The sequence below is a fragment of the Nitrosomonas sp. Nm34 genome, assembly GCF_900113925.1.
Taxonomy (GTDB): Bacteria; Pseudomonadota; Gammaproteobacteria; order Burkholderiales; family Nitrosomonadaceae; genus Nitrosomonas.
The window spans coordinates 1-57,671 of sequence record NZ_FORD01000002.1 but is presented as its reverse complement, the minus strand read 5'-3'; the positions used below and the strand labels follow the sequence as shown (position 1 = coordinate 57,671).

Here is a 57,671-nt window from a genome sequence, read left to right as displayed (position 1 = left end):
TGGAAATTTAGCCGATAAAAAGGTAGGTGCCAGCATGTTTGTTGGATCAGAAAGAAAAAAAGAAGTATTACTTATTTCATTATTGACTGCTGAACATGAAAAGCAGTCATTACGCTTTCTTAAAGATAAATATAAATACTTTTCTGATGAAATCAAGTCAAGCATCAGCGAAGCAAAAAAAGAGATTGTGAATACGAGAGAGCCAGTTGGTAAAATATCGAGTGACATTCTGAAGCGGGCTGATAGGGATATCAGCCTTCTTATTGAAAATAAAATGCCCTCTTTCAATCAAGCAATTGATCCTTCACTCAAGTCTTTCCAGCAAAGAATCAATTCTTTTGTTGAGAATGAACTTAAAACCTACGAGGAAACCTTGATTACTCTTACTCAAAAGGGCATGAGTGAAGCAGGAAGTGAACTAAAAATTACGCTAACGAAGCGAAACAAGAAATGGCCAATCACATGAAACATGCGAACAATGAATCATTACAGAAACTCGATGCTACTTAAAAAAGCATCGATCAACTGGGAAATATGGTTGAAAATATCAATCAGGACAACTTGGTTACCCACCTCAAACCACTGTTAATTTCCATTGATTTGCTTCAAAAACAAAATAAGGTACACCTCGAATTTAGCGAATGTCTCACAAGTTTAGCGTAGGTTGATTTGCTCGGTAAGGAAGAAGAATGCAAAAAGAAGCTGTATACGAACATGAATGAATTAATCAGTAAATTCCATTGATCTCATCAGGCTATATTCAAATCTTATCCTACTGAATGGATAAAACATCAATGAGTTTTTAAAAGCTCAACTATAACCCGGCTAATACTTAGCACGATTTAGCCAGAAAACTCAATCCACAAGTAGATGGAAAAATATTCTATAAATCATATATTGGAGAACATCAAATATGACTAAACGCCTTACTTCGATGCTTCTTACCAGCCTAATCACTTATCTAATCCTTGGCTCAAACATCACGTTAGCCAAAACAGGTTATGCTGTACATTACAATGATAAATATCAAGGCAAGAAAACAGCTAATGGTGAAATTTTCGATCAAAGTAATCTTACTGCAGCGCACAACGATTTTCCCTATGGCACACTCGTAAAAGTTACTAATCTGGAAAACAATCGCAGTATAGTCGTCAAAATAAATGATCGTTTAGCTCCTCACAACAGCAATGTTATCGATGTCACCACGCGTGCAGCTGCGGAGTTAGGTTTTATAAAAAAAGGACGAGCTCATGTTAACCTTGAAAAAGTCAAATAAAACAAGACAATTTGTGCATCTTGTTTATCGGTCAAAGCGCTGACAAGAGGCTCAACAATATCATTATCCTATCCTGTTCCATACAATTCTGTTTTTTTAATTATCATTGCGAGCCTCTCTATTTCCACTTGGATTGCTCAGTTGGATGACGGTTGTGGAGTTTTACGGTTGTGGAGTTTTACGGGTGTGGCGCAAGGCGCAAAGAGGCGAAATGATTGTTCCATTTCAAGGAGTAGCAACGGAGTCATGTGCTTGTAGAATCGTACAATCCAACCAGAGCGTAAACCCCTGAAAATTGCGAGTCAATTTTACGTAAACTCTAGAATATTCATATATAACAATTAACTGGAGAATCAAGGCTTAAAGCTGCTAAATTAAACATAACTTTAACGTGAGCTCGGCATAAGAAAAGCTGTAAAAGGAACCTGAATTCTTTATGATGAAGTGGTTTTGGAAAAGAGTTTCATCACGAGAGCAGTCAGATTCCCATGGATACTACAACGGTTTTTTGTGCGAGTGACGAATTTTGTAAAGAGTTTGAGCCGCGGTGGAGCAGCCCTTGTCGGAATCAGCGCTAAAACGGCGTCATCGACAAGGGAAGCTGTGTCTAGGTTCTGTTGACATTTCGTAATAATCAGTGAGAATCCTGATCCATTTTGTGTGGGAATGAGTAGCAGAACGGAACTGACTGATGAACAATGGGAAATTTTATACCAACTATTGCTGTTTCAAGGGTGAGTTTATGTGGGAAACATCGGAAGATGCCGTCGTTTTCTGAATGCAGTACTATGGATTTTACGTAGTCGCGCCCAATGGCGTTTATTACCGCAGTCATTAGACAAATGGAACTCTGTTTTTAAACGTTTTTCGCGTTGGTGCAAATATGAAGTCTGGAAGTTTCTGCACGCAGGTTGCAGTCAATAGCCGGACATGCAACAAATTCTGATTGATAGTACGATCACTCGCGCGCATGCTTGTGCTGCTGGCGCAGCAGGTAGTTCGGCAAAGACAGAAGCTCTGGGACGCTCGAAAGGCAGTTTTACCACTAAAATTCACGCTATTACAGATGCGCCAGGCAACCCGCTGGATTTTATCCTGACTGGTGGTCAAGCCAGCGATATCGGGCAGGCCGAGAATTTGTTGGCCCTGACAACGGAAGGTGTAGCTGCCCTGGTGGGTGATAAAGGTTATGATAGTGATGCTTTTATTCAAACGCTCACTGAAAAAGCCATTGAGCCTGTCATTGCGCCGCGCAGTAATCGAATTAACCCAAGAGATTGTGATTGGTTCACCTATAAAGAGCGTGACTTAATTGAGTGTTTCTTCAACAAAATTAAACATTACAGAAGAATATCCTCACGTTATGAAAAATTGGCCAGAAATTACATGGGCTTTATACGATTTGTCTCAGCATTGATTTGGCTCCGCTAAAATGTCAACAGGACCTAAGCGAAGTCATGACCATCATGGTGGGGTTTCCTCTATCCGGTTATCGGACGTTTAAGCACTATTACCTGAATGACGTGTTGAGGTATGTGGTAGCGTAATCCTTATGTCGAACTCATGTTAACTTTACCCGCTTCTCACTATCGTATTATTTAGGGTGCCTCTAAAAGTTCAGAGTTCTAAACAAGACAAGGCGAGAACAAAAATGTTGATATAACCTATCACTGATAGGCAAGCGAACATTGTTTGTGAACAACAAAGTATTGTGACGAGACGGGGGTAAGCAGGCAATTCGCGAAGCGGATGCTCGCAAATATGAATGTTTAGAGGTCCCTTATATTGTCTACGCCCCCACCTTCGCCTCATTTCAGGCCTGGAAATGGCATTACTGTTCTTTGACCTATTATTCGCTTATACAATAAAATTCCTTCTGGAATAGCCCTTATCTATATAAAATTATCCCAGCTTCATCATAAGGAAATATTAATGGAGAACAAAGAACGCACTACTTCTGAATTGCTCCAATTAATAGTAATACAAAATAGAAGCGAGAAGATGAGTGTCGGTGACATCAAAAATTCTCTTCGTGAGAGAGGGTTTGGTATCTTACTTGCTCTTGCTGTTTTACCCATTTGCCTTCCTGTTCCTGTTCCCCCTGGCTATACCACTTTCTTTTCTATACCACTTTTTATTTTCTCAGTACAAATGATGTGGGGAGTAAAATCTCCTTGGTTGCCTGGATGGATCAATAAAAAAGAAATTAGCAAAAGAAGTCTGGAAAGATTAATTGAAAAAGTCACCCCATGGTTACGTAAAATTGAAAGCTATCTGCACGCAAGAATTACTTATATCAGCGTACACGCCTGGGAACGAATTATTGGTATTTTTGCCTTTATATTTACTATTCCTATTGCCTTACCTATTCCTTTAATCAACGTTCTCCCTAGCTGGGGAATTCTCATCATGTCGCTAGGCTTACTTAATAAAGATGGATTAACTATCATTGTAGGTATGACAGTTGGCACGATCGGTATAGGAATAGCACTTATCATTCTTGCGCTTATATGGATGGGCGTGTCAGTACCCTCTTTTTATTAGTTATAGGCCAAAGCAAGCAAAGTATTGCAAAAGCCAGACTTAGGAGAGCCGTTTGTTAGTTCCTCCAATTCCTAATTCCGTATATGATCCAATTGCCAATACAATAATCGGCTAGCCACGGCTGGGAAAAAGATAGGAAGTTGTAGCAAGCGCATAAATATGGCAAGATGCCCGTTCGCATATAATAATGGCAAATAAAAATGACCTTATATCGCTATAAATTGCTGGTTTTAATATTTTTAGGGAATATATTAATTGGTTGTGCTTCGGTCGAGAATAATAAACGAGACCCGCTAGAGTCGATGAACCGGGCAGTATTTGCATTTAATGAAAAGTTTGATGATTATGTAATGGAGCCTGTAGCAAAGGGCTATCGGGCAATTACTCCAGATCCTCTTGAGATGGTCATCGGCAATGTTTTATCTAATTTCAGTGATGTGGTAATTACTGCCAATGCGTTATTGCAATTGAAATTCGATGTCGCAGCAGCTAGCGCAACTCGAGTTGTTATTAATACAACATTTGGTATGTTTGGCATCATCGATATCGCAAGCGACATCAGCGCAGTCAGTGATATTAATCTCAGCAAGCGTAATGAGGATTTTGGTCAGACGCTCGGTCGTTACGGTGTTGGGCCCGGGCCTTATCTTGTCATACCCTTCTTAGGTCCCAGCACAATACGCGATGCGGTAGGAATTGCAGTGGATAGTTCGGTTTTCCATCCTATTTGGTCGGTATATCCTGATTTTGATTTTCTCACTGTTCGCTTACCCGCTTCGGTGGGATGGTCTGTTGATACGCGTGCCCAGATGCTAGATACGGATAAAACGCTTGAAGAAGCTGCACTGGATAAATATGAATTTGTACGTGATGCCTATCTGCAACGACGGAGAAATCTGGTTTACGATGGTAACCCTCCTGAAGAAGAAGGACTTGAAATTAACAGAAATAATGAAAGCATAGATGATGAAATTGAAGATGAGGATGTGATTACGGATGGGGATAAGGAAAAGAAAAAATAACGTAGTGATCAAATAGCCCGCAACTGAGAAAGACGAAGTGGTGTTAATAACGGAAAGTTATTTATGTTAAAGTGCCGTTAATCCTAAGCCCCTCCCTTTTAGAGTAACTTTTCTTCTATATTACTATTAGAGTGAAAAACGGGAGGATCCAATAATGGTTATCCTCTCCGTTCACTTACAACCTCAGCTTGTCGCTTCACGTAATGCTGCAATCCGTTCGTCCAGTGGAGGATGTGACATAAATAAATGGCCAAATCGACTTCCTTGACCTGAGATACCAAGTGCTTCCATTCTGTCTGGTAAATGGGAAGGTTCATACTGTTGTTTCAGACGTTCCAGTGCAGCGATCATTTTATTGCGTCCCACTAACCTTGCGCTGCCTGCATCTGCCCGAAATTCACGCTGCCTGCTAAACCACATCACAATAATACTCGCAAGGATACCTAACAAAATTTCTGCAATGATGCTTGTGATCATATAAGCAGGTCCGTGTTCCTCTTCAGTTCTGAAGACAACGCGATCTACTGCATGACCGATAATTCGGGCGAAAAAAATTACAAACGTGTTGACTACCCCCTGTATTAGCGTAAGCGTCACCATATCGCCATTGGCTACGTGGCTTACCTCATGTGCAAGGACAGCTTCGACTTCGTCTTGTTGCATTTTTTGCAGTAGCCCTGTGCTGACTGCTACCAGGGCATTATTTCGATTCATGCCAGTAGCAAAAGCATTGACATCGGGTGAATCATAGATAGCGACTTCTGGCATGCCGATATCAGAGGCTTTTGCTTGTCGACGTACAGTTTCAACTAACCAATGCTCTGTAGCATTGGAAGGTATATCTATGACAACAGCACCTGTCATATTTTTTGCACTCCATTTAGACATGGCAAGCGAAATAAGCGAGCCTCCAAAGCCTATAACGGCAGCAAACGTAAGTAATGAACTATAATTTAATCCACCACCTTGAGCTTCTAATATGCGATCAACGCCCAATATCCTTAGCGTAATACTTAGCACTAATAAAATGGCTAGGTTGGTTGCAATGAATAAAAGAATACGTTTCATAAATAACGACCTGTCAGGGTTTGTTAATAAATATTTGAATAGCCTACAAGGCAATGGTTCAATGCCTGCCTGTGTAGATTAAATTGAAATTATATTTTATAAGCATGAAAAAGAAATGGAAAGAAAGCAGCAAAATCAAAAACAGGCTCCAGTTAAGGTTGAGGTACAATTAAAAGAATATCTGGTCATCCAATAAGAGGAACTTGAAAAATAATGAGGAAATTTCAGTGCAAAGTGTGTGGTTTTATTTATGACGAGTCGATAGGCGATCCAGATCATGGTATTCCAGCGGGAACCTGCTGGGAAGATATTCCTGAAAGCTGGGCTTGCCCCGAATGTGGCGTGGTTAAGGCTGATTTTGAAATGGTAGAAATGATATGAGTCCTCAACCAGTTGTGATCGTTGGCAGTGGTCTGGCAGGTTATGCTGTAGCTAGAGAGCTACGCAAACTGAATACGGAAATTCCGATAATTATGTTATCCGCTGATCATGGGGGATTTTATTCCAAACCGATGTTATCCAATGCATTGGCGACAGGCAAAACACCAGCATCGATCTTGACTTCGGATGCGGCACTCATGTCCAGTCAGTTAAAAATAACGATACGGCCGTTTACTCGCGTCAAAACCATTGATCAATCCGGTAGTAGCGTGCTCCTTGAGAATGGAGAAAGTTTATCTTATAGTCACCTGGTGCTGGCTGTAGGAGCGGATCCAATCCGCTTACCTTTGTCAGGGGATGCAGTGGAAGAAGTGCTATCCGTAAATGATCTCGATGATTATCGTCGTTTCCGTGAAGCGCTGAAAGATAAAAAAGAAATCGCTATTTTGGGTGCTGGGTTGATTGGCTGTGAATTTGCTAATGATCTAGCGATCGCAGGTTATCAGGTGCATGTTATTGATATTAGCGCACATCCTTTGGGTAGACTACTTCCCGAGGAAGCAGGTAAATATCTACAGGATAAACTGGCAGCAGCAGGGATTAGATTTCATTTAAAATCCAAGGTACAGTATATTGAACGAATGGGAAGCCGCTATCGTTTGATCTTCGAGGAAGGGCAGATAATCGAAGCAGATCTTGTTTTATCAGCAGTAGGTCTGCGCCCACGGACTCAACTCGCTCAAACAGCAGGCATTTATGTCAATCATGGTGTAGTAACCAATCGATATTTACAAACAGAGAATACCAATATTTTTGCATTGGGTGATTGTGCTGAGGTAGAAGGTAAGGTATTACCATTCGTAATGCCTATCAGCCATGCAGCTCGTGCCCTGGCAGCAACAGTGACCGGTACGCCCACCCCTGCTCACTATCCGCCAATGCCCGTATTCGTTAAAACGCCGGCCTGTCCTATCGTGGTTTCTCCACCCGATCCAATTGTAATAGGTGAATGGCAGATTGATGCCAATGAGGACGGTGTTAAAGCCCTATTTCAGGACATGGCGGGCAGTCTTCATGGCTTTGCTTTATTAGGTGCGGCTTCAAAGGAAAAAAACGCAATTACTCCTCAGCTACCGCCTATACTAGCGTGAGTCCAAAAATTATCATCGCTTTGTAAGGGAGATAGCTGCTTCCAGCGCTGAGGCGATTGTTCTATGTTCAGCAAATTCCTTGCTATCGTCAAAGGCTACAGTGTGACCTTTGTGCTGGTGGGGAGTAGCAGATAGTTGATCCTTTCTGTTACCCCTTCAATCAGGCCGCCATACCGTTATGCCGTAACAATGCCTCTATGCTGGGCTCCCGACCCCGAAAAGCAATAAAGGATTCCAGCGCTGGACGACTCCCCCCTACTGCCAAAACTTCATTCCTGAAACGCTCGCCAGTCTTGGCGTTAACTACCTGGCCCGTACCATTCTCTTCAAACAAACTGTAAGCATCGGCCGACAAAACTTCTGCCCACTTATAACTATAGTAGCCCGCTGCATAGCCGCCCGCAAAAATATGTGAAAAACTGTTCGGGAAACGATTAAACGCAGGAGGAATCACCACGGCAACCAGATTACGGATGTCATCAAGTAATTGCAACACGGTTTTATCCCCTTGGGAGTCAAAATCGTAATGCAGATGCATATCAAACAAGGCAAATTCAATTTGCCGCAGTGTCTGCATACCACTCTGGAAGTTCTTGGCCGCCAGCATCTTGTCGAATAGCGCTCTTGGCAGAGGCTCGCCACTGTCGATATGAGCTGTCATATGGGTTAGCACCTCCCATTCCCAGCAGAAATTTTCCATAAATTGACTCGGTAGCTCAACCGCGTCCCATTCCACGCCATTAATTCCAGAGACACTGAGATCCTCAACCTGGGTCAATAAATGATGCAGACCATGGCCAAACTCATGGAATAACACGATGACCTCATCATGCGTAAATAAAGCAGGACGGACTTGCCCATTGACTGTCACTGGAGGGGAGAAATTGCAGGTCAGATAAGCCACAGGGATCTGGATGGCTGATCTTCCGGCTCCTGGCAATTTCATACGCCGCCGAGTAATGGCATCATCCATCCACGCACCGCCTCGCTTACTCGCGCGCGCATAAAGATCAATATAAAATTGGCCAATCAGCTCTCCCTTGGCATCATGGATATTGAAAAATTTAACATCGGGATGCCACAATTGAACATGGGAGGAAGGCGGTACCTGAGTAATGCTGATACCGTAAAGCGCCTCCACTAATTTAAACATACCGGGTAATACCTTATTTTCAGGAAAATATTGTTTGACTTCCTGATCAGAAAAGGCATAGCGCTCCATACGTAATTTTTCACTGGCATAAGCCAGATCCCATGATTCGAGTTTTTCCAGCCCCAGTTTATCTGCAGCAAATTGCTTCAACTCAGCCAGATCACGTTCAGCATAGGGTCGAGCTTTAGCTGCCAGTTCAATTAGGAAATCCAGTACTTGCCTGGGCGATTCAGCCATTTTAGAGACCAGAGAAACTTCTGCGTAGCACTCAAACCCCAGCATTTTGGCTTTTTCCTGCCGAAGTTGAAGAATCTTATTGATCAGCGGCATATTGTCCCAATTGGATGCTCCATGCGCAAGACTGTCAATCTCACTCGCTCGGGTCGCATAGGCACGGTACATCTTTTCACGCAGCACCCGGTTATCCGCATATTGCATAACAGCTAAATAGGAAGGAGCGTGCAAAGTGAATTTCCAGCCAGGTTTGGCAATACTCGAATCTTTCTCCGCAGCCTCTCTGGCAGCATGCAGCACATCATCAGGAAGACCAGAGAGCTCACTTTCATTTTCTATGAATAGAAAAAAGTCATTGGTCGCATCGAGCAAGTTATCACTAAATTTTGCAGAAAGTGCTGATAATTCTTCCTGAATTTGCATAAAGCGTACTTTCTTCTCCCGAGGCAACTCAGCCCCACCGAGTCGAAAATCACGTAATTCATTCTCAACGATCTTTTTACGGGCGTGGCTGAGACTATCAAACTCCTCACTGCTCCGTAACTGCTTAAATTTCTCAAACAATGCCTGATCTTGCGATAACTCAGCATAATATTGAGTAATACGCGGCAAATTAGCATTATATACTTCACGTAATTCTGTACTATTCATCACAGCGTTCAAGTGCGAAACTTGCCCCCATGCACGTGACAACCGTTCATTTGCATCAACCACGGGTTGCACAAAATCTTGCCAAGTAGGTAAAGTAGTCGTAGCACGCGCTTTGGCGACGACTTCTCGGCAATCATGCAGCAATTCTTCCACTGCAGGGGTAATATGCGCCACTTTAATGTCTGCAAAACGAGGTAATCCAGAAAAATCAAGTAAAGAATTCATGATAATAGTTGTCTAAAATTATTATTTTTGGATGTACATAAAAATATGTTTCATGACATCTTCTGTTTGGTTAAAAAACACTAAGAGATAAGGTAGAAAGCATTGTAGTTACTCCCGATTATCCTACCTCCTAAGAAGACCCGAATAAGCGAGCGAGGCGAATAGATACAAGACACTATCAAGCACAGAAACGAGTAAACGAGCCTGTGTATTTCGCTAAACCGAACATAGTATAAGTTTTAGCAAAACATCGTTTCTGCACAACCCCAATTTAAATAGATAGGCAAAAAAGCGGGGACTGTGCAACGAAACATGTGCCACAATAATCGCCTATTAAGGCTCTCCATAAGAGACTGCCAGATGCTGCACTTGGTGTTTCATTTGCTGATTTTCACCCTATTCTCTGAAAATTAACTTTCATACACAATATTGCCATCGGTTAGCGTAAACTTTACCCGTCCAGGCAATTCTCTACCCAAGAATGGAGTGTTCTTACCCTGACTTTTAATCGTGGCAGCTGATACATGCCAATATTCTTCCGGATCGAAAATACATATATCTGCTGGTGCATCAAGCGTCAAATGTCCCGCATCAATACCCAATATTCTGGCAGGTGCCAATGTAACCGTATTTAATGCTTCAATCAGCGGGATATTCATACTTGTTGCCCACTTGAATGTCAGCGACAGTAACAATTCCAGACCCATTGCGCCAACTTCAGCTTGCCCAAATGGTAATAACTTGGCATCTTCATCCACCGGTGCATGATCCGAGCAAATAGCATCAATAGTACCATCAATTAGCCCTCTAGAGAGCGCGTGTCGATCATGCAAGCTTCGCAAGGGGGGAACAAGATGGCAATTAGTGTTAAAGAAGTCAATATCCATTTCCGAAAGATGAACATGATTGATTGAGACATCACAAGTAACAGGCAATCCTTGCTGCTTGGCAGTCCGCACCAGGGACACCCCTTCTGCACTGGAAATTCGGCAGAGATGGACTTTCACAGCAGCTTCACGTGCCAGATAAATGATATTCGACAAAGCAATCGTTTCTGCACAAACCGGAATGGGAGGCAAACCGAGGCGTGTAGCGATTTCACCATCATGTGCCACACCATTGTTTGCCAGACTGGCTTCCTGCGGACGCAGCCAGACACTAAAACCGAAAGTCGATGCATATTGCATGGCCTGCATCAACACATGCAGATTGACCAGAGGAGCATCGGCATGACTGAAGGCAATACAACCTGCATCTCGCAATTCAGCCATCTCCGTTAAACGCTCACCTTTAAGTTTTTGAGTAAGCGCTCCCACTGGATAAACATGAACCTGATCCAGACTTTTAGTTCGATGTTTCAGCATTTCAACCAGCCCCGGTTCATCTAGTGGTGGATCAGTATCGGGTGGACATGCCAGGCTGGTAACTCCTCCAGCTGCAGCCGCTTCCAATTCTGATTCCAAAGTAGCTTTGTACTCAAGCCCAGGCTTACGTAGACGCGCCGACAAGTCGACTAAACCCGGACACACAATCAATCCAGTCGCATCAATCACTCGACAAGCTTGAAAACCTGCAGGAATGCTGTTTATTGAAGCAATTTTGCCTGCAGCAATGCAAAGATCGCCGATCGTATCAACACCATTCTTCGGATCAACCAAGCGTCCATTCTTGATATGGATTTTCATGTTAATAACAAAAGGTTATACGCAAACAGCCCAAACTCGAGATTTAATCTCAAGAACTCATCAATTTCCAGCAAGAATCGACATCACTGCCATTCGTACCGCAATGCCGAATGTCACTTGAGGCAGAATCACCGACTGTTTCCCATCAGCTACTGCCGAATCAATCTCGACTCCACGATTCATTGGTCCAGGATGCATGACTATTGCATCCTGTTTAGCCAGTGATAATTTCTCCTGAGTAAGCCCATAATATTTAAAATATTCTTCAGTGCTGGGCAAGCTTGCTCCTAACATACGCTCATTTTGCAGGCGTAACATAATGATTACATCGATCTCTTTCAAGCCCTGAGTTATATCATGGTAAATATGCACACCCAGGCGCTCAACCTTGCTAGGTAACAAAGTCTTGGGTGCAATGACGCGCACCTCAGGGACACCTAATGTAGTTAGCGCATGAATTTGTGAGCGTGCCACCCTCGAGTGCAAGATATCTCCAACAATCGCTACCCGAAGGTTATGAAAATCTTTTTTGTAACGGCGAATAGTAAACATATCCAGCAATGCTTGCGTAGGGTGGGCATGACGTCCATCACCGGCATTGATGACATGTATCTCCGATTGGACATGACTTGCTATCATATGCGCCGCACCACTTTGTGAATGGCGCACGACAAACATGTCCGCATGCATGGCAGAAAGATTATTAACGGTATCCAGTAACGTCTCCCCTTTAGATTGCGCAGAAACCGCGATATTAAGATTGATTACATCTGCTGACAGACGTTTGGCAGCAATCTCAAAAGTCGTCCGAGTACGCGTACTGGATTCAAAAAAAAGATTGAATACGGATTTCCCACGCAACAGGGGAATTTTCTTGACTTCCCGCTCAGTGACACCCGCAAAAGATTCTGCTGTGTCCAAAATATGCAGCAAAATAGACACAGGCAATCCTTCGGTAGAAAGCAGATGCTGTAATTCACCGTGCTTGTTTAACTGAGGATTTCTGTTCATTTCTCTGGGAAACGGATATCGCGTAAGCTGAGGCTCAGTTTCCCATCAGTATCCTGCTTTAATTCAAGCATTTTGTCTGCTGGCAAGGATAATACCGCTCCAGCATATTGAGCGGCAATAGGAAGTTCTCTGCCTCCTCGGTCAATAAGTGTCGCCAAGTGTATGCTTGCGGGTCGCCCATAATCAAAAATTTCATTCACAGCAGCCCGGATTGTCCTTCCCGTATAAAGCACATCATCGACCAAAATAATGTGACTGCCTTCAATTTCGAAAGGTAAATCCGATGGTTTAACTTGGGGATGCAAACCGATCTTGCTGTAATCATCACGATAGAAAGGTATGTCGAGAACACCGAGTGGTAAACTGAACCCTAATGCCTGATGCAACCGTTTTGCTACCCATGCCCCCCCTGTATGAATACCGATCATGGCAATACGCTCATCGACAACAGGACGTAGCTGCTCCGTCAAATCAGCCAGTAATTGCTCTGCATCAGGTAGTTGCATAGTTACCATCAAAAAATGATTGTAGAATATGCTGCGCTGCAATCTGATCCAGCATGGGTCTTTGTTTTTTTCCTTTAATACCCAACTCACCTAATGCAGATTTGGCAGTAATCGTTGTATAGCGCTCATCGACCAAGACCGATTTAATTCTGTAACGTCCTTCCAAACGACGTGCAAACCGTCGACTTAGTTGAGTAAGTTCATGCTCTGTTCCATCAGCATGTACTGGCAATCCAACTACCAGTAACACGGGTTGCCATGTTTCAATCAACTTGGCAATAGCCTCAAAACGTTGCCTGGTCATTTCTCCATGAATGGTCATAAGTGGATGTGCTAACCGCATCTCCTTTTCTCCGACAGCGACTCCAATGCGTTTCTTTCCAAAATCAAAAGCCAGTACGGTACCCTTTGATAATCTTCCCATCTCTGATACATTTTCAACCCCACCATGTACTGAGCTATTAATCGTTAAAGTCGCTTGAATGCAGTTATCCGAGTTAGGCATGCCCTACTTCATTTGATAAATTAGAAAAATTAATCCCCAGCGACTGCGCTGCTGCCGGCAATCTTTCTTCAAAAGACATCTCAAAAATTATATTAGAAGAAGCGGGAACAGTCAGCCAGGCATTTTGCGCCAACTCTTGTTCAATCTGCCCAGGCGCCCATCCGGAATAACCTAACGAAACCAGCATTTGTTCAGGACCTTCGCAATTTGCTATCGCTTCTAAAATATCAACAGAAGAGGTCAATCCAACGGTCTGGTTGACAGCTAACGTAGATTTCCACTTTCCTATAGGCTGGTGTAACACAAATCCGCTGTCGATCTGGACGGGCCCACCAAACAATACAAATCGCTCTGTTGGGAACGAGTCTGTAAAAGGAATGCCAAGTTGCTCAAATAGTTTCTCCACAGTAAGCTCTGTCGGACGATTAATTACGAGCCCAAGTGCGCCGTTTTCATTGTGTTCACAAATATAAGTAAGGGTTTTTGCAAAAAATGGATCGTTCAAATTAGGCATAGCAATCAGAAAATGATCTGTCAGGTTGATATTCTTCATAATAAAGACCTCTTTACTACCTATGCAAATTCGCAATTCACACGAGATGATCAATCTGAAACATAAAATGGCTGTTAACTCCTGCTCCTTCCCAATTCTGCTCTTCAAACCCAGTATGCTGTTTGTGTCATTACCTTCGAGCTCATTTTCATGAGTAGTTTTACTGGCAATGGCAATTCCTTGCCACCGTGAGATAATGCCATCGTTGCATGATTGGCTTCATCAATTTTCATTTGTGCAACAATAGCGCGACTTTTCAAATCCTGTCGAGGTAATCGCTGCAAATGCTCTGCAAGATGGGTTTCCACCTGATGCTCTGTTTCAGCTAGAAAACCGAGATTCCATTTATCACCAAGCAGTCCCGCAGCTAAACCAATAGTAAAAGAGCCGCCATACCATATTGGATTGAGCAAACTTTTACGACCGCCTAATTCAGCAATACGACGTTCTGTCCATGCCAAATGTTCAGTTTCCTCGCGTGCAGCCTGCGTCAATGCGTTTTGTACTTTTTGATTTCTTGCAGTCAACGCTTGCCCTTGATAAAGGGCCTGAGCACATATTTCCCCTACATGGTTAACGCGCATCAAGGCACATGATTCATTTTTCTCGTCGTCAGTTAATTCGTTTTCTGACAGATTTTTTCCCGGCACAGTACGTAATGTTTGAGCTGGCACTGTGAGTGTACGCAATGCATTATCAAAACCAATAATGAATTTGTCTATATTCAGCATGGCATCAACTCCAATTATCTTATAAGCAGAACAAATGATTTATTTTATTATTGTATACCTATTTGCCGGGCTAGCAACGTAACCGGGTGCAATACTTCTACTTTTTCCTCTTGATTGCCTAATCCACTCGCAAGATGTAACAAACAACCGATATTTGAGGTCACCAGATAGCTGGTTTCTACTGATTGAGCTAATGCCCTCATTTTATCGTTCAATAATACTTCTGCGATTTCTGGCTGATCAATAAAATAGGTACCCGCCGCGCCACAACAGAAGTTATTGCCATCAAGCTCCAGGATTTCAATATCAGGAATACGCGCTAGCAGCTGATAAGGGTAAATAGAGGCACGTAACCCATTCCGCATACTGCATGGATCATGCACTACGACTTTTTTTGGCAAAGCTCTGAGTTTTACTTCGCTCCAATCCTGCTCAGCTAGAAATTGATTGATATCCATTATCGGAGCTGAAAAATTTTTCTCCTGATGCTGAGAGCATGATTCTACCAGATGCGAACCACACCCAGATGCTGTACTGATAATTGCGTGTATGTTTAACCCAGCAAATGCTTTTCTGTTCTGCTCAATTAAATACGCTGCCTTGGTGAGGCGACCGCTGTGCTGGTACAACGCTCCACAGCAAGTTTGCGCACGCGGAACATATACTGTGTAGCCTAGGTGGTTAAGCACAAAAATTGCTGAAATATTCGTTTCGACATCAACTAATCGTGCTACACAACCTAGAAACAAAGCCACTTCACCACGCTTCCTTCCCATTGCTGGATAAACTTCCTGCCACTTATGGAACGGAAAGCGAACCAAGGGCAATTTTGCTAATAGCAGACCGAGTTTTGTCCCTTTTACCTTGCTTGATTGCTGCAACCTCTCCTGCAAGCCCATTGTCTGAAAAAAATGGATCAGTGGACGTAATAGATCAAAACGCTTTGTCTTATCAATAAATATTTTTTCTAGCCAGCTTTTGAACCCGTTCTTTTTTCTTATTACCCTTTCTTCTGGCAAATCCGATAGGGAAGCTGTCAGCATGTCGCGCGCCTCATCGATCAACTGTCCATAAGCGACCTGACTGGGACAAGCCGCCTCACAAGCACGACAAGTCAAACATCGGTCTATGTGCTCAGCAAAACGCGCATTCATCGGAATACGCTGACTCGCCACTCCACTTATCATCGCAATACGTCCTCGCGGAGAATCCGCTTCCGACAACGTTAAGCGGTAGGTTGGGCAATGTGGCAAACAAAGTCCACAAGAAACACACCGATTTGCTTCCGCCAGTAAGCTGGAGCGAGGAGATTTAATTAGAGAATCATTCTTAGTATGCACGCTTAATTCCTCTAAATAATTGTGTTATGACTTTTTCCTGCAAAGAAAAAATGAAAATAAACAACAATACATCTGTTAAAAAATCATGTTAATCCAATAAGTTCTTCATTTTTTATTTTTATAGCTTGCTAAGTTACAGAAAATTACCATAAAATTGCTTGTTTTTAAGTACGATTTGTTAATATACGATCAATATATGGTTATTATTCGACTGGCGCGCGGCGGCGCCAAAAAAAGGCCTTTTTTCAATATGATAGTTACGGATTCTCGTTGCAGACGCGATGGCAGATTCATTGAACGTGTTGGTTTTTATAATCCCCGAGCAACCGGAAGCGAGGAAATGTTACGGATCCAAATGGATCGACTCACGCATTGGCAATCTCAAGGAGCTCAATTATCCAGCACAGTTACCAGACTGGTAAAACAATTTGGCGCCCAACAAAAAGTCACACAAGAAAGCTAATCTCCATCAATGTTCAACTGAATCCATGGTAACCATGGGCCATATCACAGGCCCTTTTGGTATTCTAGGCTGGGTTAAGATCGTTCACTATACTGAAAATATCGAGAATTTGCTTGCCTATCCGGTATGGTGGTTAAGCAAAGGTGACGATACTTGGTCAGCCATGAATGTGGCATCATACAATATCCATGATGACAAATTAATCGTTGCATTTGAAGGATGCCTTGATCGAACACAAGCAGCACAATTAAAAGGCATGCAGATAGCAGTACCTCGTGACCAATTACCCCATCTCGCTGAAGATGGGAAAGAAGGTTACTACTGGTCAGATCTGGTTGGAACACGTGTGTTTAATTTACAGAATGAAGCATTTGGGAACGTAATTGGCTTATTAAGAACGGGAGCCAACGATGTACTACAGGTTCAATCTGCGAGCGGAGATCAAAAAGAAAGATTGATCCCTTTCATTGATCAGGTTATTGTCGATGTAAATTTAAAAGATCGCAGAATAACCATTGATTGGGGATTGGATTACTGACAGAGGGCAAAATCTTGTCGTTTGAAATTGACGTCATTACGCTATTTCCTGACATGCTGGATGCTATTACAAAATATGGCATCACAAGTAGAGCAAGCAAGAATGAAATTTTTCGATTGCATACCTGGAATCCACGTCACTTTGCAAAAGATAATTATCGCACAGTAGATGATAGCCCGTACGGTGGAGGGCCAGGCATGGTGATGCTGGCACAACCTCTGGATGAGGCTATAACTCATGCCAGAACAAGGCAGCTAGCAGAAGGAATAAACGAAACAAAAGTAATTTATCTTTCTCCTCAAGGTGAACTTCTTAATCATGAGAAAATTTTACAATTATCTAAATTACGGGGAATGATATTACTTTGTGGCCGATATGAAGGGATTGATGAGCGAATAATCATGCGCCAGGTAGACGAAGAAATTTCTATTGGAAATTATGTTATTTCTGGGGGTGAACTGGCGGCAATGGTTTTGATTGATAGCATAGTGCGACAACTTCCTGGCGCATTGGGTAGCGCTGATTCAGCCAGCGAAGACTCATTTGCCAACAATTTACTGGAATATCCGCAATATACACGACCGGAAATATATCGAGGAGATGCGGTCCCCCCTATTTTGCTTTCAGGAGATCATGCCAAAATAAATCGCTGGCGATTGCAGCAGTCCCTTGGTAAAACATGGTTAAAGCGACCCGATTTATTGAATCTCAAATACAAACAGGGCATTTCCAAGGAAGAAGAAAAATTATTGGAAGAATTTAAACGAACTAAAAATTTTAGAATAAACTAATCCCAAAAAATACTAGGAGATAAGAATGAATTTGATTGAACAATTAGAGCGAGAAGAAATAGCACGTCTTGGCAAGATTATCCCGGATTTTTCTCCTGGTGATACAGTTATAGTCAATGTCAATGTGGTGGAAGGTGACCGCAAACGTGTTCAGGCATATGAGGGCGTTGTCATCGCCAAACGTAATCGTGGTCTTAATTCATCTTTCATTGTACGTAAAATCTCCAGTGGTGAGGGTGTCGAGCGCACTTTTCAGACCTATTCTCCTATTATTTCCAATATTGAAGTTAAACGTCGCGGGGATGTGCGTCGGGCAAAGCTTTATTATTTAAGAAGCCGTTCTGGCAAATCTGCAAGAATTCGCGAAAAACTTCCTACTCGTATTACAGCCAACAACGTGACAGAAGAATAAATCATACTTCGAAATGATTGGTGATTAATAAGGCGGTAAGGCAAAGCTTTGACCGCCTTTTCTCTTTAGCAGAAAATAAATTTTTTTTATTACTCTAGTAATTTCTTCACATTTTCTGGTGGTCTGCCTAATATTGCCCTATCACCTCGCACTACAATAGGGCGCTGGATCAGATCCGGATTTTTCACCATCAGCTGCAACAATTCCTCATCAGTTGCAGATTCCGTACCACGAGCCATAGGTTCGTCTGTACGCAGAATATCTCGTGCTGACATGTTCAGTTTATGCAGAAGCTCGCGCAATAATTCTATTGTCATAGGCTTTTCGTAATAATTGATACTATCAAATTCTTCACCATTCTCTTTCAGCAATGTCATAGTGGCTCTGCACTTACTACAAGTAGGCTTCTGATAAATAGTTATTTTGTCAGTCATATTACCTTCTATCTTTATAAGTTGTAGGCTACTAATGCAATATGATGATGCTAGATTAGATTTATTAGCCACAGAGCTAGCTATTTAACACCACATTCTTTGGAAATAGCACTATAAGCAGCAGATGAACCTTTTAATCCAAACGTATCCGTGGTAGTTTTATCACGTGCAGATATACCTTTAATAACTAATGAGTTACCATTACGAACTGCATTGGTTAGCCTATTATCCGTTTCCTCATCAGGCGCCCAGGCTGTTTCATTCTGGGTGAATAGCTTAATATTCTGGTTACCCACACTTACTGTTACTTCGCTATCCTTTTTGAATGGATAGCCGGCAACAAAACTGAAGACATTTTTACTTTTTTCTGCAGGCCGGTGTGTAATAAGCGCAAAAACATCACCTCGTTTATTATAATTTCCTTCTTGTTTTTTAGGTTTACTCACCATATAACAAACCTTGTTATTACCTTCCAGATAAACATAAGCCGCCCAATCATTGAATTCACCAATTAGTTTGGGATCAGCTGCATAGACCAATCCGCTCATCATGAGCGTAACAAGCACGGTAAATTGTTTTATAAAAGTCAGTCTCATTATATAAAAATCCTAAAAGTTATCAGCTGCTGCCTTTCGTCCAGCCATTGTGCTATTTACAGCCTTCCATTTTATATATGAAATAACCGTCTTTATTGATGGCTTCAACCACATCATCAGGTGCGCTCTGACTATGACAAAATCTGCACTCCTTGTTAGTCACCACTGCATCTTCTTCTCCAATCGAAGCTAACCATTGTTTAGCATATTCAACCGCCTTTTCCTCATCCTTGACAGAGGTAAATACATCAAAATGCATGATATGCCCATCTTTAGCTCTGACATAAGTATCGTAAACATGAATTTCCATAACTACTCCTTTCTGAATAACTTAAATAAATTGATTAAAATTAATTAACATAAAAAGCACTCAAATTTCTTCACTTTGATCTTTTATGCACATTTTTTATTATGCCATCTTTCTGCGTGCCACAATAACCCCATCACGCGTTGGATTGATAAAAGCATCAAACTCGGGATCATTGAAAATCAGCTCATTATGCGTGAGGATGGCTTCTGTCCACCCGGAAACAATGTCAGTAAAATTTTCTATTGCAACTCGTCCATGCCAAAGTACATTATCGGCAATGTATAAGCCACCTGGGCGAATTCGGTTTTTTGCCATTTGCCACACGTTAGGATACTCACCTTTATCCACATCGTTGTAGCAGATATCGAACACACCTTCTGTTTGCGAGAATATTTCCTGAGCATAGCCAACATGGAAATCTATCCTATCCCATAAACCGGCTGAGGATAGATATTGCTCAGCTTTTACCTTATTAGCAGCATTCCCATCAGCACATACCACCCTTCCTTCAGCACCGACTGCTCTTGCAAACCAATAAGCAGAATAACCATAACCACTGCCAAACTCAAACACACGCTTAGCATTAATCATTTTTGCCAGCACTTCCAAGGAAGTCCCTACTAATCGATCAACAATCGGAAAATTTTTCTGCTTTGCCAAGGCTTCCATTTCAACCAATACCGGATGATCCGTTTTTTTTACCAGGCTACGCATATATTGCTCAATCGCAGGATTTACGGGGAGCAAAACATTCGGGTTTTCTATTGTTGGAGACTGCATTTTTGCCATCATCTATCCTCCCTAAGCGTAAGCATTTAAATCCAAACTAAAATCAGATCGCTATAAATTTTTATATTTTTAGCAGATTGTATGCTCCGATGATTGGTCTCTGCCAGCAAACCATTATTGCCGTGACGACTAGCAAGATGATCGGTATCCTGTTGTAAAGTAAAAATGTATCTGTCAATCCTGCCAGGAATACATAATAAATCAATACCATTCCAAGCAAACTCAATTGGTGATTCTTCAATGTCTGAAACCAGCTCCAGAGGAGAAAAACAAGCGCAAAAATACCAAGCCCTCCCAAATGCATACCGATCTCTATCCAGTCATTATGGTAATGCGAAGTTTTCTGGAATTCTGGTAAATCTTTATATATCCCATTTTTGTAAGTTTGTATGGTCTCTTCAAAATATATTTCCGGCATACCCGTCCCATACCCTAACAAAGGCCGCTTCGCAATGCCATGCACTCCGACATCCCATATTGCGAGACGATAACCTAAGCTAGTCGTATAGTCGCCTTGCAAAACCAAGTTAAGATCATTTTTTACAAGTTCTAATCTTTCCTGGAAGTCATTACTGCTCACCGCAAATAAGAGAATCACAGTCATAAACAAAGCTAAAATACCGAGAAACTTCTTGCCCTGAGATCTATAGCGTAGAAAAATCAAAAGTAATAGCGTCAATATTGTAGCTAACAATAATCCTCTTGCGCTCTGGTGAAATTGTAAAAAAAGCAGAAAAATTGCAATAGCCCAACATAAGAAGGTTATTTTCCTAGCCTGGCAGATACTCCCTAAGAATGCCATCAAAATAATTCCAATTCCTAACATGGCTGAAAAAGCAAGGTATGAGATCTCGAAAAAAGGCGCCCCTTTTTCTCCTGAAACCATCCACTGATAGCAGCCCGTCAATAACACACCTAAATAGCCGATTAAAAAAGCAGCCATCACCCAGGGTAATCGCTCTTTATTCAACAAAGAAAGAAAAGGAATAAATGTCAAAAGAATGAAATATTTCTTCCACTTATTCTGACCCATATCGGAATAATCACTCCAAAGCAATCCCAAGACTAATACACCACAAAATACCAGAATACCCAAGACTAAAGGTTCCTCAATCAGCCTGCCGAACTTCTGGAGTCCGCCATCAATGATCCATGCAGATGTGAGAAAGAAAAAAGCATAAAAAAGTGACCATTTCTGCCATAAAGCGATACAAAAGAAAGCTAGCGCGCATCTTGCAAAAATGTCACGCCAATTGCTCGCATGTATGTCCTCTCCCGGGCTAAATGAACTGATGAGATGTTCACGCATTTGAAATGTCAGAGGTTAATAAATAACTTTGTTAAAGAGGAAATACCCTCATACTTTGAAAATCTGTTTTCTTATAAAAATTCAAGGCTCGAATCGAGATTGATTTTACCAATACCACCTGAATGAGCTATTTTCCTTCAGCCTGTGATTCCAGCAATGTTACATAGTGAGGCAAAACATCAGTACCTGGCACATCTAGCATCTCCTTTATAAATTGTTGCCGATGCGATTCAATATAATGAGACTGATAGCCATTTGTAAGAAATTCATCAATTTTTTTATACACATCATCACGGCAACGCAATTCAGTCTCCGGCATATAGACCGCTGCAGCAGAACGCCCTGCATGTAAATAATCAGCAGCCAAGACAGGCTTACCTGTTCTAATTGCTTCATAGGCAACTGAAGTTGCCAGATCGATGATGACATCAGCCCACTGTAACAAATGGACGGAATGAATGTCATCTCCTATCATGGTTACATTTGTCAGACGCCGCAGCGCAACATCCTTAGTCAAAGATTGTTTCCAGCCACCACGCGTATGAGGCTTAATCGCCAATTCCACGTCAGGAAATGCTGCGATCAATTGCACGACCTCACCCACTTCTTCCCAGAAAGTTGTAAAATTGGCTTTTCTAAGAAAAATGACAACTTTGAGTCGGCTATCAGAGCGCTTTAACGGGGATGAAGGTATAAGCGTTGCCAGCTTGGCTAACCACTCTTCACAGTAGCGCGGTGAACCTAACACAATGAGCTTCTGATTATCAAGAAAAGGACGAAAACGCTTGGCACATAACTCATTCGGCACCACAACTTTATCAAACATACCTGCTGCTGAAAATGATGTATCTGGCTTGAGTTGCCATTCACCATGTCGTATCAATTGACTTGCATGAGGACTATCGCCATGCGGGAGCGAAACCGTTCCAAGCCCTTGGTTGCGAGCGATACCCACCAGAGTCTCTACCCATTCGACACAAATTTCTGAATTTCTCTCGATCCAGTCAAATACCACCACCCCTTTTCCACCATCCGGAAAGCTTCTTCCCAGTAGATATCGAGTCGTATGCAACCAGGTCGCCTTGCGCCGCTTAGCATGATAAAACCTGGCCAATCCCTTAACCAGCGGGCCAAAAAAAGATCGATACGAACTTCTAACGAGTAATAACGTTTGCAGACGCCATTTTGTGAATTCTACGAATGACAATAAATCACGCAGATGAGCAATCCGTACTCCCTCTAATTTTTTTAGAAATTCGATACGATAATCCCCATCAAATCGCTTCTTACCAATCATCACAATATCGCAGACATGACCTCGTTCCACCCATTTCACAATAACCGGCGTGATGTGATCGATATCGTTATAATGGCGAAGGAAAAAAAGAGCTTTCATGAACGGAAATCAAGTTAACAAAATTTTCAAGAAGAGATTTAAGAAATTTTATTTTTCTCAAATATAAAATAGGTCTCACCCCAATTTTTATTCGATTTTTGTTTCAACTCGAGCCCAGCCTGCTTCATGATGGTAATGGCCTCTTGTTGTTCTGCAGGCGTACCAAGTTCAACGATCACTGACTTAAGATTGGGGTGACTTAATACTTTTTCTGCTGCCTTAAGAATAGGAATTTCTATCCCATCGACGTCAATCTTAATATAGTTTGGGTAAGGAAAACCCCACTTGCCACATAAATCATCCAAAGTTACTCCAAACATACCTTGAATATGTGAAGTAGGTATTTTCATCGTATCCAGCGATTCTTCTCCAAATTGGGAACGATTCCCACCCGGAATAAATTTAGGTATATACAATTTAGAGAATTCACTTTTGCCTGATACTGCCACGCAATAAGCACTGATGCGATCTTTAAGATTGTTATAAAAAATATTTTTGTTGAGTGCGTAGTAATTATTGCTCTGCGGTTCGAACGCATAGATCTCAACTTCACGACCGTATTTTTTGGCCGGGTAAAGCGAATACTGACCTATATTGGCACCAATGTCGAAATAGCATGACCCTGGATCAAAATGATCAATCCAATCCAAGGTATCCGGCTCTTTAACCGTATAAGTCTTTGCCCGTTTGAGAATGCGCCAGTGATCTATTGTGATCAGAATAGATAACCCTCTGACATTGATAGTGGTATAGCCGCCTTTAACCCAATACGCCCCTACTGCCAAGTCTTTTAGAAAATTAGTCGAAAAGACATATTTTATTGCAGTCCATAAGGATCGCATAAACTCGTTGACCTCATCAAAATAAAATCTTGCTAATAATCTCAGTGACGCCCCGCGGCTGTCTCAAGTAATGAGACATAGCGAGACAATACCTCTGGTCCTGATACATCGAGCATTTCTCGCAGAAAATATCGACGATGTTCTTCAATGTAAAAATCATGACAACCCTGAGAAAGAAAATTATTTACTTTTTCATATACATCATCCCGGCAACGTAACTCAGTCTCGGGCATGTAAACGGCAATGGCTGAACGACCGGCATGAAGATAATCGGCAGCCAATACTGGCTTCTTGACTCTGACAGCCTCAAAGACCACGGAAGTAGCCAAATCAATACAAATATCCGCCCAGTTCATCAAATGAATGGAATGCACCTCATCGCCTGCGATGGTGACATTCGGTAATTGCTTCAGAGCTTTGTCCTTGGTCAAGGACTGTTTCCATCCACTGCGTGTGTGAGGTTTGATCGCAAGCTCCACCCCGGGAAAGGCAGCAATCATGTGTACGACCTCATTCACCTCTTCCCAGAATGTCGTAAAGTTCGCCTTTCTCAGAAACATGACTATTTTGAGACGACTATCGGAGCGAGTTAAAGGCGAAAGGGGCATCAGTTTTGCCAATTTGGCTAACCACTCTTCACTGTAGCGCGGTGATCCTAATATGGCGATCGAGCGCTCTGCCAGAAAAGGTCGGAAACGTTTTGCGCAAAGTTCATTTGGAACCACGAGTTTATCGAAGATCTGCGCTGTTGAGAATAAAGAATCAGGGCCAACATGCCACTCTCCTCGTCGGATAAGTTGATTGGCATGCGGACTATCACCGTGTGGCAATGAAACCGTACCTAGTCCTCTTTCTCGCGCCATGGCAACAACAGTCTCAACCCACTCCACAGCAATCACGGAGTTTCGTTCAATCCAGTCAAAAGCAATCACACCCTTGTCGGAATGCTCAAAGCTGCGCGTTAGTAAATGCTCTGCAGTAGCTCGCCATAATGGCGCACGCCGCTTATCATCGTAACTATCTGCTAACCAACGGATAAAAGGCCCGATAAATAAGCGACGTAAATTATCCGTCAACAATAACATCTGCAAGCGCCATTTGAGAAATTGAACAGTTGAAAATACTTCGCGGATATGCGCAACCCTAACGCCTGACAGTTGACTTAAAAAGGAAATACGAAAATCATAGCGAAATCGCTTAGCCCCAATCAAAATGACATCACAGGTATGGCCCGCATCGATCCACTTGGAGATAACGGGGGTAATATGATCGATATCGTTATAATGACGAAGAAAAAAGAGAGCTTTCATACCTGTGTTATGATTACAAGCGTTTAAGATGAATAATCTATCTGCAATTTTTTATGAGTCAGATCAGAAATAATCAATATTCTGAGTATCAGGCAGTAGAAGGTATGCGAAAATCCAGGTGAACAATTTTACACGTCCAGCTCCTTATTTACCAAAAAAGCAGCCAGGTTACTTTATTTTTGCAAGAGATTCGATTTCCTCCTAATCAATCTTCAGGACAAATGAGATCGTCTTTTCATGGCTTAAACTTGACTTCCTCGCCTCTTAATCCCGATAAATAAATCATTACCAAGCATTAACTTATCATGAAAACAATCGCTATCATTCCAGCACGTATGGGCTCATCTCGCTTCCCAGGCAAGCCACTTGCTAAATTGCTCGGACGCACCATGTTAGAGCATGTTTATAAACGCGTTGCTTTAAGTGATGCACTCGATGCAACTTATATTGCGACCTGTGATGAAGAAATTCAACAAACTGCAGAAGCTTTTGGTGCATCTGTCCTCATGACTTCAGACAAGCATGAGCGTGCAAGTGATCGCGTTGCAGAAGCGATTACTGGCCTGGATGCAGAACTCATTGTAATGGTCCAGGGCGATGAACCCATGACACACCCGCGCATGATTGATACTGCGGTCGCCCCGTTTCGTACTGATCCACAATTAGGTTGCGTCAATCTTGTTCGGCGCATCGAAAACGAAGCTGATTTCTATGATGTCAATACTATTAAAGTCATCATGAATCAACGAGGGGATGCCCTGTATATGTCGCGCCAGCCCATTCCTACATTGGCAAAATCAGGCTTTGTCTCAACTTCTGCCTATAAGCAGGTTTGCATTATTCCTTTTACACGCGCCATGCTACTTCATTATACCCAATTACCAGCCACGCCATTGGAGCAACTTGAATCAATTGATATGTTGCGTTTACTGGAACACAACATTCGAGTCAAAATGGTAGAAACCGAGTTCAACAGTCAAGCGGTCGACACTGAAGCCGATTTGACACGTGTTTCCAAGCTGATGGAATCAGATCCATTGCTGAGCAGCTATTAACGATTTTCTTTAAGGACTTTTCATGCAATTAAAAGCAAAACTTGCACGCTCCGAGTTAACGATTGGTTCATGGATTACGCTTGGGCATCCCGCCATTGCCGAAATCATGGCTTCAGCCGGCTTTGACTGGTTAGTACTGGATATGGAGCATAGCGTGCTGGAATTAAGCGAAGTACAGACAATTATCCAGGTACTCGATGGTAAACACTGTCCGGCAATTGTCAGACTTACTTCCAATCATCCGGATCAGATTAAGCGCGTGATGGATGCCGGCGCAACGGGCATTATGGTGCCCATGATCAAATCTGCCGCAGATGCTCAAGCAGCAGTAGAAGCCGTATATTATCCTCCGGAAGGAAAACGAGGAGTTGGATTGGCACGTGCGCAAGGTTATGGTGCTCGTTTTCATGAATATCGGCAGTGGTTGAAAAATAATGCAGTAATCATTGCCATGATTGAACATGTAGACGCTGTCTATCACATTGATTCGATTCTTTCGGTGCCAGGGATAGATGCTTATATCATCGGCCCTTATGATTTATCTGGCTCAATGGGGCGGCCAGGTGAACTTGATCATCCACAAGTACACGATGCCATCAAGCAGATATTGGATGCCGGACATCGCCTGAGCAAACCAGGAGGCATTCATGTCATTGAGCCTGAGCCAAATGCATTACAGCAACGTATTAACGCCGGTTTTAACTTTCTTGGCTACAGCCTCGATATCCGTATTCTTGATACACTCTGCCGCAATCACATGCAAACCATAAGATCCCAGCTATGAGTAAAGTCGTCATTTCCACTTCTTCATTTGACATTGACAACAACCCGTCCATCCAGCATTTGCTCAAAGCGGGATGGACGGTTATTACTAATCCTCATCGGCGCAAGTTAACTGAAGAAGAAATTATCGCATTATTGGATAAAGACACGGTGGGCTTGTTAGCAGGAATTGAACCCCTCACTGAACGTGTCTTTGCTGCTGCTAACCGCCTCAAGGTGATTTCGCGCTGCGGAACCGGTCTGGATAGCGTTGATTTAGCTGCCGCCAAACAGCGCAATATCGCTGTTTCTAATACTCCCCAAGCGCCAGCCCAGGCAGTTGCCGAACTGACACTCGGGTTGATGCTCGCCACACTCCGACAAATCAGCCAGACTGACCGGATGTTGCGCACTGGTGCATGGCCACGCACGCAAGGGCATTTACTGGCTGCGCAAACAGTGGGTATTGTCGGCCTGGGGTATATTGGCCGACGTGTTGCGCGGCTATGTCAAGCTTTTGAAGCAGCCGTAATCGCGCACGACCCTTATCTTTTACCGCAAACGCCTGCCGGTGTCACGCTCATGCCGTTGGAGCAACTTTTGGCAGAAGCAGATATCATTAGCCTCCATCTCCCCTATAGCAGGGCTACCCATCATCTCATAGATGATGCTGCATTCAAACGGATGAAACAAGGCGCTATCGTGATCAATGCAGCACGGGGCGGACTAGTTGATGAAATGGCGCTTCATGATGCATTGGTCTCAGGATATTTAGGGGGCGCTGCACTCGATGTATTCGAACAGGAACCATATCAAGGTCCTCTACTCCAATGCGACAATATTACGTTAACGTCGCATATTGGATCGCTTGCCAAAGAATCACGCTATCGCATGGAAATGGAAGCAGCGGACAATTTATTGCATGGCTTAGTCAACATAGGGTTAATTGATGGAAAATAAGTTAGCATCTGATGAAATTGCTGTCGTATTTGGTGCCAGTGGCTTTTTAGGTAGCCATGTCGCAGATGCGCTGTCGGAAGCAGGCTATCAGGTTCGCCTGTTTGATCGTTCCCCCTCCCCTTACCAAAGACCTGATCAGGAAATGATCGTTGGGGACCTCATGGATATTGAACAAGTAATCGAAGCAGCAAAAGGCGCAGCTGCTGTTTACAACTTTGCCGCTATCGCTGATATCGACGAAGCACATGATAAACCCCTCGCCACCGCCACTATCAATGTGCTGGGGAACATGCATGTGCTGGAAGCAGCACGATTAGTGGGCGCGCGCCGTTTTATCTTTGCCAGCAGCGTGTATGTGTATTCTGAATCGGGCTCATTTTATCGCGCCAGTAAACAAGCAGCTGAACGCTTCACTGAAACTTATCATGAACGTTATGGATTGGAATATACCATTTTGCGCTATGGCTCATTATATGGTCGGCGCGCCGATCTGCGTAATGGCATTTATCGCATGCTGCATGAAGCGGTGCAAAAACATACGATCACCTATCACGGCAGTGGCAATGCCATGCGCGAATACATCCATGTCGAAGATGCTGCGCGCATGAGTGTGCAAGTGCTCGCTCCAGAGTTTGCCAATCGCCACTTGATCCTGACAGGTCAGGAAAAACTGCGTATCCGCGACGTAATGACTATGATCTCCGAAATCATGCCATGGTCAGTTCAATTGCATTTTGAGGAAGCTAACGTTGTCCATCATTACGAGATCACGCCTTATGCCTTTCAGCCGCGCATCGGACGTAAACTGGTACTCAATGAACACGTCGATTTAGGCCAAGGGTTGCTGGACTGCCTCAGGGAAATTCACCAGCACATCCATCATGCGAATGAAGATGATGACGCTACTCCCTCCACCTCTGACAATAAAGCCTGAATATGAATATAAAAGACTGGCAAGCCATTATCTTTGATTTTGATGGGGTTATCGTTGAATCTGGTGATATCAAAACTCAGGCTTTTGCTGAGCTGTATCATTCTTACGGTGAGCAAGTTGTCACTGAGGTAGTACGCTACCATCGGCAAAACGGCGGCATGTCCCGTTACCACAAATTCCGTTATTTTCAGCAGCATTTGCTAGGTCAGCCCTCCTTGACAATGGATGAAGAACAATCGCTTGATCAACGTTTTTCAGAACTTGTGATTGAAGCTGTTATCGCTAGCCAAGCTGTGCCAGGTGCTGAGGCATTGATTCAGAAGGCAGCTACAACGATTCCTTTGTTTGTCGCTTCTGGTACACCGGAGAATGAACTTAAAACGATTGTTGAGCGACGTGGTCTATCACCTCACTTTACCGAAGTACGGGGCTCTCCACTCTCTAAACAGACCTTAATTGCAGAAATATTGACTAGCTATGCACTCATTCCCGAACAGGTCCTGATGATTGGTGATGCCATGGCCGACTATCACGGTGCTACTATGAACGGAACAGCATTCTTGGGCCGTGTCCGCCCAGGTGACGAGAATCCTTTTCCCAGGCAGGTCAAGATTGTTCCTGATTTGTGTGCACTCACACTATGATTGAACGTCGTTTCTATAACAGCATGCATGAGCTAAGTGCTGCTTTCGCTGATTTTGCTGCCTCGATTCTGCGCGATGCACTCATGCAAAACAATAACGTAAGCTTGGTAGTACCCGGTGGGCAAACACCACGTGATTACCTGCCTGCACTCGCCCGTCAGGCCTTGCCATGGGAACGTATCTATATTACGTTAAGCGATGAGCGTTGGGTGGAAACCCAAGCAGACGCCTCCAATGAACGGCTGGTACGCAGCTATTTGCTAAAGGATAAGGCGGAGAAAGCTCATTTCATCGGATTGAAAACACCGCATGCTCACCCATCCGAAGCACTGGCTACGGTGCATGAACGACTCTGCCAGCTCCCGCGACCGTTTAATCTGATAGTCTTGGGATTGGGAGAAGATGGGCATATTGCCTCCCTGTTTCCTGGCATGCCTCCCGATCAGGATACGCCCTATTTGTGCCAGGCAGCTGAACCACCGTTCGCACCGAGTTCGCGCATCAGTCTGGCCCTGCCGGTACTGGCCAGCAGCTGTCATATTGCGCTTGTCGTGACCAGTCTTGCCAAACGGCAATTACTCGATCGATTAATCAATCATCCTGATCCCTTTATTCCGTTTGTACAACTGGTACAGCAGTGTCAATCGCCGATCACTATTTTTGAAACCAATTAGCCGCTGCTCTTTTATGAAAAGTAGTCATGTCGATTTTCAGCGCCGAAAACTGCTCCGATATGGTTGCATCGGATTAGCTAGCCTGATGGCTCACCATTTACTGGCTGTCAGCACCAGCAAAGCAGCCACATCAAGTCTAGCATCAATTGGGCCTCTGCAAGCCCCTGACCAAAATGGGGTTCGCCTACCCAAAGGCTATTCCTCTCGCATTGTTGCCTATTCCGGGCAAAATCTGTTTGGTTATCGATGGCACGCTGCACCTGATGGGGGCAACACCTTTGCTACCGATGAGGGTGGCTGGATTTATGTTTCCAATAGTGAAATGAAAAATAGGGCTGGCGGAGCAGGCGCACTTCACTTTGATCAAAATGGAAAGTTGATCAATGCCTATCCCATCCTGAAACATACCCACTTTAATTGCGCTGGTGGAGCCACACCGTGGCAGACATGGCTCTCTTGTGAAGAAATTAAGCACGGTTTAGTTTGGGAATGTGATCCCTATGGAAAAAAACCAGCACAAGCCAGAAAAGCGCTCGGACGCTTCAGACATGAAGCCATAGCTGTCGATACACGAAATAAACAGCTTTATCTTACCGAAGACGAGCCTGATGGTTGTTTCTATCGTTATACCTCCTATTCACTCAATGCTGCTGGCTACCCTGATCTGGAAGATGGTTTTCTGGAAGTAGCTGAAATACTGGGTGATCGTCAGAAAACAGTATGTTGGCATCGTCTACCTGATCCTGAGGCGATTAGAATTGCCACACGCAAACAAATCAAACAATGCAGCCGTTTTAATGGCGGTGAAGGAATCTGGTATCACCACGGCATGGTTTATTTCACGACCAAAGGTGATAATCGAGTATGGGCTTATGACACCCATACTCACCATCTTGATATCATTTATGATGCCGCCCGCTATGCTGCACCCGCTTTGAGCGGTGTGGACAATATTATCACCAATGCTGCCGGTGAACTATTGGTCGCAGAGGATGGCGGAAATATGCAAATCGTGATTTTATCCGATAAAATAATCAAACCCTTGCTACAACTGGTCGGCCATGACCACTCAGAAATAACAGGACCTGCTTTTAGTCCCGATGGATCACGCTTGTATTTCAGCTCGCAAAGAGGAAAAACCGGCCGTCATGAAAATGGAGTGACCTTTGAAATAACGGCCCCATGCTAGGTTTCCTGAAAAAACACTGGAATTATATTTAAAACGCCGACGTTGTCCCAGTAATAACTCTGATAGGCGCCGCTCCCAACGCGGCCCCAATCTTTTACAAAAATCGTCAATCGCACAAAAAATCGCTATAGTATCCATCGGAACCTACCTCCTCCCGTGAGGAAACCCTTTTCCCAAATTGTTTCTTCATAGGGAATTCAGGTTCTTTTTACAGCTTTCCTTATGGTGAACTCACGCTACAAGAATGATACTTCAATCTTGAATCTATCTTTAAATAAGGAGAAGTTTATGAAACAGAATCACATTGTATTACGTTCTCCATCAACAATCTCACGCAATACGCTCCTCGGACCTTCTAATCTCCCTACCGCCGAAGCATCCATGGGTGCGCCGTTGTTAGTAGAAATTGAACATATCGAACGCCAACGGATTCATACATTGACCGAGAAACGGGACGTGCTGGCCGTTGCTCCCTCCATTCCCATGAAGCTAATTGCCCCACTTGAAGCTACTGCGACTCCTGCTGTCGGAGATGTCACCTGGGGAGTAAAAGCTGTGGGAGCGGACACTTCTCCATTCAGTGGCAAAGGCATTATCGTGGCTGTCCTCGACACAGGCATTGATGCAAATCATCCTGCGTTTGCCGGAGTGGAAATTATCGAAAAAGATTTCACTGGCGAGGGTAACGGTGATCAGCATGGCCATGGCACCCATTGTGCTGGCACTATCTTTGGACGAACTACTGGAAGCCAGCGGATCGGTGTGGCAACGGGTGTTAGTAAAGCCTTGATTGGTAAAGTATTAGGGCAGAATGGAGGTTCTAGCGAATCCATCGTCAAGGCTATCCAATGGGCGGTAGATAATGGTGCCAATGTGATTTCCATGTCACTGGGCATTGATTTCCCCGGACTGGTTAATGATTTGGTAACGCAAGGGTATCCGTCTGAATTAGCCACTTCTCGAGCATTGGAAGGCTACCGAGCCAATGTGCAGCTATTTGATAGAGTGGCATCCCTGCTCAGAGCCCAAAACGCTTTTGGACAGGCATCTGTAATCATAGCCGCAGCCGGCAACGAGAGTCGAAGGGATGTTAATCCTGATTTTGAGATCACTGTCTCTCCTCCCGCAATCTCCGAAGGTATCATTTCTGTTGCTGCCTTAGGGCAGGGAGAGCAAGGTTTAACAGTAGCCTATTTCTCAAATACCGGTGCTAATATTTCCGGGCCAGGTATGAATATCACTTCTGCTAAGCCAGGCGGAGGCTTCCAGGCCATGAGTGGAACGAGTATGGCTACACCTCACGTCGCCGGCGTTGCAGCCCTTTGGGCTGAGCAAATTAAGAGCGTCGGTATTCTTACTCCCCTGTCATTAACCAGTCGGCTTGTCGGTAGCGCGACCCTTCAAGGTTTACAAACCGGCCTGGATCCTTTTGATATCGGAATAGGTCTGGTTCGTGCTCCTCAAGCATAACCGCCCGATGAATTTATGATAGTTTAATACTAACAAGCGTTTAACTCGAGGGGAAAGTTGTAGGCAGGTGATCTTTCTCCTCCTAATTTACAAACAAGCAGGAAGCGTAGTTTATTGTTCTTAACGAAGAATTCAGGATGACCAAGAAAAAATTTGTATTCTTTTCTGTTCCGACACTACAACCTATGACCTACCCTTGTCTCTGGCCTTCCCTTCTCGCGATAAGTTTGCGAGCATCTATTTCTAAAGAAATTATTGACTCATCATCAGTTTCTTTATTGCTACTTATATACAAAATCCTTCACCGCTCCACAGTGTTACTTGTGCCACTGAGAAGCATCACGTTGATCCGACTCGTGAGCTCCATGGTGATTTTGATGGCTTCGGATTTAGCTTTTATGGTGTTGCTTGGCCCTTAGCCTTCCTGTTCGCCTGCGTATAGTGATAACCGGGCTGCCCTTGTTTCAGACGCATTTCGGTATAATTATTCTCCTCAAGAATAAGTTGTACGTAAGCCATAAGGTATCCCGTCAACTGTGTATGAGAATGCTTTTACTTACCTCACCATTGTTTGCTTCGGCTGGCGGGGAGTTCGGTGTGATCAACGAGTTATGTATTTATGATACGAATTCACCCCTTAATCTTCCCGTCGCAATTGGGGAAACAAAATAACATCCCGAATACTGGGGCTATCGGTTAGCAACATGATCAACCGATCGATACCAATCCCCTCTCCTGCCGTTGGCGGCAGCCCATATTCCAGTGCCCGAATGTAATCCGCATCATAATGCATAGCTTCTGCATCGCCTGCTTCTTTAGCTTTGGCCTGCTCTAAGAAACGTGCGGCTTGATCCTCCGGATCATTCAATTCTGAAAAACCATTGGCAATTTCACGCCCTGCGATATAAAGCTCGAAACGATCGGTAATTTCTGGGTTATGATCATTGCGTCGCGCCAGAGGAGAGACCTCTGCGGGATAATCGATAATAAAAGTAGGTTCGAATAATAGATGTTCTGTGGTTTCATCAAAGAGGGAAAGCTGCAATCCGCCTAGCCCATCCTTAGGATTATACGCAATGTTCAATTCCTCCATTCGACCAATCAGAAAATTGCGATCATTCAGCTGAGCAGTGGTATATTCCGGGTAATGCTTTAGTATCGCCTCAGTGATGGTCATCCTGGCAAAGGGTCGTGAGAAATCGATTTCACGCTCCTGGTAGGTGAACCGGACTGTTCCGAGTACTTTCATCGCGACTTCCCTTAACATGGACTCAGTTAAATCCATCAAATAAACATAGTCCTGGTAGGCTTCATAAAATTCCAGCATGGTGAATTCAGGATTGTGCCGGGTAGAAATGCCTTCATTCCTGAAATTTCTATTAATCTCAAAAACTTTCTCCATCCCGCCGACTACCAGGCGCTTCAGGTAGAGCTCAGGCGCAATGCGCAGATAGAGCGCCATATCGAGTGCATTATGATGAGTGATGAAAGGTCGCGCAGACGCGCCACCTGGAATAGCATGCATCATGGGTGTTTCTACTTCAAGATAGTGCCTCGCTACCAGAAACTCCCGAGTAGCCTGGATCACTTTAGAGCGTATTGTGAAAACCTGACGTGTCTCTTCATTGGTCATTAAATCAAGATAACGTTGGCGGTATTTCTGCTCCTGATCAGCCAGACCATGAAATTTCTCCGGCAGTGGACGCAAGGATTTAGTCAGCAACTGCAAATGAGTGACGCGTACAGATAATTCGCCCGTTTTGGTTTTGAACAAAACCCCCTCAGCCCCCAAAATATCACCTAAATCGTAATGCTTGAACGCTTCATGCTCAGTCTGGCCGGTATGATCATTGGAAACATAAAGCTGGATGCGTCCACTCATGTCTTGAATGATGGCAAAACTTGCTTTACCCATGACGCGCTTGAACATCATACGCCCCGCAACCTTCACTACAATTTGCTCTGTCTCCAATGCCTCCTTGCTATGCGCGTGGTAGTGATGATGTAATTCTGAGGCTAGGCTATCGCGTTGAAAATCATTGGGAAAAGCATTACGGCTTTTGCGCAGCTCGGCCAGTTTAGCACGTCGTTCTGCAATAATATGGTTTTCGTCCTGGGAAATGGCAGATTGAGTTTCTTGAGTCATAACAATTTAAAATACTTGATAAAATTCGGTTCTGATTTGTTTAAGCAGCTTGCGCTGCGTTCATTTAACACATTTATTCTGGTTTTTGCAGGTCAAACACACTCTATAATAAGATGGCCTGTATTATAGTTCTTTTAATGATCGCATTCGCAACCCAATTAGAAAGATAAATTTGTGAACACCTTAACTATTTCTTCAAATTTCATTCGTAATATTATTGATGAGGATAACCGTAGCGGTAAATGGAATGGACGAGTCGAAACACGTTTTCCACCAGAACCCAATGGTTATCTCCATATTGGCCACGCCAAGAGCATCTGTCTCAATTTTGGCCTTGCTCGCGATTATGGTGGTGTCTGTCATCTGCGCTTTGATGATACTAATCCAGAAAAAGAAGCCCAAGAATACGTAGATGCCATCTGTGATTCTGTCAGATGGTTGGGTTTTGATTGGGGAGAGCATATCTATTATGCATCTGATTACTTTGAGAAACTATATGAATTCGCTGAATATCTGATAACAAAAGGTCAGGCGTATGTCGATAGCCAATCCGCAGAGGAAATCCGGCAATTGCGCGGCAGCTTGATTCAGCCAGGGCAAAATAGCCCTTATCGCGATCGCCCCGCAGCAGAAAGCCTGGATTTGTTCCGACGCATGCGTGCAGGTGAATTCCCAGATGGCGCACATGTGTTACGCGCTAAAATTGACATGACTTCTCCCAACATTAATATGCGCGATCCGGTCATTTATCGTATTCGCCATATTCATCATCAGCGGACTGGTGATAAATGGTGCATTTATCCCATGTATGATTTTACCCATTGCATCTCAGATGCACTTGAACATATCACCCATTCTCTTTGCACGTTGGAATTTGAAGACCATCGCCCACTGTATGATTGGGTGTTAGACCAGCTAGTTGAGCAAGTCCCCTGCCATCCTCAGCAAATCGAGTTTGCCCGGCTCAATCTCACTTATTGTGTGATGAGTAAACGCAAGCTGATTGAGCTGGTAGAAGGTCATTTCGTGGAGGGATGGGATGATCCCCGTATGAATACCTTGGCGGGTCTGCGTCGCCGTGGCTATACCCCGGCATCAATTCGCCTGTTTACTGAACGTATCGGCATCAGTAAAGCGGATTCCTGGATAGATATGACCGTTCTAGAAGATTGCCTGAGAGAAGATCTCAATGAGCATGCTTTACGTCGAATTGGCATATTAAAACCATTGAAACTCATCATTGATAATTTCCCGGATGATCAGGAAGAAGCATGTTATGCACCGAATCATCCGCAAAAGCCAGAATGGGGTAAACGCATGTTGCCCCTGACCAAAACCGTTTATATTGAGCAGGATGATTTCATGGAAATTCCGAGCAAAGGCTATTTCCGCCTCTCACCTGGGGCAGAAGTTCGGTTACGCTATGCCTACCTGATAAAATGTGTCTCTGTGGTCAAAAATGACCAAGGCATGATAGAAGAAATACATTGCGTTTATGATCCAGCTACCAAAAGCGGCACGGCCGGCGCCGATATCCGCAAGGTCAAGGGAAATATTCACTGGTTATCTGCCAGGCATGCACAACCAGTAGAAACAAGAGTGTACGATCGGCTATTCAATCATCCCTACCCTGATACTGGCGACAAAGACTTTAAATCCTACTTGAATCCTCATTCAAAACAAACCATAACCGCCTTGGTTGAATCTTCGCTACTTGACGCACAAACTGAACAATGTTTCCAGTTTGAACGTCATGGCTATTTTGTGGCGGATCGCATAGAGACCCAACCTGGAAAACCGGTATTTAATCGCGCGGTTACTTTACGTGACACATGGGGAAAAATGGCCCAGGAGCAAGCGCCTATCACAGCTAAAGGGCGTTCTAAATAAATCTGAAGCAGGCTATTGATTAACTGGCATCGCTCGCGGCTCCTCATCCACTATTATCAATGGGTCAATCACTGAAGCCACCCTTAAGATATTAACCATTCTCATTTAAGAAATGCAATAAATTGTGCTATTGTCATGTTGTATGTGATTACTTTAACAGGGTAGCTGCATTAAGCGGATGCAGTTACTGTATTATTTTGATTTAGGAGAACTCAATGAAACAATCTATCGCATCGCTGCTGTTATTGTTCACACTGGCATTCTTTTTTCCAACCACAACAATGGCAGCTGATTACCCTATTCAAATTGGAGAAAAACTGGCTACTGGTGTCGCCAATGCAGTCACTGGTGTAGTAGAAATTCCTAAAACCATGATGATTAAGGGTCGTAGTCAAGGCGCTGCCTATGGCATGACGGCTGGTTTCTTTACTGGGCTTGTTCATGCAGTCGGACGTTCTTTGTGTGGAGCACTCGATATTGCCACTTTTCTGATCCCAACCACACCCATACCGAATCCTGCCTATATATGGGATGATTTCAACAGAGAAACGACCTATTCCGCTTGGCGCATGCGCTAGGATATAACGTAATTTTTATATCATTTCTCCAGAATCCACTCTACAGCTGATTCTGGAGAAAATGCTATCCTTGCCAAATGTTATACCCACATCAGACAGCAGCAGTAAATCAACTATTTCTCATGCTGCCGCAGTGCCCATCGGACATGCTCACGTACTAATGGCGAAGGATCATGACTGCGCGCTTGCAGCGCCTCAATGACCGCCGGAGATGAGGGTGCATTGCCCAACCCAACTGCAATATTGCGCAACCATTGCTCATAGCCGATGCGACGGATAGGGCTACCCGCAAGTTTTGATTCGAACTCTTCCTTGCTCCATTGAAACAATTCCACCAGTGAGACATCATCCAAACCATTACGCACGGCGAAATCGGCTTCTTGTGTAATTTTGGCAAATTTATTCCAAGGACAAACCAATTGACAGTCATCGCAACCATAAATCCGATTGCCGATTAGCATACGCAAAGCTTCAGGAATACTACCCTTAAGCTCAATAGTCAGATAAGAAATACATCGTCTTGCATCTAACTGGTAAGGCCCAATAATGGCCTGGGTAGGACAAATATCGATGCAGCGGGTACAGCTACCGCAATAGCTCTCAACAGGATCGTCTACAGGTAGCGGCAAATCAGTATACATTTCTCCGAGAAAAAAGTACGATCCCCCTTCTCTGGATAACAGCAAAGTATGCTTGCCACGCCAGCCAAGGCCTGATTTCTTTGCCCACTCTACTTCCATTACTGGCGCACTATCGGTGAAAACTCGATAATTAAATGCACCTATTTTGCCCGAAATGTTATCAGCCAGTTTCTGCAGCCGTGTACGCAGCACTTTATGATAATCACGCCCAACAGCATAGCGTGAAATAAATGCTTTGTTGCCATCCTCGAGAATACTCCCACCCTCCTTCACTGCTGGCGGAGTATAATTCATTCGTACAGAAATCACGCGCAGCGTGCCAGGTACCAGCTCTGCTGGGCGAGTTCGCTTAGTGCCATGTTTTGCCATATAATCCATATCACCATGGAAACCTTTATCCAACCATGCAGATAGTTCTGCTTCAACTGAAGACATGTTAGCATTAGCATCAGCAACACGCACATCTTGAAAACCAAGCTGTCTACCCCATTTTTTGATAGATTCTTTTAACAAAATAACATCTAGTGATGAATTTGTGGAGGTCTCTTCTTGCATAATCCTTTTCTTTCTGATTTCAGTGCAGAGCAATCTTTTATTTTACAGCTTGCCGATGAAACAGCAACGTTAGCGCTGGGTGAGAAGTTTACTAATATATTGCATCCCGGCTTAATCGTTTTCCTTTGTGGCGACCTCGGAGCCGGGAAAACCACGCTAACACGCGGTATCTTGCACGCGATGGGTTATCAGGGGAAAGTAAAAAGTCCAACCTATAATCTGGTTGAGATCTATAAATTCTCTAGGCTATACTTGTATCACTTTGATTTTTATCGTTTCAACGATCCCATTGAGTGGGAAGAAGCAGGTTTCCGTGATTACTTTAATGAGAACACAATTTGTCTACTAGAGTGGCCAGAGAAAGCTGATAAATTATTACCAGATGCAGATATAAAGGTTTTTTTCCGATTTCATCAATCGGGTCGGGAAATTAAGATTCAGGCTGGAACTGAAAAAGGAAAACTATGCTTAAAACATTGGTAACCTCTGCAACTACTTTTCATATCATTGCAGCTAGACTGCCTCAGGTTTTATTGCTAGCTTGTCTCTCATTAATATGCACGTTCATTGCTTTATTTAGCCATAGCGCCTTCGCCAGCACAAAGATTATTTCTACACGTCTTTGGGCAGGTCCAGAGTATACTCGACTGACGCTTGAATCCGATTTGCCGATCAACTACACCCTCGATACATTGAATAATTCCAGAAAAATTATTATGACTTTGGAAGGGGTGACGCTTACCCCAGCACTGGAAGACCTGTCAGGAAAAGTTGATGCAAAAGATCCTTTTATTCGTGCTGCGCGCATAGAACGCTCAAGATCTCAGATGCTCCGCCTGATTATCGGACTAAAAATGAGCGCTGCGCCTAAGACATTTACCCTTGATCCTATGGACGGATTTGGTCACCGTCTTGTCTTGGATATTTATCCACCCGAACAGGCTGCCATATCAAATAAAAAAGAAGACCCCTTAATGGCACTGGTACAAGAATTTGAATCCAGGATGCCGACGAAAAATAATAGTCACAAGCCGCCAGAAGGATTATCAACAAATCTTGATCGTAATGCCCGCAAGCCATCAAAAAATTATATCGTGGCGATTGATGCGGGACATGGCGGTAAGGATCCCGGTGCAATTGGACCGAGTGGTACCCGAGAAAAAGATGTCACTCTCGCTATTGCAAAAAAGCTTAAGGCCAGAATTGATAAGGAAGCCAACTTGCATGCTGTATTAATTCGCGATAATGATTATTTTCTCCCCCTGGAAGAACGACGCACCAAAGCACGCCGTGCAAATGCTGATTTGTTTATCTCTATTCATGCGGATGCTGTCCCGAGGCTTCAAGTACGCGGCTCTTCTGTCTATGCATTATCTGAAAATGGAGCCACTTCCACGACAGCAAACTGGTTAGCAAAAAAAGAAAATGAATCCGATTTAATCGGCGGGGTTAAGCTTGATAATAAGGATCACTATCTTAAAAAAACATTAATAGATTTGTCTCTCAATGCGACTATCAATGATAGTATCAAGCTTGCCGGAAATGTGCTATCCGCAATTGGTAATATCAATCCTCTCAACAAGAGAAATGTAGAACAAGCAGGCTTTGCCGTACTCAAATCACCGGATATTCCTTCCATCCTGGTAGAAACCGCATTTATCAGCAATCCAAGAGAGGAAGAAAAGCTAAGAAGTGAAGCATACCAAGACAAAATGGCGAATGCGATCACTGCCGGAATTAAGCGCTATTTTTCAGGCAGCTCAGGATTCGCACGTACTGAAGTCGCTCAGTCTGAGTAACGATTGTCACATGCTGTATTTATTTCCACATTCTGTCAATCACTGCTATAAATAGAAAGTAGCAATCCCAGAATGGGACAAATACTTGTGCCAATCAAAAAACCAAGGCTGATATCTTTACAGATGAACCAAGTTCTCAACAAAAAGTCGATTTGTTCCAGGAAGCTCTAGGAGCGCTACCAGAAGATCACTTATGCCGGTGCTTCCCTCTGGCAATACTCAGAGAGGATTGATTGAACAAGCCTGACTTATAGCCGTTATGACGCTTTTGCCAGAGCAAAAAAACCTTTAACTTAACAATGCAGCAAAAAATAAGAATAGCGATTGGATTACTTAATATTTTTTTTTATTTTAATTTTGTTTCTTTGTATTTGACATGTTTTCTTACCACTGGATCATATTTGGTAAGCTCTAGTTTTTCAGGTTTAGTGCGCTTGTTTTTGGTTGTAGTATAAAAATGACCTGTTCCAGCTGAAGATTCCAGTTTGATTTTTTCACGCATAATTACATTCCCATCTTAATTAAAGTAAAGGCTGTTACCTTATACACTAAACACACTAAACGTTCCCGCCACGCGCACGCATTTTGGCAAGTACAGCATCAATCCCATTTTTATCAATAGTACGCAGTGCTGCATTGGTCAAGCGTAAGGTAATCCAACGTTTCTCACTTTCCACCCAGAATCGGCGGTGTTGCAAATTTGGCAGAAAACGACGTTTTGTTTTGTTATTCGCATGGGAAACATGATGACCAGTCATAGGCCTTTTACCAGTCACTTCGCATACTCGCGCCATGGTTACGTACTCCTCATTATAAAAACAAATAATTATATCCTGATTCAGATGAATTCTTCAATTCATATCAGACCCTGTTCAGCAAACGAAAGCGTGTCTCGACCACCGATAATGAAATGATCCAATACCTTGATGTCGACCAGTGCAAGCGCCTGTTTCAGCGATTGAGTCAGTATTTCATCAGCCTTACTGGGCTCTGCAACGCCAGACGGATGATTATGCGCAAAAATTATCGCTGCCGCATTATGATATAAGCCACGTTTAACGACTTCACGCGGATAGACACTGGCTTGAGTCAGTGTACCCGTAAATAATTCCTCAGTAGCAATAGTGCGATTTCTGGCATCCAGGAAAATACCCACAAACACCTCGTGCTCCCTGCCACCCAGGCTAAGGCGCAAGTAATCACGCACTGATTGAGGCGAATCCATGATATCGCCACTTTTTAGTTCTTCTCTGAGCGCACGTTGGGCCATTTCCAGAACAGCCTGTAACTGTGCATACTTGGCCACCCCCATCCCAGGCAATTGACAGAGTGCCTCTTGATCAGCCAGAAATAATTCGGTCAGACTTCCAAAATGTTTTAATAACTCTCTGGCCAAATCCACTGCACTTTTTCCTGCAATACCTGTGCGTAAGAAGATAGCCAATAGCTCAGCATCTGAAAGATGTTTTGCTCCTTTGTTCAGGAGCTTCTCACGCGGGCGTTCGGATTCAGGCCAGTCTGTAATTGCCATTATTTTATAAATCAGGTAAAAAATCGTCGTGACTAAATTAACGGCTAATTTTTCCAGGAATGTAGTAAATTACTTAGCCTAGCTTATTTATATTCTTCTATTTTCCATTAATTCGTGTACATAAATAATTGTGGCAAATTCCCGAAATAAAAAAAGTGTGTTACTGGGTATCACGGGAGGGATTGCAGCGTATAAGGCTGCCGAATTTGCACGCCTACTGATACAAGATGGGTTTGAAGTACAAACCGTTATGACTGAGGCAGCTTGTCATTTTTTAGGACCGGCCACCTTACAAGCATTGACCGGTAAACCGGTCTACACGCAGCTTTGGGATGAGACTGTTAATAACAGCATGGCACATATCGAATTATCGCGTGCTACTGATGTTATTTTAGTGGCACCTGCCAGCGCTGATTTCATCGCCAAAATTGCTCACGGTCTGGCGGATGATCTACTGTCAACGTTATGCCTTGCGCGTGATTGCCCATTGATGGTTGCACCCGCCATGAACCGCCAGATGCTGAAAAATCCTGCAACACAGCGCAACCTTACTATCTTGCAAAAAGATCATATCACTGTGCTTGGCCCTGCTTATGGCATACAAGCTTGTGGTGAAACCGGTATGGGACGTATGCTGGAGCCACAAGCACTTTTGGAAGCTGTGCGCAATTTCTTTCAACCAGGGCTATTACAAGGGAAGCGTGTGCTCATTACGGCCGGGCCCACCTTTGAAGCGATTGATGCAGTACGCGGCATTATTAATTTAAGCTCTGGCAAGATGGGCTACGCCCTCACGCAGGCTGCCCTTGAGGCAGGCGCAGAAGTGACGCTCATTTCGGGTCCAGTCTGCTTAACCAGTCCTGTTGTTAAAAAATTCATCCCGATCACCAATGCTAACGATATGTTCACTGCGGTCAAGAATGAGGTAACTTTTAACGATATTTTTATCAGCGTTGCTGCAGTCGCAGACTATCGTCCTGCCACCGCTCACACCCAGAAGATAAAAAAGTCCGATAATACTATGGTGCTGGAACTTGTTCCCAATCCCGATATCTTGCAATACGTTGCTAATCTGCCCACCCCCCCTTTCTGTGTTGGTTTTGCGGCTGAAACAGAAGATATTGATCAAAACGCAGAAGGCAAACGTCGCAAAAAAAAGCTGCCGTTGCTTGTGGCAAATTTGGCCCAGGAAGCCATGGGGGCAGATGACAGCACCTTAATACTGTTTGATGAGAAGGGAAAACATATGCTACCCAAAGCAGCCAAAATTGATCAGGCGCGCCACTTAATCGAGCACATCGCCACCTTATATCAACAACATCCTAACTAATTCTTTTGGTATGAAAAAAATTGACATCAAAATTCTGGATTTGCGGCTAAAAGATCAACTGCCAGCTTATGCCACGCCCGGGTCGGCAGGGCTCGATCTGCGCGCATGTACTGAGTCTCCCATTCAACTACAACCTGGTGAGGCCCAATTAATTCCCACCGGTATCGCAATTCATTTGAATGATCCAGGTTTAGCGGCAATGGTGTTACCTCGCTCTGGCCTTGGTCACAAGCACGGTATCGTCATGGGAAATTTAGTCGGATTGATCGATTCGGATTATCAGGGACAAATTTTTGTCTCTTGCTGGAATCGTGGACAGTCAGCGTTCCTACTCAACCCCTTGGAGCGTATTGCCCAACTCGTGATTGTTCCTGTGTTGCAAGCGCAATTCAATATAGTTGAAAATTTTGAACCGACTACCCGTGGTGAAGGGGGTTTTGGAAGTACAGGCAAATGTTAAGGTATCGGTTCTTCACGCTCATTATTTTGCTGCTGCTCGCGGTGGAAAGCTCAGCGACTCAAACCGTACCGCCAGCAATTCCTCTTAAGATTTTAAATCACAGGCTCTCGGCAGAAATAGCGCATACTCCAACTGCGCGCTCCAAAGGATTAATGCATCGTACGCAATTAGATAAAAATAGTGGCATGCTGTTCATTTTTCCCAAAACAAATATTTATAGCATGTGGATGCTCAATACTTTTATTCCGCTCAGTGTGGCATTTCTTGACGAGAAAGGGGTCATTCTCAATATTGCCGATATGTCTCCGCACTCACTCGCTTCGCATTCTTCAGCACAACCAGCCAAATATGCGCTTGAAATGAATCTTGGCTGGTTTACTGAAAAAAATATAACAACTGGTGTTCAGGTAGAAGGACTCGAGCAAGCACCCCAAGCAGAATAAAGCTAGAATAAATTTATTCTGAGAAAGTTTTTTCCTTCTCCCATAGAGCCTGCTTAATTCTAGCGCATTTGGGGTAACATTCCTTTTACTGCGCGCATCATCTTGGCCATCCCCCCTTTATTGACCATTTTCATCATTTTGCGCGCCTGCTCAAATTGCGAAAGCAGGCGATTCACCTCCTGCACAGAGACGCCCGAGCCGATTGCAATACGACGCTTACGGGACGCCTTAATGAGTTCTGGCTTGGCACGCTCTTCTCGTGTCATGGCATTAATAATCCCTTCCGTGCGATTAATTATTTTATCGTCTACTTTCATATTCTGGGCTGCTTGTGTTAATTGATGCGGCAGTTTATCCAGCATGGCACTCATTCCACCCATTTTTTTCATCTGCTGGAATTGCATTTTGAAATCATCCAGGTCGAACCCTTTGCCTGATTTCATTTTTTTCATGAGCTTCTCAGCTTCTTTCTGATCTGCGCTGCGCTGCGCTTCTTCAATCAGCCCCAGCACATCGCCCATGCCAAGGATACGAGAAGCCATCCGATCGGGATAAAAGGGTTCGAGGCCAGTCAATTTCTCGGCCACACCAGTAAACTTGATGGGTTTACCCGTCACATGCCGCACCGATAAAGCCGCCCCGCCGCGTGCATCTCCATCCAGTTTAGTCAAGATCACGCCTGTCAAAGGAAGCGCATCAGCAAATGCCTTGGCCGTATTGACAGCATCTTGCCCCTGCATTGCATCCACCACAAAAAGTGTCTCGATCGGTTTTAGCAGCGCCTCAAGTTCAGTAATCTCGTCCATCATCGCTTGATCAATACCAAGGCGGCCTGCGGTATCGACGATCACGACATCATGATGATGTTTGCGCGCATAATCCAGGGCAGCAGCGCAAATCGCTGCGGGCTGCTGCCCTGCTTTTACCGGAAAAAAATCAGCGCCAACCTGGCTCGATAACAGCTCTAATTGATCAATTGCGGCGGGTCGATAAATATCGCAAGAAACCAGCATTACTTTTTTCTTTTTATTATCGATCAGCCATTTGGCCAATTTACCACTACTGGTGGTCTTCCCTGCACCTTGCAACCCTGCCATGAGAATAACGGCAGGCGGTACGGTGTTTAGGTTGAGATCCGCTTTTTCTCCTCCCATGATGGCCATGAGTTCTTGATGCACCACGCCTACTAATGCCTGTCCAGGAGAAAGGCTTTCCATGACCTCACGACCGATAGCCTTTTGTTTTACCCGCTCGATAAAATCCTTGATAACAGGTAAGGCCACATCAGCTTCGAGCAGCGCCATGCGCACCTCACGCATAGCAGCTTGAATGTTACTCTCGGTTAATCTTGCTTCTCCACGCAACGATTTGATTACACCGGAAAGTCGACTCGTCAGATTGTCAAACATAGTTATTCCTCAAAAAAAATTGGCGCTAATCGCATAACACCATAAAATAATAATTTGCTAAATTCTAATAATAGCGCTTTGAATTTATACAAGTGCAAGGTAGACTGAACAAATCAGCTTTTTGATCTGTATATATTTGTATATTAATGCCTAGCATTCTAGTTTATATTTCAGCTTTTTTGTTTTATGCATTGGTTGGATGGTATTTCTGGCGTAGTCGCTGGAAAAATCAATCCATCTCACCCAAGGCTAAGGCTGACATAAATGCCCCATCAATTGCCACATGGGAGCATTTCCTCATCCTTATTCCACTCACACTGCATGGCTTCATACTTTATCAATCTATTTTTGTAAATGATGGGCTCAGTTTTGGCGTGGGCAATGCAATCTCATCGATTGTATGGCTGACGGCTTTAATTTACTGGTTCTCAGGTTTCTTTTCACGGCTGCAGGAACTACAGAACTTGATCGCACCCATCGCAATGGTGGCAGCAATAGCAGTATGGCTGCCGTTAGTGCTACCTTCTCTGCGCCCCCTTGCCAACACTGAATTACCTGCGTTTAAAGCACATCTGCTGATTGCTCTGCTTGCCTATAGTCTGTTTACTATTGCAGCACTCCATGCCATTCTCATGACGATCCTGGAGTATCGCCTGCATCATCCTGCCCTGTCACGAATGCTGATGAATTTACCTCCCCTTCTTGTGATGGAAAAAATGCTGTTTCGCATTATCTGGGCAGGTTTTATCCTTCTCACTTTGACACTTTTCAGTGGAATAATATTCTCCCAAGAAGTTTTTGGTCAATCTGTAACATTTTCTCATAAAACGCTTTTCAGTTTTATCTCTTGGGGAGTATTTGCAGCCCTGCTTATAGGCAGACATTTTTATGGATGGCGGGGACGTACTGCTATCCGGTGGACTTTAACCGGTTTTACTATTCTTCTACTTGCCTATATCGGTAGTAAATTTGTACTGGAAATTATTTTGCAGCGTTAAGAATCTAAGAATAAATGCAATACGGTTACAATCACGATAAATATGCCTTCGCGTAGAAGATTTCAACTCCTCAGCAATCCTTGCTTTAGTCGTTATACTTATTTTGCCCAGAGATATATCGATCTAGCAGTACGCCATTGCTATCAATCAGTTCAACCTGCAGCGGCATTTTACCCAATGCATGAGTGGCACAGGAGAGACAGGGATCATAAGCACGCACGGCCACTTCGAGATGATTTAGCAATGCTTCGGTGATTTCCTGACCATCCAGATAAGTATTTGCAACTACGCGCACAGATTCATTCATGGCCTGATTATTACTTGTGGTTGAAACAATCAGATTGGCTTGTGTAACCAATCCTTCTTCATTGACCCGGTAGTGATGAAAAAGTGTGCCGCGTGGCGCTTCAATCACACCGATTCCTTCTTCTTGCTTAAGTCCTTTCGGAACAAGTAATTCAGAGCCGGTAATTTCCTTATCCAGCAATAAGGCATGAATTGATTCAGCACAATGCAGCATTTCGATCATTCTCGCCCAATGATACGCCAGCGTGTCATGCACAAAACCGCCCTGCCCATATTCCATAAAGCGCTTGCGCGCAGCTTCTGCCAAGGGAGTGGAAATCGTATCGCAATTATTGACACGCGCCAGAGGTCCGACACGATACCAGCCTTCAGTTGGACCAAGTGCCGTTAAAAACGGGAATTTCATATAACTCCATGAGCGTACTTCTTCATGGATTATCTGATGGTAGTAACGGTAGTCAAACTGATCGAAAATCTTTTCTCCTGTTGCTAAGCTGGCACGAAGGCCGCCATGATAAAACTCGATCTCTCCATTTGAGCCGATCATGCTTAAAAAAGGAGTATGCAGGGCTGCAAAATGTCGATGTTCGGGATGAGCCACATGAATGTGCTCATTAAGTGCTATTCCGTCCAGGCTCCAGCTCACAATAGCTTCAATCTCAGCGAGCAAGGCATCACGCTCAATCAAGGTGAGTGGTTTATTCATGCCACCTGGTATGGTAGCGGCACCATGAATACGTTTGCCAGTTACCGCCTCGATAATTTGCTGGCCATATTTGCGTAGCTTGACACCTTTCAAGCCGATTCCAGGGTATTTCTCCAAGATACCTACGATATTGCGCCGTAAAGGATCACTGCCGAAACCAAATAATAAATCCGGAGCAGATAAATGAAAAAAATGCAGTGCATGCGATTGCAGGATCTGGCCAAAATGCAACAAACGACGCAGCTTGGTTGCTGTCGGTGTCAGTTGAGTGACTCCAACTAATTGATCCATTGCCTTGGCTGCTGCCAGCTGATGGCTGACCGGACAAATGCCGCACAGGCGCTGAACAATAAAGGGTACCTCCCAGTAAGGCCGCCCTTGGATAAACTTTTCAAAACCACGAAACTCGACGATATGAAAACGCGCCTGCTGCACATGATTATCCTGATCCAGCAGCAAGGTAATGCGACCATGCCCCTCCACGCGGGTAACGGGATCGATAGCAATCCGTCTGGTTATGCCGAGTGATGGTTTATCTTGCCCGCTAGTTGACATGACTATTTTCAGGGGATACTGACTTCCCCAGTATCCCACAGATAAATAAAATTTTGCAGTTTTTTACAGCCTCAGTGCTTAAGGATGCTTGCTCGTAGAAAACCTTATGAATACACAGGACACATTAGCCAACTATATCAAATGTAACGCTATCCTAACGGCAATGGACCAAACTCATTCAATTTAGCGGTAAAAGTGGTAAGGACGAACCAAACAAGCAATGATATATAATTGCATAGAGTTTATCTCGTCATTACTATCACGGTAAAAAGAAATTTATCCTTATGCTCGTGGTAATATGCACATTTGGAACATATACTTGAACTCGATGATGATTATGCCAAGCCAGTGTGCGCTATAAATTCATACCGCATTACTCAAGGTTTGACTTGAAAAGTGACGAGGTATCACACAATATATAATAAATTAATACAACTCACTTCGATAATTATTTCCTCAACAAAGCTATTGGTTTCATTTTATGAAATTTCTTTTTGATCTCTTTCCCGTTATCCTGTTTTTCGTTACTTTTAAGATTTATGGGATTTATGCTGCAACCGCGGTCGCCATTGCAGCCACTTTTGTGCAAATCGGCTGGGTATGGTTGCGTCACCATAAAGTCGACAACATGTTATGGGCAAGCCTTGTAATTATCGTCGTCTTCGGCAGCGCAACATTAATCCTGCAAGACGAAACTTTCATAAAATGGAAACCGTCCGTACTTTATTGGTTGTTTGCTATCGCGTTATTATTGGCGCATTTGGTCTTCAAGAAGAATTTGATCCGCACCATGATGAAGGAACAGATCAAACTGCCCGAGCCAATATGGGTTCGTCTCAACACCACCTGGGCAGCATTTTTTGCATCAATGGGAGCTGTCAATCTGTTCGTGGCCTATAATTACTCCACCGAAACCTGGGTTAACTTCAAGATGTTCGGTTTTATGGGTCTGATGCTGGCTTTTATTGTTCTGCAGGGATTGTTTCTGGGAAGATATATCGAGAAGAACGATGATAAGGAAATATGAAGACCTTCCGGATTAGCAACCAGCCATATCCATAGCTTTTTACCAAGTTATAAGCTCCCTGTCATCTCAAAATGAGGACAATCAGCATCTAGACAAAAAGAGATTGGCACACCTGTTACTCTCTAGCAGGCATTACCTGACTAAATGACACGTCAGCATGCACGCTACAACAAGCGCAGCAAGCCGCCAATCGGACGCTTCTTTTAACTCATGGAAAATACAACCACAAAGTACAAAGTAACAAATGATGAATAATCAAATTGCAGAGTATAATGCAGTATTAAGAAATAAGCCCGCATTAGAGATTGTACGTTGGGGCATTGCTCGGGCAAACTATCGTGCTATTGTGTCAACGAACTTCCGCCCTTATGAAGCAGTGATTCTTCATCTCTGCGTTCAAATACAACCCGATATTCCAGTCATATGGGTAGATCATGGTTACAACCGACCAGCAACTTATAGATTTGCTGAGCAGCTCCGTAATCGTCTCAATCTTAATCTTAAGACTTATCTCCCCAAGCTATCCGCTGCTCATCGTGATGCCATTTATGGCCCAATTCCAGGTATTGACAATGAAGCTGAACTGGAGAAATTCAGTGCAATGATGAAATTAGAACCCTTTGAACGGAGCATGAAGGAGCTGACTCCTACCGTCTGGTTTACCGCATTACGTAAAGTACAAAATCCGTATCGCGCCACACTGGATATTCTCTCCGAGGATGAGACTTACCATACTATCAAAGTCAGTCCGGTTTTCTACTGGACAGACGCCGACATGGAAGCCTATCTTAAGCAACATAATTTACCAAATGAGTGGGATTACTTCGATCCAACGAAAGCTGATGAAAAACGTGAATGCGGTTTACACATTAAATAACGTGAGTTGACGTAAGAAAAGATTAAAAGGAACGCTATTACCCTACCGCCAGCAGCTCTGCAAGGCTGAATATTAAAGTACGTATTTATCGGATCAACCACTCCGCAACATCCGCCACTAGCATCTGCCTTTCAGCAAATATAGCACGTCGCAAAATACTTCATATAAATATCGTCCTTGGCTTCGTCTGCTTGCGCATGTTTTCCAATACAAACCGGACATCTTCACATACCTCCAGGCTGATTCGCCTAGGTATTTCTTCCTCATTCACAGAATCTACGATATCCACATAATGGTAAACAGGCTCTCAGAAAATATAAATGGATATCTTGAAAATCATCTTCTTCAGACGTGACTCAGTTAGCCAATCCAGTCAGGAGAGAGATCGATTCTATAGTGCTGTGGTGCTGCCATACATTAATCAAGTGTAGACAATTGTTTCAGCTTAGTAATAATATTTCCAAGGGTGAATTCAACACTACCTGAACTAATTTGGCTAAGTTGCTGTTTGTTCATGTCATGATATTCATCATGCAAACCCAGCCGTCCGATGATAATTTTCAAATCCGGGAAGCGCGCTTGAACACGTTTGCAAACATGGCGTATATGCGCTATTCCTCCAGGAGGAATAGATAGTATAGCCAGAACATCAGGTGAATTTTCTTCTATTAATTCTACTACTTCAGATACCATGACTCCGGGCTTAATCACATATACGTCCAGGCAACCAAGGTCGACCAGTTTAGCTAGCGTTTGGACGGCGATTTCATCGATATCGTCCTTTGCGGGCAATAAAAGCACCTTTTTCTTACTTTTCACCACGGTAGAAATACTTTTCTCGGCCAAATCCTTCGTTACTTCACTAAGGTCGGTTACGACCTTATTATTCAGATCGACTAATTCCTTGTACGCATTTTTATCTAGCTTGCCAGAGTATAAATCAGCACGCGCCAGGGCGAGTGCTGGAGCGACAATCTCGTCAAATGTTAATGCTAGCGATCCTTGATTATTACCAAGATCGGACTCTAGCACATCAAATGATTCGTCTTCGTCATTTGCTAATAACCTTTGGTAGTATCGATGAACTGACGATAAGGCTGGGCGGTCGCTTAGTAACGTATCAATAAATTTTAAATCCGGAATGTACCGGCTCATCACAACCAGACACACGGTCAGTGGTGAGGCAAGTATTAAACCAACCGGACCCCATAACCAAGTCCAAAAAGCCACAGCAATAAGTAATACTGTCTGGGACACGCCTATGCCGCGCCCATAAAGCAGAGGCTCAAGAATCATGTTAGTAATAAGTTCCAGAATTACGAACAGTGATATTACCTTTATGGTAATACTCCACTCCGGTGAAATCAGCAAACTGAGTGAAATCGGCAGTATGGCTGCCAGCCACGCTCCTAAATAGGGTATATAGCGTAACAGTGCCGCAAAGAATCCCCATAACAAGGGATAGGGTACCTCGAAGAGCCACAGCCCGATACTAATAACTAAACCATAAAAGCAATTAATCAGTAGCTGTATTAGCAGATAGCGACTGACCCTATATCCAGCGTCTTCCAACGCGCGTGTGGTATCAGTCAGCTGGCCTGTGCCTATTAACGAGATTAATCGATCGCGCATATCTTCTCTGTTAATTAGCATGAAAATAACCAATACCAATATAAAGCCCAAATTCGCAATCGGCTCGAGCAATGGTCCGGCAAAAGACCATAGTTTCGACATGCTAAACGGGCCTTCCTCTACAATTTTGACAGGTTGTGGAATGACAATCTCTTTATCTTTTACGGCCGCAGGAGCTGAGTCGTCTTTTTTTTGCGCTAACTCCAGCTGATTTTCAATACGCTCGGTCACAGCCTGCAACTTTTCTAACGTTCCGTGGCGGCCGAGTTCCTGGTATTCAGAGATTTTCGCAGTAATATTCTCTTCATATTCTGGATATGAATCAATTAGACTGCTTATTTGTTGGGTCACTCCAAAGGTAGCCGCTAATAGCAATCCCAGCAGAACCGCGGTTGCAATTATTACGGCAGGAACGCGCGGAATAAAGTGATTTTCCAGCCAATTAACCGGAGATATCAGAAGAAAAGTAAACAGTATTGCAAGCGCTACTGGAATAATGATAACTTTAGCCCAGTACATCAAGGTTAATATTATCACCGCAGAAATGAGCATCGATACTCTGTCATCTGGACTTTTGATTTTGAAAGAATCCGAATTCATTTATGCCTCCTCCTTGATAACTCAGCTAAAAACATACTACCTGAACCCTGCCATTTTGTCGTAAACCAATTGTAAGTTTCTGAGTAAATCAGAATCTTTTTATGGTCATTTGCGAAATTTGATCACTCCTCAATTTTGAGATCGGTTACCAGTATCAATAAAGATGAAGATCTCCGATATTGTCACGAACATGATAGATTTATAAATTTTGACAAGAACGGTTGCCAAGCCATTAAGCTTTTCAGCAGAGATTGTTATTCTTGGAGTGACTAGATATTGCTAATGTTTCCTACTTCCAGGCTAAGCCCAGAAGAAATAGTTTATATTCTCACTCTCGTATCACTATTTTTTTCTTTATTCGCTACCTGGCACTGATATACAAAGCAAAGAGAGGCGGCCTCCGCTGACTTCCATATCTTTCAAAACAGAAATAAATCTGAAAGAAGACTAATCAATCTGAATAGTCGGGTTTGATTCTGTTTTGTTGTAATTAAAAAATAATATATTTGTGTTCTACCATTGCCTCATCAAGAAGATTGCTTGAGTGCACTGTCAATGGATGAAATAACTTTTGTCGCGTCTTTTTAGTACCGCGGCAGCCTCCTTGTTACTCATCCTTAATCTAACGTGAATTCGACATAAAAAAAGCTGGAAAAGGAACCTGAATTCCTTATGATGAAGTGGTTTTGGAAAAGAATTTCATCATGAGAGGAGCCAGATTCCCATGAATACGACAACGGTTTTTTGTGCGAGTGACGAATTTTGTAAAGAGTTTAAGCACGATTACCGAAATGACGTGTTGAGGTATCAGCGGGGTTATTTCCAGGGTTGGTGAGCTATCACCGCTTGGTGGAGTTGGCTTTAAGGTAGCCTGGCGCCTTTGTGCTACTTTCTGACCAGACGCTTTGGGCAATGCAGTGGCATCAGCTTCATCGATTCGACCAAAATCAGCGTGTGCCATAACCGCCGCATTGGGTCGCATAAAGTAATGGCAGAGTTTGCTGCCCGGGGAAAGACTAGTGTGGGTTGGTTTGATGGGTTCAAGCTGCACCTTGGTGATCAATGACCAAGGGAAAGTGCTGGGAGTCAAAATCACGGCGGGCAATGTGGATGACCATGACCCGGTACCAGAGTTGACGCGCTCCTTGTTTGGCAAACTCTCTGGTGATCGGGGCTATATCTCGCAAATCGAGCATTCCTGTCATCGCAGCCCAGTTAACTTCTTTGTTAATCTGAGAGCTGGACTGGTGGCTTGCACCTTTCGCGAGAAGAAACCCTCGCTTAATATCAGACTCCCTCAAGCTCTTCCAATCATGATGTAATGATTCTTATGTCGAACTCATGTTAATTAAATACCAAAAAAGCAAAAGCCATGTCTTGATAGGCATGGCTTTTGGTTTTGTCGTGTTTCAGTTTAAAATTTGACCTTCTTTATCCCGTTTGATCGTTCATTTGATCGGTAAATATTGTCACTCTATATTATTGATTAACGAACGGTCCAACTGAGACTATTTGCCCAGCACTCAAAATTACGGTTAGTGTGGATACCTCTTACACGCACTTTCATTTCTCCCTTAGATGAAACATATTTATCCGGACTCAGGTTAATCACGGCAGATACAGTTACATCATCTGTATTTCCAACCGCGCGCTTATCCAGCAGATCCCAATTGGCGGTCTTATAATTATACAAATACAAGCTTTGCATAACGTTTTTTCTAGAATATTGCCCCTTATAACTTAGGGACAACTCGGACATACTTGCCGGCCAATCTTGTATTGTTGTGGTCGCATACCAGTCAGTACTTCTCCCATCAGCAGTTTGGCGAGATTTAATATCATAAGTATCTTTATCAGCCTGTTTGAAACTCTTAAGCGTTCCCCACTGGTATTCACCTGCGCTAACCGTAACAGTTTCCGGGAAATAAGTTGCTGGCGTCAGCATAGGGTGAGTAATGTTGACATAAACAACAGCTTTAGCCCCCATATTCCGATCATCAACAATTGTATAGTTGAAGCTATCCGTGCCTAATATATTAGGAGCCGGTTTATAGGTATAGGTGTTGTCGCCATTGTTGAAAATAGTACCGCCTCGAGAGCTTGTGGTATCGACCGTAGCCACGTTAATCCCATCATTGTCTGGATCAGAATCATTCTTTAGTAACTCCAAAGCGGTAATAATAATGGGCCTGCCTTCAAAGGTGGTCACATTATCGTCATTAGCTATGGGTGCTTGGTTCGGCGACGTGGCAGGACTGAATCTGCCAGTATGCGCGCTGGTATCCACTTCAATAACACCTGTCGTGGTGTTACGATAATGAATAGGAGGCTGGGCATTAGGCAAAGGATGCATCACAGAAGAAATAAACTCCCCAATATCTCCCAGATTGGGTCTTGCATGAAAAGGTAAAGCGTTTGAGCATGTTCCCCAGGATGAAAAACCGCTGGGCTCGCCCCATGCCATGAAATCAAAACCATATAGCAATGTTGACCACCATGCATAATCGAACTTATTTTCTTCAAATAACAGAGTACAATCTGTTTTATTGGGGAAAACGTCTGCCTGAGTCGTAATGGTGGCAATCTGGGTGCCGTATTTCTGCTTATAGGTATGTGCTTTATCTGACCTATCTATCCAGATTTGCGGCTCTACGAAACTACCATTTATGACCTGGTAATGCTCCAATAAGTAGATATCCATAGCACCCAGACGTGGCGCGACACCTTGCGGGTTCATTTGAACTGATGAGAGGGTATTTGCGTAATAACCCGTCGTATAAGATATTTCATTGATGATATCTGTGCCAAACACATCATCTGGGTTATAACCATTAATGAATGCCTTCAGGGATTTACTATGAACATAATCTACAATTTCGTTCTGCACTGTTCGAGTACTGCCAAAACCATATTCAGCCTCGTCCAAAAAGATACCGACGACACCCATATTAGCCCATGCATCAATACGTTCTTTCATTTCATCAACAGTAAGTGGCACAGGAATGCCGTTACACTGCCGTGCAGTATTTTCACCACCAATAGATACATAGCCATATACCTGCGTCTTACCAGAGGGCGGCTGCAGCTGCTTGATAATTTGTTGAGTTAAGTCGTGATCGAAATGACTATTTTGATCGCATCCAAAATACGGTATTTGGCCAAATGCTCCGGTGTATTGCGGGAACTGGAGTGAATCCCCAAAAACGACCGCATCATAATCGTTAAACACATCTACAGCGGTACTAACATTGCCATTCGCACCGTTGACCAAACTTGGCATGCCGTAATAAATGGCAATATTCTTCGGAGCTATAGTGTTCTGAGCATGCACTATATTTGTTAACCATAGTGATGACACCAAAGCAAAGAACAAGCATCCACGCATAAAATATTGCGTAAATCTTGCTGATAAATTCATATCAACACCTCATTTCAAAATTGGTTATTTTTAATATTTTTACTTTTTAATATTGAGTCTCCAGCGTAATTACCAAAATAGTCTGCAATCCTGACTTAATCATTACAGCCAAAGTATCCTACTTTATTTAAGATTTCTGGAATTGTACTAAGGTACAACATCGTATTTTATCTTCCGGGAAATAGACCAGGAGCGTCATCAGGAAAACCGCACAGTAATTGCACAAGCGTAAGCCGATAATGAACCATAATTAACAGATCATAGCTTATGACTGACAAAATACCTTTCTCCATATCGAAAGCGGGGTGCATCAGAAACGTGGGAGCATGAGGATCAAGCCGGTATCCATGCAAATTACTGAACCATTTAAACAGCGTGGTGTGGCTAATGTGACGGCTGTATTTGAATTATTAGATGGTTAGTAAGAGCCCTTACCGCTGGAACAACCATGATTATCATGGTCGTCAGTGAACGGAATTCAGTCTTCAAAGAGAGTCTGATGACAAAAGTATTTCCGGCGTAGTATAAGATAGTTACTAATGATTTTTTGGCGGAAGCGGTGTCACTCGTACTAATGTCCTGCAATATCTCTCTAAGTCTAAAAATCATTATATTTCATAGAAAGTTGCGGACCTTGTTGTCTATTAGAGTCTCATAGCGTATGCTCAAATCTTGGCAAATGGGTACGGTAGAAGGTACGGTAGAAATAAGGGTGGGTCATGGCAAGGCAAATACAAAATTTGACAGCACGTAAATGCGAAACTATCAAGGAACCAAGCTATTATGCAGATGGACAGAATCTTTACTTACAGGTAAGCAAAACATTAAGCAAGTCCTGGCTTTTCATTTATAAGTTTCAAGGAAAAAAACATGAAGTTGGCTTAGGTGGCTACCCTGATATTCCACTTGTACTGGCTAGAGAAGCTGCGGCAAGGTGGCGAAAGGTATTAATCGAAGGTGATAATCCAATTGAGATCAAACGTGCCTTGGAAACCGAGAAACAACGCAATAGAGTCGATAACCCAACGTTTGTCCAATGTGCTAATAAATTCATCGAAAGCCATCGAGCAGGCTGGAAAAATACGAAACACGCACAGCAATGGGAAAACACATTAAATCAATATGCCTTTCCAATCATCGGCAGTAGACAAGTTAAAGAGATCGACACCAGTTTGGTAATGCGTGTACTTGAACCGATATGGTTAGAGAAAAACGAAACGGCTTCACGTCTTCGCGGACGGATAGAAAATATTCTGGATTGGGCAAGCGTTCACAAATACCGTCAAGGAGATAACCCCGCACGTTGGCGCGGGCATCTCGACAAACTATTGAGCAGTCCAAATAAGGTACAGCGCCCACAACACTTTAAGGCCCTGCCCTATCGAGAAATAAATGGATTGCTTTTAGCTTTGAGATCGAATGGCTGTGTTTCAGCGATGGCACTCGAATTTTTGATTCTTACTGCTGCCCGAACCAGCGAAGTAATCGGTTCAAAATGGAATGAAATCGATCATAATCAAAAAATCTGGATTATCCCGGCTGAACGCATGAAGATGAAGAAAGAGCATCGAGTGCCGTTAACAAGCCGAACGCTTGAAATATAGCATAACCAGATAATTTTGATTATAATGTAAAGATGGCATATTCATTAGATTTCCGCCGTAAAGTCCTGTCTGTCCGAAAGAAAGAAGGACTTACGATAGCCGGGGTGGCGGCCCGGTTTGATATTGGCGTGGCCAGCGTGACGCGCTGGGTTAAGAACATCCATCGTAAACCTCAAGGGTTTCGCCAACGCAAGATTGATCTTGAGGTATTGCGCCAGGATGTTCGCGATTATCCTGATGCTTATCAGTACG

General features: G+C 43.5%; 62 protein-coding genes. 34 read left to right on the top strand and 28 right to left on the bottom strand.

What is annotated here, in order from left to right; genetic code table 11:
* Window positions 1-34 precede the first annotated feature (34 nt).
* The 6 genes from BM283_RS01335 to BM283_RS01310 all read left to right on the top strand — a co-directional run bounded on the left by BM283_RS01335 (window position 35) and on the right by BM283_RS01310 (window position 4,842).
* A complete protein-coding gene (locus BM283_RS01335; RefSeq protein WP_090688175.1) occupies window positions 35-466 on the top strand; it encodes a hypothetical protein in 432 nt (143 codons plus the stop codon).
* Window positions 467-913: 447 nt separating this feature from the next.
* Window positions 914-1,276 (top strand): septal ring lytic transglycosylase RlpA family protein, encoded by a 363-nt coding sequence (locus BM283_RS01330; protein WP_090688172.1) that lies wholly within the window; start codon window positions 914-916, stop codon window positions 1,274-1,276.
* A gap of 744 nt (window positions 1,277-2,020) precedes the next feature.
* On the top strand, window positions 2,021-2,200 hold the full coding sequence (locus BM283_RS20415) for a transposase (RefSeq protein WP_090688169.1): 180 nt from the start codon (window positions 2,021-2,023) through the stop codon (window positions 2,198-2,200).
* A gap of 6 nt (window positions 2,201-2,206) precedes the next feature.
* Window positions 2,207-2,707 (top strand): IS5 family transposase, encoded by a 501-nt coding sequence (locus BM283_RS01320; protein ID WP_090688166.1) that lies wholly within the window; start codon window positions 2,207-2,209, stop codon window positions 2,705-2,707.
* A 501-nt stretch (window positions 2,708-3,208) separates the two neighbouring features.
* Window positions 3,209-3,820, top strand: a complete 612-nt coding sequence (locus BM283_RS01315) for an exopolysaccharide biosynthesis protein (protein WP_090688164.1) — start codon at window positions 3,209-3,211, stop codon at window positions 3,818-3,820.
* Between the two features lie 200 nt (window positions 3,821-4,020).
* Window positions 4,021-4,842, top strand: a complete 822-nt coding sequence (locus BM283_RS01310; protein ID WP_090688161.1) for an MlaA family lipoprotein — start codon at window positions 4,021-4,023, stop codon at window positions 4,840-4,842.
* Between the two features lie 183 nt (window positions 4,843-5,025).
* Here the strand turns inward: BM283_RS01310 and htpX are convergent, their stop codons facing one another.
* Window positions 5,026-5,910 carry a protease HtpX gene (gene htpX, locus BM283_RS01305; protein ID WP_090688158.1) on the bottom strand — a complete coding sequence of 295 codons (885 nt, stop codon included), beginning with the start codon at window positions 5,908-5,910 and terminating at the stop codon, window positions 5,026-5,028.
* Window positions 5,911-6,123: 213 nt separating this feature from the next.
* Between htpX and BM283_RS01300 the strand changes: the two genes are divergently transcribed.
* Together BM283_RS01300 and BM283_RS01295 are read left to right on the top strand one after the other, a co-directional pair.
* Complete coding sequence (locus BM283_RS01300) at window positions 6,124-6,291, top strand: rubredoxin (protein WP_074664680.1); 168 nt, start codon at window positions 6,124-6,126, stop codon at window positions 6,289-6,291.
* Window positions 6,288-7,442, top strand: a complete 1,155-nt coding sequence (locus tag BM283_RS01295) for an NAD(P)/FAD-dependent oxidoreductase (RefSeq protein WP_090688154.1) — start codon at window positions 6,288-6,290, stop codon at window positions 7,440-7,442. The genes BM283_RS01300 and BM283_RS01295 overlap by 4 nt, the downstream gene beginning before the upstream one ends.
* Before the next feature lie 160 nt (window positions 7,443-7,602).
* Here the strand turns inward: BM283_RS01295 and BM283_RS01290 are convergent, their stop codons facing one another.
* From BM283_RS01290 to BM283_RS01255, 8 genes are all read right to left on the bottom strand, one after another.
* Window positions 7,603-9,705: a M3 family metallopeptidase gene (locus BM283_RS01290; protein WP_175491990.1), complete on the bottom strand. Its 2,103-nt coding sequence runs from the start codon at window positions 9,703-9,705 to the stop codon at window positions 7,603-7,605.
* 410 nt (window positions 9,706-10,115) lie between these two features.
* Window positions 10,116-11,390, bottom strand: a complete 1,275-nt coding sequence (locus tag BM283_RS01285) for a dihydroorotase (RefSeq protein WP_090688148.1) — start codon at window positions 11,388-11,390, stop codon at window positions 10,116-10,118.
* A gap of 60 nt (window positions 11,391-11,450) precedes the next feature.
* Complete coding sequence (locus BM283_RS01280; RefSeq protein ID WP_090688145.1) at window positions 11,451-12,401, bottom strand: aspartate carbamoyltransferase catalytic subunit; 951 nt, start codon at window positions 12,399-12,401, stop codon at window positions 11,451-11,453.
* Complete coding sequence (gene pyrR / locus BM283_RS01275) at window positions 12,398-12,907, bottom strand: bifunctional pyr operon transcriptional regulator/uracil phosphoribosyltransferase PyrR (RefSeq protein WP_090688533.1); 510 nt, start codon at window positions 12,905-12,907, stop codon at window positions 12,398-12,400. Before pyrR ends, BM283_RS01280 begins: the two co-directional genes overlap by 4 nt.
* Window positions 12,894-13,331: a Holliday junction resolvase RuvX gene (gene ruvX, locus BM283_RS01270; protein ID WP_090688530.1), complete on the bottom strand. Its 438-nt coding sequence runs from the start codon at window positions 13,329-13,331 to the stop codon at window positions 12,894-12,896. The genes pyrR and ruvX overlap by 14 nt, the downstream gene beginning before the upstream one ends.
* 73 nt (window positions 13,332-13,404) lie before the next feature.
* Window positions 13,405-13,965 (bottom strand): YqgE/AlgH family protein, encoded by a 561-nt coding sequence (locus BM283_RS01265; RefSeq protein ID WP_046851877.1) that lies wholly within the window; start codon window positions 13,963-13,965, stop codon window positions 13,405-13,407.
* Window positions 13,966-14,069: 104 nt separating this feature from the next.
* Window positions 14,070-14,696 (bottom strand): 2-polyprenyl-3-methyl-6-methoxy-1,4-benzoquinone monooxygenase, encoded by a 627-nt coding sequence (coq7, locus tag BM283_RS01260; RefSeq protein WP_090688141.1) that lies wholly within the window; start codon window positions 14,694-14,696, stop codon window positions 14,070-14,072.
* Between the two features lie 47 nt (window positions 14,697-14,743).
* Entirely contained in the window at window positions 14,744-16,036 is a 1,293-nt protein-coding gene (locus BM283_RS01255) for a (Fe-S)-binding protein (RefSeq protein WP_254776075.1), read from the bottom strand.
* Between the two features lie 196 nt (window positions 16,037-16,232).
* Between BM283_RS01255 and rpsP the strand changes: the two genes are divergently transcribed.
* From rpsP to rplS, 4 genes are read left to right on the top strand one after another with little or no spacing between them, the layout of a single operon-like run.
* Complete coding sequence (rpsP, locus tag BM283_RS01250; protein ID WP_090688138.1) at window positions 16,233-16,499, top strand: 30S ribosomal protein S16; 267 nt, start codon at window positions 16,233-16,235, stop codon at window positions 16,497-16,499.
* A gap of 34 nt (window positions 16,500-16,533) precedes the next feature.
* Entirely contained in the window at window positions 16,534-17,037 is a 504-nt protein-coding gene (gene rimM / locus BM283_RS01245) for a ribosome maturation factor RimM (RefSeq protein ID WP_368086393.1), read from the top strand.
* Window positions 17,038-17,051: 14 nt separating this feature from the next.
* The gene (gene trmD / locus BM283_RS01240) at window positions 17,052-17,828 is read left to right on the top strand and encodes a tRNA (guanosine(37)-N1)-methyltransferase TrmD (RefSeq protein ID WP_090688524.1); all 777 of its coding nucleotides are present in this window, start codon (window positions 17,052-17,054) and stop codon (window positions 17,826-17,828) included.
* Between the two features lie 25 nt (window positions 17,829-17,853).
* On the top strand, window positions 17,854-18,240 hold the full coding sequence (gene rplS / locus BM283_RS01235; protein ID WP_046850976.1) for a 50S ribosomal protein L19: 387 nt from the start codon (window positions 17,854-17,856) through the stop codon (window positions 18,238-18,240).
* Between the two features lie 89 nt (window positions 18,241-18,329).
* On the opposite strand, the gene BM283_RS01230 is transcribed toward rplS, so the two are convergent.
* The 8 genes from BM283_RS01230 to BM283_RS01195 form a co-directional block, all read right to left on the bottom strand.
* Complete coding sequence (locus tag BM283_RS01230; RefSeq protein WP_090688132.1) at window positions 18,330-18,674, bottom strand: arsenate reductase family protein; 345 nt, start codon at window positions 18,672-18,674, stop codon at window positions 18,330-18,332.
* 80 nt (window positions 18,675-18,754) lie between these two features.
* Entirely contained in the window at window positions 18,755-19,270 is a 516-nt protein-coding gene (locus BM283_RS01225; protein ID WP_090688129.1) for an invasion associated locus B family protein, read from the bottom strand.
* 52 nt (window positions 19,271-19,322) lie between these two features.
* On the bottom strand, window positions 19,323-19,580 hold the full coding sequence (locus tag BM283_RS01220; protein ID WP_090688127.1) for a DUF2024 family protein: 258 nt from the start codon (window positions 19,578-19,580) through the stop codon (window positions 19,323-19,325).
* A gap of 99 nt (window positions 19,581-19,679) precedes the next feature.
* On the bottom strand, window positions 19,680-20,372 hold the full coding sequence (locus tag BM283_RS01215; protein ID WP_368086392.1) for an O-methyltransferase: 693 nt from the start codon (window positions 20,370-20,372) through the stop codon (window positions 19,680-19,682).
* 58 nt (window positions 20,373-20,430) lie between these two features.
* A complete protein-coding gene (locus BM283_RS01210) occupies window positions 20,431-21,678 on the bottom strand; it encodes an O-antigen ligase family protein (protein WP_090688124.1) in 1,248 nt (415 codons plus the stop codon).
* A gap of 127 nt (window positions 21,679-21,805) precedes the next feature.
* Entirely contained in the window at window positions 21,806-23,074 is a 1,269-nt protein-coding gene (locus tag BM283_RS01205; protein WP_090688120.1) for a hypothetical protein, read from the bottom strand.
* A gap of 38 nt (window positions 23,075-23,112) precedes the next feature.
* A complete protein-coding gene (locus BM283_RS01200) occupies window positions 23,113-23,916 on the bottom strand; it encodes an FkbM family methyltransferase (protein ID WP_090688117.1) in 804 nt (267 codons plus the stop codon).
* A 41-nt stretch (window positions 23,917-23,957) separates the two neighbouring features.
* Window positions 23,958-25,226 (bottom strand): hypothetical protein, encoded by a 1,269-nt coding sequence (locus tag BM283_RS01195; RefSeq protein ID WP_090688114.1) that lies wholly within the window; start codon window positions 25,224-25,226, stop codon window positions 23,958-23,960.
* Between the two features lie 305 nt (window positions 25,227-25,531).
* Between BM283_RS01195 and BM283_RS01190 the strand changes: the two genes are divergently transcribed.
* The 8 genes from BM283_RS01190 to BM283_RS01155 all read left to right on the top strand — a co-directional run bounded on the left by BM283_RS01190 (window position 25,532) and on the right by BM283_RS01155 (window position 32,914).
* Window positions 25,532-26,281 (top strand): 3-deoxy-manno-octulosonate cytidylyltransferase, encoded by a 750-nt coding sequence (locus BM283_RS01190; RefSeq protein ID WP_090688111.1) that lies wholly within the window; start codon window positions 25,532-25,534, stop codon window positions 26,279-26,281.
* A gap of 22 nt (window positions 26,282-26,303) precedes the next feature.
* Window positions 26,304-27,065: an HpcH/HpaI aldolase family protein gene (locus BM283_RS01185; RefSeq protein WP_090688108.1), complete on the top strand. Its 762-nt coding sequence runs from the start codon at window positions 26,304-26,306 to the stop codon at window positions 27,063-27,065.
* The gene (locus tag BM283_RS01180; protein ID WP_090688105.1) at window positions 27,062-28,003 is read left to right on the top strand and encodes a phosphoglycerate dehydrogenase; all 942 of its coding nucleotides are present in this window, start codon (window positions 27,062-27,064) and stop codon (window positions 28,001-28,003) included. Before BM283_RS01185 ends, BM283_RS01180 begins: the two co-directional genes overlap by 4 nt.
* Window positions 27,993-28,937 (top strand): NAD-dependent epimerase/dehydratase family protein, encoded by a 945-nt coding sequence (locus tag BM283_RS01175; protein ID WP_090688099.1) that lies wholly within the window; start codon window positions 27,993-27,995, stop codon window positions 28,935-28,937. Before BM283_RS01180 ends, BM283_RS01175 begins: the two co-directional genes overlap by 11 nt.
* 2 nt (window positions 28,938-28,939) lie before the next feature.
* Window positions 28,940-29,581, top strand: coding sequence for an HAD family hydrolase (locus tag BM283_RS01170; RefSeq protein WP_090688095.1), 642 nt, complete (start codon window positions 28,940-28,942; stop codon window positions 29,579-29,581).
* The gene (gene pgl, locus BM283_RS01165; RefSeq protein WP_090688091.1) at window positions 29,578-30,255 is read left to right on the top strand and encodes a 6-phosphogluconolactonase; all 678 of its coding nucleotides are present in this window, start codon (window positions 29,578-29,580) and stop codon (window positions 30,253-30,255) included. The genes BM283_RS01170 and pgl overlap by 4 nt, the downstream gene beginning before the upstream one ends.
* Before the next feature lie 13 nt (window positions 30,256-30,268).
* The gene (locus BM283_RS01160; protein ID WP_090688088.1) at window positions 30,269-31,444 is read left to right on the top strand and encodes an alkaline phosphatase PhoX; all 1,176 of its coding nucleotides are present in this window, start codon (window positions 30,269-30,271) and stop codon (window positions 31,442-31,444) included.
* A 288-nt stretch (window positions 31,445-31,732) separates the two neighbouring features.
* Window positions 31,733-32,914: a S8 family peptidase gene (locus BM283_RS01155; protein ID WP_090688085.1), complete on the top strand. Its 1,182-nt coding sequence runs from the start codon at window positions 31,733-31,735 to the stop codon at window positions 32,912-32,914.
* Between the two features lie 396 nt (window positions 32,915-33,310).
* Here BM283_RS01155 and BM283_RS20305 read toward each other — a convergent pair whose 3' ends face one another.
* Both BM283_RS20305 and lysS read right to left on the bottom strand, forming a co-directional pair.
* Window positions 33,311-33,433, bottom strand: coding sequence for a hypothetical protein (locus BM283_RS20305; RefSeq protein WP_302848271.1), 123 nt, complete (start codon window positions 33,431-33,433; stop codon window positions 33,311-33,313).
* A gap of 118 nt (window positions 33,434-33,551) precedes the next feature.
* On the bottom strand, window positions 33,552-35,060 hold the full coding sequence (gene lysS / locus BM283_RS01150) for a lysine--tRNA ligase (protein WP_090688082.1): 1,509 nt from the start codon (window positions 35,058-35,060) through the stop codon (window positions 33,552-33,554).
* Window positions 35,061-35,234: 174 nt separating this feature from the next.
* Between lysS and BM283_RS01145 the strand changes: the two genes are divergently transcribed.
* Both BM283_RS01145 and BM283_RS01140 read left to right on the top strand, forming a co-directional pair.
* Window positions 35,235-36,950, top strand: a complete 1,716-nt coding sequence (locus BM283_RS01145) for a glutamine--tRNA ligase/YqeY domain fusion protein (RefSeq protein ID WP_090688077.1) — start codon at window positions 35,235-35,237, stop codon at window positions 36,948-36,950.
* Between the two features lie 215 nt (window positions 36,951-37,165).
* Window positions 37,166-37,528, top strand: a complete 363-nt coding sequence (locus BM283_RS01140) for an exosortase system-associated protein, TIGR04073 family (RefSeq protein ID WP_090688073.1) — start codon at window positions 37,166-37,168, stop codon at window positions 37,526-37,528.
* Between the two features lie 113 nt (window positions 37,529-37,641).
* Here the strand turns inward: BM283_RS01140 and queG are convergent, their stop codons facing one another.
* Window positions 37,642-38,724 (bottom strand): tRNA epoxyqueuosine(34) reductase QueG, encoded by a 1,083-nt coding sequence (queG, locus tag BM283_RS01135; protein ID WP_090688070.1) that lies wholly within the window; start codon window positions 38,722-38,724, stop codon window positions 37,642-37,644.
* Here queG and tsaE point away from each other — a divergent pair.
* Together tsaE and BM283_RS01125 are read left to right on the top strand one after the other, a co-directional pair.
* Entirely contained in the window at window positions 38,719-39,207 is a 489-nt protein-coding gene (tsaE, locus tag BM283_RS01130) for a tRNA (adenosine(37)-N6)-threonylcarbamoyltransferase complex ATPase subunit type 1 TsaE (RefSeq protein WP_090688067.1), read from the top strand. The two genes, queG and tsaE, sit on opposite strands and share 6 nt — an antisense overlap.
* The gene (locus BM283_RS01125) at window positions 39,189-40,523 is read left to right on the top strand and encodes an N-acetylmuramoyl-L-alanine amidase (protein WP_090688064.1); all 1,335 of its coding nucleotides are present in this window, start codon (window positions 39,189-39,191) and stop codon (window positions 40,521-40,523) included. The genes tsaE and BM283_RS01125 overlap by 19 nt, the downstream gene beginning before the upstream one ends.
* A 346-nt stretch (window positions 40,524-40,869) precedes the next feature.
* Here the strand turns inward: BM283_RS01125 and rpmG are convergent, their stop codons facing one another.
* From rpmG to radC, 3 genes are all read right to left on the bottom strand, one after another.
* On the bottom strand, window positions 40,870-41,025 hold the full coding sequence (gene rpmG / locus BM283_RS01120) for a 50S ribosomal protein L33 (protein ID WP_046850996.1): 156 nt from the start codon (window positions 41,023-41,025) through the stop codon (window positions 40,870-40,872).
* 55 nt (window positions 41,026-41,080) lie between these two features.
* Window positions 41,081-41,317 carry a 50S ribosomal protein L28 gene (gene rpmB / locus BM283_RS01115; RefSeq protein ID WP_046850997.1) on the bottom strand — a complete coding sequence of 79 codons (237 nt, stop codon included), beginning with the start codon at window positions 41,315-41,317 and terminating at the stop codon, window positions 41,081-41,083.
* Between the two features lie 62 nt (window positions 41,318-41,379).
* Window positions 41,380-42,054, bottom strand: coding sequence for a RadC family protein (radC, locus tag BM283_RS01110; protein ID WP_046850998.1), 675 nt, complete (start codon window positions 42,052-42,054; stop codon window positions 41,380-41,382).
* 124 nt (window positions 42,055-42,178) lie between these two features.
* Between radC and coaBC the strand changes: the two genes are divergently transcribed.
* Genes coaBC through BM283_RS01095 form a run of 3 tightly spaced genes read left to right on the top strand, consistent with a single transcriptional unit; the run spans window position 42,179 to window position 44,287 of the window.
* Window positions 42,179-43,384, top strand: coding sequence for a bifunctional phosphopantothenoylcysteine decarboxylase/phosphopantothenate--cysteine ligase CoaBC (coaBC, locus tag BM283_RS01105; RefSeq protein WP_090688060.1), 1,206 nt, complete (start codon window positions 42,179-42,181; stop codon window positions 43,382-43,384).
* Window positions 43,385-43,394: 10 nt separating this feature from the next.
* Window positions 43,395-43,844, top strand: coding sequence for a dUTP diphosphatase (dut, locus tag BM283_RS01100; RefSeq protein ID WP_175491989.1), 450 nt, complete (start codon window positions 43,395-43,397; stop codon window positions 43,842-43,844).
* Window positions 43,838-44,287, top strand: a complete 450-nt coding sequence (locus BM283_RS01095) for a DUF192 domain-containing protein (RefSeq protein WP_090688057.1) — start codon at window positions 43,838-43,840, stop codon at window positions 44,285-44,287. The genes dut and BM283_RS01095 overlap by 7 nt, the downstream gene beginning before the upstream one ends.
* A gap of 59 nt (window positions 44,288-44,346) precedes the next feature.
* Here the strand turns inward: BM283_RS01095 and ffh are convergent, their stop codons facing one another.
* Window positions 44,347-45,696 carry a signal recognition particle protein gene (gene ffh / locus BM283_RS01090; protein WP_090688053.1) on the bottom strand — a complete coding sequence of 450 codons (1,350 nt, stop codon included), beginning with the start codon at window positions 45,694-45,696 and terminating at the stop codon, window positions 44,347-44,349.
* Window positions 45,697-45,842: 146 nt separating this feature from the next.
* Here ffh and ccsA point away from each other — a divergent pair, with 146 nt between their 5' ends.
* A complete protein-coding gene (ccsA, locus tag BM283_RS01085; RefSeq protein ID WP_090688050.1) occupies window positions 45,843-46,694 on the top strand; it encodes a cytochrome C assembly family protein in 852 nt (283 codons plus the stop codon).
* Between the two features lie 85 nt (window positions 46,695-46,779).
* Here the strand turns inward: ccsA and BM283_RS01080 are convergent, their stop codons facing one another.
* A complete protein-coding gene (locus BM283_RS01080; protein WP_090688047.1) occupies window positions 46,780-48,261 on the bottom strand; it encodes a Ni/Fe hydrogenase subunit alpha in 1,482 nt (493 codons plus the stop codon).
* Window positions 48,262-48,742: 481 nt separating this feature from the next.
* Here BM283_RS01080 and BM283_RS01075 point away from each other — a divergent pair, with 481 nt between their 5' ends.
* Complete coding sequence (locus BM283_RS01075; RefSeq protein ID WP_090688044.1) at window positions 48,743-49,288, top strand: septation protein A; 546 nt, start codon at window positions 48,743-48,745, stop codon at window positions 49,286-49,288.
* A 247-nt stretch (window positions 49,289-49,535) separates the two neighbouring features.
* Window positions 49,536-50,165, top strand: a complete 630-nt coding sequence (locus BM283_RS01070; RefSeq protein WP_090688515.1) for a phosphoadenosine phosphosulfate reductase domain-containing protein — start codon at window positions 49,536-49,538, stop codon at window positions 50,163-50,165.
* A 417-nt stretch (window positions 50,166-50,582) separates the two neighbouring features.
* On the opposite strand, the gene BM283_RS01065 is transcribed toward BM283_RS01070, so the two are convergent.
* Window positions 50,583-52,397, bottom strand: coding sequence for an AI-2E family transporter (locus BM283_RS01065; protein ID WP_090688042.1), 1,815 nt, complete (start codon window positions 52,395-52,397; stop codon window positions 50,583-50,585).
* Window positions 52,398-53,067: 670 nt separating this feature from the next.
* On the bottom strand, window positions 53,068-53,358 hold the full coding sequence (locus BM283_RS19805; RefSeq protein WP_254776086.1) for a hypothetical protein: 291 nt from the start codon (window positions 53,356-53,358) through the stop codon (window positions 53,068-53,070).
* Between BM283_RS19805 and BM283_RS19800 the strand changes: the two genes are divergently transcribed.
* Both BM283_RS19800 and BM283_RS19795 read left to right on the top strand, forming a co-directional pair.
* Window positions 53,350-53,463 (top strand): transposase, encoded by a 114-nt coding sequence (locus tag BM283_RS19800; RefSeq protein ID WP_254776085.1) that lies wholly within the window; start codon window positions 53,350-53,352, stop codon window positions 53,461-53,463. The genes BM283_RS19805 and BM283_RS19800 overlap by 9 nt on opposite strands.
* Window positions 53,417-53,719: a transposase gene (locus BM283_RS19795; protein WP_254776073.1), complete on the top strand. Its 303-nt coding sequence runs from the start codon at window positions 53,417-53,419 to the stop codon at window positions 53,717-53,719. Before BM283_RS19800 ends, BM283_RS19795 begins: the two co-directional genes overlap by 47 nt.
* 164 nt (window positions 53,720-53,883) lie before the next feature.
* Here BM283_RS19795 and BM283_RS01055 read toward each other — a convergent pair whose 3' ends face one another.
* On the bottom strand, window positions 53,884-55,815 hold the full coding sequence (locus BM283_RS01055) for a cadherin-like domain-containing protein (protein WP_090688039.1): 1,932 nt from the start codon (window positions 55,813-55,815) through the stop codon (window positions 53,884-53,886).
* A 719-nt stretch (window positions 55,816-56,534) separates the two neighbouring features.
* Between BM283_RS01055 and BM283_RS01050 the strand changes: the two genes are divergently transcribed.
* A complete protein-coding gene (locus tag BM283_RS01050; RefSeq protein WP_090688035.1) occupies window positions 56,535-57,419 on the top strand; it encodes a tyrosine-type recombinase/integrase in 885 nt (294 codons plus the stop codon).
* A 32-nt stretch (window positions 57,420-57,451) separates the two neighbouring features.
* Window positions 57,452-57,671: IS630 transposase-related protein (locus BM283_RS01045; RefSeq protein ID WP_217646401.1), on the top strand; the 220-nt coding region annotated here is incomplete at its 3' end.

Coding starts and splice junctions, on each gene's coding strand:
- BM283_RS01335 (WP_090688175.1), top strand. CDS start 35: ATGTTTGTTGGATCAGAAAGAAAAAAAGAAGTATTACTTATTTCATTA.
- BM283_RS01330 (WP_090688172.1), top strand. CDS start 914: ATGACTAAACGCCTTACTTCGATGCTTCTTACCAGCCTAATCACTTAT.
- BM283_RS01320 (WP_090688166.1), top strand. CDS start 2,207: ATGCAACAAATTCTGATTGATAGTACGATCACTCGCGCGCATGCTTGT.
- BM283_RS01315 (WP_090688164.1), top strand. CDS start 3,209: ATGGAGAACAAAGAACGCACTACTTCTGAATTGCTCCAATTAATAGTA.
- BM283_RS01310 (WP_090688161.1), top strand. CDS start 4,021: ATGACCTTATATCGCTATAAATTGCTGGTTTTAATATTTTTAGGGAAT.
- htpX (WP_090688158.1), bottom strand. CDS start 5,910: ATGAAACGTATTCTTTTATTCATTGCAACCAACCTAGCCATTTTATTA.
- BM283_RS01300 (WP_074664680.1), top strand. CDS start 6,124: ATGAGGAAATTTCAGTGCAAAGTGTGTGGTTTTATTTATGACGAGTCG.
- BM283_RS01295 (WP_090688154.1), top strand. CDS start 6,288: ATGAGTCCTCAACCAGTTGTGATCGTTGGCAGTGGTCTGGCAGGTTAT.
- BM283_RS01290 (WP_175491990.1), bottom strand. CDS start 9,705: ATGAATTCTTTACTTGATTTTTCTGGATTACCTCGTTTTGCAGACATT.
- BM283_RS01285 (WP_090688148.1), bottom strand. CDS start 11,390: ATGAAAATCCATATCAAGAATGGACGCTTGGTTGATCCGAAGAATGGT.
- BM283_RS01280 (WP_090688145.1), bottom strand. CDS start 12,401: ATGAACAGAAATCCTCAGTTAAACAAGCACGGTGAATTACAGCATCTG.
- pyrR (WP_090688533.1), bottom strand. CDS start 12,907: ATGCAACTACCTGATGCAGAGCAATTACTGGCTGATTTGACGGAGCAG.
- ruvX (WP_090688530.1), bottom strand. CDS start 13,331: ATGGGAAGATTATCAAAGGGTACCGTACTGGCTTTTGATTTTGGAAAG.
- BM283_RS01265 (WP_046851877.1), bottom strand. CDS start 13,965: ATGAAGAATATCAACCTGACAGATCATTTTCTGATTGCTATGCCTAAT.
- coq7 (WP_090688141.1), bottom strand. CDS start 14,696: ATGCTGAATATAGACAAATTCATTATTGGTTTTGATAATGCATTGCGT.
- rpsP (WP_090688138.1), top strand. CDS start 16,233: ATGGTTATTATTCGACTGGCGCGCGGCGGCGCCAAAAAAAGGCCTTTT.
- rimM (WP_368086393.1), top strand. CDS start 16,534: ATGGGCCATATCACAGGCCCTTTTGGTATTCTAGGCTGGGTTAAGATC.
- rplS (WP_046850976.1), top strand. CDS start 17,854: ATGAATTTGATTGAACAATTAGAGCGAGAAGAAATAGCACGTCTTGGC.
- BM283_RS01230 (WP_090688132.1), bottom strand. CDS start 18,674: ATGACTGACAAAATAACTATTTATCAGAAGCCTACTTGTAGTAAGTGC.
- BM283_RS01225 (WP_090688129.1), bottom strand. CDS start 19,270: ATGAGACTGACTTTTATAAAACAATTTACCGTGCTTGTTACGCTCATG.
- BM283_RS01220 (WP_090688127.1), bottom strand. CDS start 19,580: ATGGAAATTCATGTTTACGATACTTATGTCAGAGCTAAAGATGGGCAT.
- BM283_RS01215 (WP_368086392.1), bottom strand. CDS start 20,372: ATGATGGCAAAAATGCAGTCTCCAACAATAGAAAACCCGAATGTTTTG.
- BM283_RS01210 (WP_090688124.1), bottom strand. CDS start 21,678: ATGCGTGAACATCTCATCAGTTCATTTAGCCCGGGAGAGGACATACAT.
- BM283_RS01205 (WP_090688120.1), bottom strand. CDS start 23,074: ATGAAAGCTCTTTTTTTCCTTCGCCATTATAACGATATCGATCACATC.
- BM283_RS01200 (WP_090688117.1), bottom strand. CDS start 23,916: ATGCGATCCTTATGGACTGCAATAAAATATGTCTTTTCGACTAATTTT.
- BM283_RS01195 (WP_090688114.1), bottom strand. CDS start 25,226: ATGAAAGCTCTCTTTTTTCTTCGTCATTATAACGATATCGATCATATT.
- BM283_RS01190 (WP_090688111.1), top strand. CDS start 25,532: ATGAAAACAATCGCTATCATTCCAGCACGTATGGGCTCATCTCGCTTC.
- BM283_RS01185 (WP_090688108.1), top strand. CDS start 26,304: ATGCAATTAAAAGCAAAACTTGCACGCTCCGAGTTAACGATTGGTTCA.
- BM283_RS01180 (WP_090688105.1), top strand. CDS start 27,062: ATGAGTAAAGTCGTCATTTCCACTTCTTCATTTGACATTGACAACAAC.
- BM283_RS01175 (WP_090688099.1), top strand. CDS start 27,993: ATGGAAAATAAGTTAGCATCTGATGAAATTGCTGTCGTATTTGGTGCC.
- BM283_RS01170 (WP_090688095.1), top strand. CDS start 28,940: ATGAATATAAAAGACTGGCAAGCCATTATCTTTGATTTTGATGGGGTT.
- pgl (WP_090688091.1), top strand. CDS start 29,578: ATGATTGAACGTCGTTTCTATAACAGCATGCATGAGCTAAGTGCTGCT.
- BM283_RS01160 (WP_090688088.1), top strand. CDS start 30,269: ATGAAAAGTAGTCATGTCGATTTTCAGCGCCGAAAACTGCTCCGATAT.
- BM283_RS01155 (WP_090688085.1), top strand. CDS start 31,733: ATGAAACAGAATCACATTGTATTACGTTCTCCATCAACAATCTCACGC.
- BM283_RS20305 (WP_302848271.1), bottom strand. CDS start 33,433: ATGGCTTACGTACAACTTATTCTTGAGGAGAATAATTATACCGAAATG.
- lysS (WP_090688082.1), bottom strand. CDS start 35,060: ATGACTCAAGAAACTCAATCTGCCATTTCCCAGGACGAAAACCATATT.
- BM283_RS01140 (WP_090688073.1), top strand. CDS start 37,166: ATGAAACAATCTATCGCATCGCTGCTGTTATTGTTCACACTGGCATTC.
- queG (WP_090688070.1), bottom strand. CDS start 38,724: ATGCAAGAAGAGACCTCCACAAATTCATCACTAGATGTTATTTTGTTA.
- BM283_RS01125 (WP_090688064.1), top strand. CDS start 39,189: ATGCTTAAAACATTGGTAACCTCTGCAACTACTTTTCATATCATTGCA.
- rpmG (WP_046850996.1), bottom strand. CDS start 41,025: ATGCGTGAAAAAATCAAACTGGAATCTTCAGCTGGAACAGGTCATTTT.
- rpmB (WP_046850997.1), bottom strand. CDS start 41,317: ATGGCGCGAGTATGCGAAGTGACTGGTAAAAGGCCTATGACTGGTCAT.
- radC (WP_046850998.1), bottom strand. CDS start 42,054: ATGGCAATTACAGACTGGCCTGAATCCGAACGCCCGCGTGAGAAGCTC.
- dut (WP_175491989.1), top strand. CDS start 43,395: ATGAAAAAAATTGACATCAAAATTCTGGATTTGCGGCTAAAAGATCAA.
- BM283_RS01095 (WP_090688057.1), top strand. CDS start 43,838: ATGTTAAGGTATCGGTTCTTCACGCTCATTATTTTGCTGCTGCTCGCG.
- ffh (WP_090688053.1), bottom strand. CDS start 45,696: ATGTTTGACAATCTGACGAGTCGACTTTCCGGTGTAATCAAATCGTTG.
- ccsA (WP_090688050.1), top strand. CDS start 45,843: ATGCCTAGCATTCTAGTTTATATTTCAGCTTTTTTGTTTTATGCATTG.
- BM283_RS01080 (WP_090688047.1), bottom strand. CDS start 48,261: ATGTCAACTAGCGGGCAAGATAAACCATCACTCGGCATAACCAGACGG.
- BM283_RS01075 (WP_090688044.1), top strand. CDS start 48,743: ATGAAATTTCTTTTTGATCTCTTTCCCGTTATCCTGTTTTTCGTTACT.
- BM283_RS01070 (WP_090688515.1), top strand. CDS start 49,536: ATGAATAATCAAATTGCAGAGTATAATGCAGTATTAAGAAATAAGCCC.
- BM283_RS01065 (WP_090688042.1), bottom strand. CDS start 52,397: ATGAATTCGGATTCTTTCAAAATCAAAAGTCCAGATGACAGAGTATCG.
- BM283_RS19805 (WP_254776086.1), bottom strand. CDS start 53,358: ATGGCACACGCTGATTTTGGTCGAATCGATGAAGCTGATGCCACTGCA.
- BM283_RS01055 (WP_090688039.1), bottom strand. CDS start 55,815: ATGAATTTATCAGCAAGATTTACGCAATATTTTATGCGTGGATGCTTG.
- BM283_RS01050 (WP_090688035.1), top strand. CDS start 56,535: ATGGCAAGGCAAATACAAAATTTGACAGCACGTAAATGCGAAACTATC.